Annotated in this window: 55 protein-coding genes and 1 tRNA gene (2 of these 56 running past the window's edge); 24 read left to right on the forward strand and 32 right to left on the reverse strand. The window is 66.5% G+C overall.

Features of this window, described 5'->3' with window-relative positions; all coding sequences use genetic code 11:
• Both G0D83_RS03415 and aroA read right to left on the reverse strand, forming a co-directional pair.
• Positions 1–160: the 5' portion of a hypothetical protein gene (locus G0D83_RS03415; protein WP_164189523.1), read on the reverse strand. It extends 344 nt beyond the left edge of the window; the window shows 160 of its 504 coding nt (coding positions 1–160); the start codon lies at positions 158–160; its stop codon lies beyond the left edge, outside the window.
• Between the two features lie 4 nt (positions 161–164).
• Entirely contained in the window at positions 165–1511 is a 1347-nt protein-coding gene (gene aroA, locus G0D83_RS03420; RefSeq protein WP_164189525.1) for a 3-phosphoshikimate 1-carboxyvinyltransferase, read from the reverse strand.
• A gap of 216 nt (positions 1512–1727) precedes the next feature.
• Between aroA and G0D83_RS03425 the strand changes: the two genes are divergently transcribed.
• From G0D83_RS03425 to G0D83_RS31815, 4 genes are all read left to right on the forward strand, one after another.
• Positions 1728–2945, forward strand: a complete 1218-nt coding sequence (locus G0D83_RS03425) for an MFS transporter (RefSeq protein WP_235939399.1) — start codon at positions 1728–1730, stop codon at positions 2943–2945.
• Between the two features lie 254 nt (positions 2946–3199).
• Positions 3200–4138: a sulfurtransferase gene (locus G0D83_RS03430; protein ID WP_164189527.1), complete on the forward strand. Its 939-nt coding sequence runs from the start codon at positions 3200–3202 to the stop codon at positions 4136–4138.
• A complete protein-coding gene (locus G0D83_RS03435) occupies positions 4138–5277 on the forward strand; it encodes a YeeE/YedE family protein (RefSeq protein WP_164189529.1) in 1140 nt (379 codons plus the stop codon). The genes G0D83_RS03430 and G0D83_RS03435 overlap by 1 nt, the downstream gene beginning before the upstream one ends.
• Entirely contained in the window at positions 5274–5438 is a 165-nt protein-coding gene (locus tag G0D83_RS31815; protein ID WP_193989083.1) for a hypothetical protein, read from the forward strand. The genes G0D83_RS03435 and G0D83_RS31815 overlap by 4 nt, the downstream gene beginning before the upstream one ends.
• Positions 5439–5774: 336 nt before the next feature.
• Here the strand turns inward: G0D83_RS31815 and G0D83_RS03440 are convergent, their stop codons facing one another.
• On the reverse strand, positions 5775–6530 hold the full coding sequence (locus G0D83_RS03440; protein ID WP_164189531.1) for an SDR family NAD(P)-dependent oxidoreductase: 756 nt from the start codon (positions 6528–6530) through the stop codon (positions 5775–5777).
• A 118-nt stretch (positions 6531–6648) separates the two neighbouring features.
• Here G0D83_RS03440 and G0D83_RS03445 point away from each other — a divergent pair, with 118 nt between their 5' ends.
• The 4 genes from G0D83_RS03445 to G0D83_RS03460 all read left to right on the forward strand — a co-directional run bounded on the left by G0D83_RS03445 (position 6649) and on the right by G0D83_RS03460 (position 9954).
• The gene (locus G0D83_RS03445) at positions 6649–7563 is read left to right on the forward strand and encodes a LysR substrate-binding domain-containing protein (protein WP_164189533.1); all 915 of its coding nucleotides are present in this window, start codon (positions 6649–6651) and stop codon (positions 7561–7563) included.
• A 67-nt stretch (positions 7564–7630) separates the two neighbouring features.
• Positions 7631–7951 carry a hypothetical protein gene (locus tag G0D83_RS03450; RefSeq protein ID WP_164189535.1) on the forward strand — a complete coding sequence of 107 codons (321 nt, stop codon included), beginning with the start codon at positions 7631–7633 and terminating at the stop codon, positions 7949–7951.
• A gap of 162 nt (positions 7952–8113) precedes the next feature.
• Complete coding sequence (locus tag G0D83_RS03455; protein ID WP_164189537.1) at positions 8114–9235, forward strand: isochorismate synthase MenF; 1122 nt, start codon at positions 8114–8116, stop codon at positions 9233–9235.
• Positions 9236–9291: 56 nt separating this feature from the next.
• Positions 9292–9954, forward strand: a complete 663-nt coding sequence (locus tag G0D83_RS03460) for an isochorismatase family protein (RefSeq protein ID WP_164189539.1) — start codon at positions 9292–9294, stop codon at positions 9952–9954.
• Positions 9955–9989: 35 nt separating this feature from the next.
• On the opposite strand, the gene G0D83_RS03465 is transcribed toward G0D83_RS03460, so the two are convergent.
• From G0D83_RS03465 to G0D83_RS03485, 5 genes are all read right to left on the reverse strand, one after another.
• Entirely contained in the window at positions 9990–10655 is a 666-nt protein-coding gene (locus tag G0D83_RS03465; RefSeq protein ID WP_108968348.1) for a glutathione S-transferase family protein, read from the reverse strand.
• Positions 10656–10770: 115 nt separating this feature from the next.
• Positions 10771–11427, reverse strand: a complete 657-nt coding sequence (gene mtgA, locus G0D83_RS03470) for a monofunctional biosynthetic peptidoglycan transglycosylase (protein ID WP_370457148.1) — start codon at positions 11425–11427, stop codon at positions 10771–10773.
• A gap of 205 nt (positions 11428–11632) precedes the next feature.
• Positions 11633–16174: a glutamate synthase large subunit gene (gene gltB / locus G0D83_RS03475; RefSeq protein ID WP_108968345.1), complete on the reverse strand. Its 4542-nt coding sequence runs from the start codon at positions 16172–16174 to the stop codon at positions 11633–11635.
• Between the two features lie 135 nt (positions 16175–16309).
• Entirely contained in the window at positions 16310–16747 is a 438-nt protein-coding gene (locus tag G0D83_RS03480; protein WP_108968343.1) for a GFA family protein, read from the reverse strand.
• Between the two features lie 106 nt (positions 16748–16853).
• Positions 16854–18293 carry an NAD(P)-dependent oxidoreductase gene (locus G0D83_RS03485; RefSeq protein WP_164189543.1) on the reverse strand — a complete coding sequence of 480 codons (1440 nt, stop codon included), beginning with the start codon at positions 18291–18293 and terminating at the stop codon, positions 16854–16856.
• A 226-nt stretch (positions 18294–18519) separates the two neighbouring features.
• Between G0D83_RS03485 and G0D83_RS03490 the strand changes: the two genes are divergently transcribed.
• A complete protein-coding gene (locus tag G0D83_RS03490) occupies positions 18520–19323 on the forward strand; it encodes an undecaprenyl-diphosphate phosphatase (protein ID WP_108968339.1) in 804 nt (267 codons plus the stop codon).
• A 281-nt stretch (positions 19324–19604) separates the two neighbouring features.
• On the opposite strand, the gene rlmH is transcribed toward G0D83_RS03490, so the two are convergent.
• The 4 genes from rlmH to deoC form a co-directional block, all read right to left on the reverse strand.
• Positions 19605–20075 carry a 23S rRNA (pseudouridine(1915)-N(3))-methyltransferase RlmH gene (gene rlmH / locus G0D83_RS03495; RefSeq protein ID WP_164189545.1) on the reverse strand — a complete coding sequence of 157 codons (471 nt, stop codon included), beginning with the start codon at positions 20073–20075 and terminating at the stop codon, positions 19605–19607.
• Between the two features lie 12 nt (positions 20076–20087).
• Positions 20088–20459, reverse strand: a complete 372-nt coding sequence (gene rsfS / locus G0D83_RS03500) for a ribosome silencing factor (protein ID WP_108968335.1) — start codon at positions 20457–20459, stop codon at positions 20088–20090.
• A 247-nt stretch (positions 20460–20706) separates the two neighbouring features.
• Entirely contained in the window at positions 20707–23046 is a 2340-nt protein-coding gene (locus tag G0D83_RS03505; protein WP_164189547.1) for an aldehyde dehydrogenase family protein, read from the reverse strand.
• A gap of 31 nt (positions 23047–23077) precedes the next feature.
• Positions 23078–24070 (reverse strand): deoxyribose-phosphate aldolase, encoded by a 993-nt coding sequence (deoC, locus tag G0D83_RS03510; protein ID WP_203594852.1) that lies wholly within the window; start codon positions 24068–24070, stop codon positions 23078–23080.
• Between the two features lie 352 nt (positions 24071–24422).
• Here deoC and G0D83_RS03515 point away from each other — a divergent pair, with 352 nt between their 5' ends.
• Entirely contained in the window at positions 24423–24767 is a 345-nt protein-coding gene (locus tag G0D83_RS03515; RefSeq protein WP_164189549.1) for an antibiotic biosynthesis monooxygenase, read from the forward strand.
• 65 nt (positions 24768–24832) lie between these two features.
• On the opposite strand, the gene G0D83_RS03520 is transcribed toward G0D83_RS03515, so the two are convergent.
• From G0D83_RS03520 to smpB, 3 genes are all read right to left on the reverse strand, one after another.
• On the reverse strand, positions 24833–26017 hold the full coding sequence (locus G0D83_RS03520; RefSeq protein ID WP_108968327.1) for an amino acid aminotransferase: 1185 nt from the start codon (positions 26015–26017) through the stop codon (positions 24833–24835).
• Entirely contained in the window at positions 26017–26874 is an 858-nt protein-coding gene (sseA, locus tag G0D83_RS03525) for a 3-mercaptopyruvate sulfurtransferase (RefSeq protein ID WP_164189551.1), read from the reverse strand. Before sseA ends, G0D83_RS03520 begins: the two co-directional genes overlap by 1 nt.
• Before the next feature lie 111 nt (positions 26875–26985).
• Positions 26986–27459 carry an SsrA-binding protein SmpB gene (smpB, locus tag G0D83_RS03530; RefSeq protein WP_164189553.1) on the reverse strand — a complete coding sequence of 158 codons (474 nt, stop codon included), beginning with the start codon at positions 27457–27459 and terminating at the stop codon, positions 26986–26988.
• A 237-nt stretch (positions 27460–27696) separates the two neighbouring features.
• On the opposite strand from smpB, the gene puuE reads away from it, so the two are divergent.
• The 4 genes from puuE (at position 27697) to G0D83_RS03550 (ending at position 31903) form a co-directional block, all read left to right on the forward strand.
• Positions 27697–29109: an allantoinase PuuE gene (gene puuE, locus G0D83_RS03535; RefSeq protein WP_164189615.1), complete on the forward strand. Its 1413-nt coding sequence runs from the start codon at positions 27697–27699 to the stop codon at positions 29107–29109.
• 5 nt (positions 29110–29114) lie between these two features.
• Entirely contained in the window at positions 29115–29957 is an 843-nt protein-coding gene (locus tag G0D83_RS03540; protein ID WP_164189617.1) for a bifunctional allantoicase/(S)-ureidoglycine aminohydrolase, read from the forward strand.
• Positions 29954–30451: an ureidoglycolate lyase gene (locus G0D83_RS03545; RefSeq protein WP_164189555.1), complete on the forward strand. Its 498-nt coding sequence runs from the start codon at positions 29954–29956 to the stop codon at positions 30449–30451. Before G0D83_RS03540 ends, G0D83_RS03545 begins: the two co-directional genes overlap by 4 nt.
• Positions 30452–30535: 84 nt before the next feature.
• Positions 30536–31903 carry a uracil-xanthine permease family protein gene (locus G0D83_RS03550; protein ID WP_164189557.1) on the forward strand — a complete coding sequence of 456 codons (1368 nt, stop codon included), beginning with the start codon at positions 30536–30538 and terminating at the stop codon, positions 31901–31903.
• Positions 31904–31928: 25 nt separating this feature from the next.
• Here the strand turns inward: G0D83_RS03550 and G0D83_RS03555 are convergent, their stop codons facing one another.
• On the reverse strand, positions 31929–32549 hold the full coding sequence (locus G0D83_RS03555) for a hypothetical protein (protein ID WP_164189559.1): 621 nt from the start codon (positions 32547–32549) through the stop codon (positions 31929–31931).
• 175 nt (positions 32550–32724) lie between these two features.
• On the opposite strand from G0D83_RS03555, the gene G0D83_RS03560 reads away from it, so the two are divergent.
• The 6 genes from G0D83_RS03560 to G0D83_RS03585 all read left to right on the forward strand — a co-directional run bounded on the left by G0D83_RS03560 (position 32725) and on the right by G0D83_RS03585 (position 37768).
• Positions 32725–33009: a hypothetical protein gene (locus G0D83_RS03560; protein WP_108968318.1), complete on the forward strand. Its 285-nt coding sequence runs from the start codon at positions 32725–32727 to the stop codon at positions 33007–33009.
• On the forward strand, positions 32981–33682 hold the full coding sequence (locus tag G0D83_RS03565; RefSeq protein WP_108968317.1) for a hypothetical protein: 702 nt from the start codon (positions 32981–32983) through the stop codon (positions 33680–33682). Before G0D83_RS03560 ends, G0D83_RS03565 begins: the two co-directional genes overlap by 29 nt.
• Before the next feature lie 190 nt (positions 33683–33872).
• Positions 33873–35243, forward strand: coding sequence for an arylsulfotransferase family protein (locus tag G0D83_RS03570; RefSeq protein WP_164189561.1), 1371 nt, complete (start codon positions 33873–33875; stop codon positions 35241–35243).
• A 55-nt stretch (positions 35244–35298) separates the two neighbouring features.
• Entirely contained in the window at positions 35299–35523 is a 225-nt protein-coding gene (locus tag G0D83_RS03575) for a hypothetical protein (RefSeq protein ID WP_108968313.1), read from the forward strand.
• Entirely contained in the window at positions 35520–37031 is a 1512-nt protein-coding gene (locus tag G0D83_RS03580) for a sulfotransferase (protein WP_164189563.1), read from the forward strand. The genes G0D83_RS03575 and G0D83_RS03580 overlap by 4 nt, the downstream gene beginning before the upstream one ends.
• Before the next feature lie 242 nt (positions 37032–37273).
• A complete protein-coding gene (locus G0D83_RS03585) occupies positions 37274–37768 on the forward strand; it encodes a hypothetical protein (protein WP_164189565.1) in 495 nt (164 codons plus the stop codon).
• Positions 37769–37796: 28 nt separating this feature from the next.
• Here the strand turns inward: G0D83_RS03585 and G0D83_RS03590 are convergent, their stop codons facing one another.
• The 9 genes from G0D83_RS03590 to G0D83_RS03630 form a co-directional block, all read right to left on the reverse strand.
• Positions 37797–39035: a lytic murein transglycosylase gene (locus tag G0D83_RS03590; protein WP_164189567.1), complete on the reverse strand. Its 1239-nt coding sequence runs from the start codon at positions 39033–39035 to the stop codon at positions 37797–37799.
• Positions 39036–39155: 120 nt separating this feature from the next.
• Positions 39156–39758, reverse strand: a complete 603-nt coding sequence (locus G0D83_RS03595) for an SCO family protein (protein ID WP_164189569.1) — start codon at positions 39756–39758, stop codon at positions 39156–39158.
• A gap of 11 nt (positions 39759–39769) precedes the next feature.
• On the reverse strand, positions 39770–40354 hold the full coding sequence (locus G0D83_RS03600; RefSeq protein ID WP_164189571.1) for a copper chaperone PCu(A)C: 585 nt from the start codon (positions 40352–40354) through the stop codon (positions 39770–39772).
• A gap of 115 nt (positions 40355–40469) precedes the next feature.
• On the reverse strand, positions 40470–40823 hold the full coding sequence (locus G0D83_RS03605) for a hypothetical protein (RefSeq protein ID WP_164189573.1): 354 nt from the start codon (positions 40821–40823) through the stop codon (positions 40470–40472).
• A 98-nt stretch (positions 40824–40921) separates the two neighbouring features.
• Positions 40922–41692: a pyrimidine utilization protein D gene (rutD, locus tag G0D83_RS03610; protein WP_164189575.1), complete on the reverse strand. Its 771-nt coding sequence runs from the start codon at positions 41690–41692 to the stop codon at positions 40922–40924.
• Positions 41689–42075 carry a pyrimidine utilization protein C gene (gene rutC / locus G0D83_RS03615; protein ID WP_164189577.1) on the reverse strand — a complete coding sequence of 129 codons (387 nt, stop codon included), beginning with the start codon at positions 42073–42075 and terminating at the stop codon, positions 41689–41691. Before rutC ends, rutD begins: the two co-directional genes overlap by 4 nt.
• Complete coding sequence (locus G0D83_RS03620; protein WP_203594853.1) at positions 42068–42763, reverse strand: isochorismatase family protein; 696 nt, start codon at positions 42761–42763, stop codon at positions 42068–42070. The genes rutC and G0D83_RS03620 overlap by 8 nt, the downstream gene beginning before the upstream one ends.
• Positions 42764–42771: 8 nt before the next feature.
• Entirely contained in the window at positions 42772–43857 is a 1086-nt protein-coding gene (rutA, locus tag G0D83_RS03625; RefSeq protein ID WP_164189581.1) for a pyrimidine utilization protein A, read from the reverse strand.
• Positions 43858–44161: 304 nt separating this feature from the next.
• Positions 44162–44235: transfer RNA gene (locus tag G0D83_RS03630), tRNA-Cys, on the reverse strand.
• Positions 44236–44731: 496 nt separating this feature from the next.
• On the opposite strand from G0D83_RS03630, the gene G0D83_RS03635 reads away from it, so the two are divergent.
• The 4 genes from G0D83_RS03635 (at position 44732) to G0D83_RS03650 (ending at position 47351) form a co-directional block, all read left to right on the forward strand.
• The gene (locus G0D83_RS03635) at positions 44732–45088 is read left to right on the forward strand and encodes an XRE family transcriptional regulator (protein WP_164189583.1); all 357 of its coding nucleotides are present in this window, start codon (positions 44732–44734) and stop codon (positions 45086–45088) included.
• Positions 45085–45624 carry an ImmA/IrrE family metallo-endopeptidase gene (locus tag G0D83_RS03640; RefSeq protein WP_164189585.1) on the forward strand — a complete coding sequence of 180 codons (540 nt, stop codon included), beginning with the start codon at positions 45085–45087 and terminating at the stop codon, positions 45622–45624. Before G0D83_RS03635 ends, G0D83_RS03640 begins: the two co-directional genes overlap by 4 nt.
• Before the next feature lie 884 nt (positions 45625–46508).
• The gene (locus G0D83_RS03645; protein ID WP_164189587.1) at positions 46509–46685 is read left to right on the forward strand and encodes a hypothetical protein; all 177 of its coding nucleotides are present in this window, start codon (positions 46509–46511) and stop codon (positions 46683–46685) included.
• Between the two features lie 66 nt (positions 46686–46751).
• Positions 46752–47351, forward strand: coding sequence for a hypothetical protein (locus G0D83_RS03650; RefSeq protein WP_164189589.1), 600 nt, complete (start codon positions 46752–46754; stop codon positions 47349–47351).
• 710 nt (positions 47352–48061) lie between these two features.
• On the opposite strand, the gene G0D83_RS03655 is transcribed toward G0D83_RS03650, so the two are convergent.
• From G0D83_RS03655 to G0D83_RS03685, 7 genes are all read right to left on the reverse strand, one after another.
• On the reverse strand, positions 48062–48430 hold the full coding sequence (locus tag G0D83_RS03655) for a hypothetical protein (protein WP_235957999.1): 369 nt from the start codon (positions 48428–48430) through the stop codon (positions 48062–48064).
• 87 nt (positions 48431–48517) lie between these two features.
• Positions 48518–48892: a DUF6527 family protein gene (locus tag G0D83_RS03660; protein WP_235958000.1), complete on the reverse strand. Its 375-nt coding sequence runs from the start codon at positions 48890–48892 to the stop codon at positions 48518–48520.
• Positions 48865–49668, reverse strand: a complete 804-nt coding sequence (locus tag G0D83_RS03665; RefSeq protein WP_164189591.1) for an N-acetylmuramoyl-L-alanine amidase — start codon at positions 49666–49668, stop codon at positions 48865–48867. Before G0D83_RS03665 ends, G0D83_RS03660 begins: the two co-directional genes overlap by 28 nt.
• Before the next feature lie 398 nt (positions 49669–50066).
• Entirely contained in the window at positions 50067–50240 is a 174-nt protein-coding gene (locus tag G0D83_RS03670; protein WP_164189593.1) for a hypothetical protein, read from the reverse strand.
• Between the two features lie 437 nt (positions 50241–50677).
• On the reverse strand, positions 50678–50959 hold the full coding sequence (locus tag G0D83_RS03675) for a hypothetical protein (RefSeq protein ID WP_164189596.1): 282 nt from the start codon (positions 50957–50959) through the stop codon (positions 50678–50680).
• 78 nt (positions 50960–51037) lie between these two features.
• A complete protein-coding gene (locus G0D83_RS03680; protein ID WP_164189598.1) occupies positions 51038–51640 on the reverse strand; it encodes a DUF4376 domain-containing protein in 603 nt (200 codons plus the stop codon).
• A 4-nt stretch (positions 51641–51644) separates the two neighbouring features.
• On the reverse strand, positions 51645–56037 hold the 3' portion of the coding sequence (locus tag G0D83_RS03685; protein ID WP_203595561.1) for a hypothetical protein. Its footprint extends 1202 nt past the window's final position; the window shows 4393 of its 5595 coding nt (coding positions 1203–5595); its start codon lies off the right edge, out of view — the gene reads right to left on this strand; the stop codon is at positions 51645–51647.

Raw genomic sequence — 56037 nt, forward strand, 5'->3', positions numbered from 1 at the left:
GCAGGTAGCGCTGCGCCTCGGCCGCGGTATAGCCCAGCATTCGCACATCGAAGGGCGCCTGTCCGCCTGCGCCGGGCCAGAGCACGCTCACCGCGTAGTAGCCCATGCAGATGAACAGCGCGGCGGCCAGCGCCGCGACGTAGGGCAGGATGCGGCGCAAGCGCTCAGGCCTCGCGGATGAGATCGGCGCCCAGCCCGGTCATCAGCGCCTCGAAGATCGGGAAGGAGGTGGCGATCGGCCCGCCGTCATCGACCCGCACCGGCTGTTCCGTCGCAAGCCCCAGGACGAGGAAGGACATGGCGATGCGGTGGTCGAGATGGCTCTGCACCGTCGCCCCGCCCTTCACGTCTCCGAAGCCGCGGCCGTGCACCGTCCACCAGTCGTCGCCCTCGTCCACCGCGACGCCGCTCGCGCGGAGGCCGGTCGCCATGGCGTCGATCCGGTCGCTTTCCTTGACGCGCAGTTCCTTGACGCCGGGCATGTGGGTCTTGCCTTGCGCAAAGGCCGCGACCACCGAAAGCACCGGGTATTCGTCGATCATGCTCGCGGCGCGCTCGGCGGGCACCTCGATGCCCTTGAGGTCCGGCGAGAACTTCGCCCGCAGGTCGGCGACGGGCTCGCCGCCCTCCTCGCGCATGTTCTCGAAGGTCAGATCCGCGCCCATGTCCTGCAGGGTGAAGAACAGCCCCGCGCGGGTCGGGTTGAGGCCGATGTTCGGCACCAGCACGTCCGAGCCCTCGGTGATCAGCGCGGCGCAGACCGGGAAGGCCGCCGACGAGGGATCACGCGGCACGATGATGGTCTGCGGTTTCAGCTCGGGCTGGCCGACAAGGGTGATGACGCGGCCCTCCGACGTCTCTTCGGTGGTCACGGTCGCGCCGAAGCCGGTGAGCATCCGCTCGGAATGGTCGCGGGTCGCCTCGCGCTCGATCACCACGGTCTCGCCCGGGGCGTTGAGCCCGGCCAGCAGCACCGCCGATTTCACCTGCGCCGAGGGCACCGGCGTGGCGTAGCGCACCGGGATCGCCGCCTCGGCGCCGACGATGGTCATCGGAAGCCGCCCGCCCTTGCGCCCGTAGGCGCGCGCCCCGAAAAGCGCCAGCGGGTCGGTGACCCGCGCCATCGGCCGGGAGTTCAGCGAGGCATCGCCAGTGAAGGTGGCGGTGATCGGGGTGGTCGCCATGGCGCCCATGATCAGCCGCACGCCGGTGCCGGAGTTGCCGCAGTCGATGACATTGCCGGGCTCGGCGAAGCCGCCGACGCCGACGCCATGAACGTGCCAGGTGTCGTCGCGCTTCTCGACCTCGGCACCGAAGGCGCGCATCGCCTTGGCGGTGTCGAGCACGTCCTGCCCCTCGAGAAGACCGGTCACCTTCGTCTCGCCCACCGCCATCGCGCCGAGGATCAGCGAGCGGTGCGAAATCGACTTGTCGCCCGGCACATGCGCCTCGCCCTTAAGGCCCGCGGACTTGCGGGCAATCATCGGAATGGGGTCCCCGTGGCTCGACATGGCGCCTCTCCTGTTATCGCTCGCGCGCCTGATAGCAGCGCGATGCGCCTGCGTCCATCGCCCGCGCGCCGCCAAAGGACGCAGCGGCAGGCGCTGTTGTGCCCAATCCCCCATCCGCGTCTTGCCTCGCCTGCCGCAGCGTCCTAGGTATGCCCGCAGGGAGAGAGAGACACAGCCGGAATCCCTCCCGATTCCCGACAGACACGATGGATTGGCATGACCCACAGAGCGGCCGAAACCGCGCCTGCCTCGATGGCCGGTGTCGAAAGACAGATTTCGTCGCGCATGGTGCTCTTCGCGCTGGCGATGGGCGGCTTTGCCATCGGCACCACCGAATTCGCCGCCATGGCGCTGCTGCCAAACTTCGCCCGTGACCTCGGGGTCAGCGAGGCCCGTGCCGCGGACGCGATCAGCGCCTATGCGCTCGGCGTGGTTGTCGGCGCGCCGATCCTTGCCGTGGCCGGGGCGAAGATGCGCAAGCGCATGCTGCTGATCTGGCTGATGCTGGCCTTCGCCGCCTTCAACACGCTCTCGGCGCTGGCCCCGACCTTCGGGCTCTTCACCCTGTCGCGCTTCGCCTCGGGCCTGCCGCATGGCGCCTATTTCGGCGTCGCGGCGCTGGTGGCCGCCTCGATCGTGCCGCGCAACAAGCGCGCCACGGCGGTCTCGCGGGTATTTCTCGGGCTGACCATCGCCACCACCATCGGCGTGCCCGCCGCGAGCTGGCTCAGCCAGTTCTTCGGCTGGCGCTCGGGCTTCGTCATCGTCGGTGCGCTGTCGCTGGCGACGGCGCTGGCGGTCTACCTCAAGGCCCCCCGCACCCCCGCCGATCCGGACGCCAATCCGCTGCGCGAACTCGGCGCGCTGAAGAACCGGCAGGTCTGGCTGACGCTGGCCACCGGCGCCGTCGGCTTTGGCGGCTTCTTCGCGGTCTATACCTACATCGCCTCGACCGTGCAGACGACGCTCGGCGCCTCTGACGACATGGTGGCGCTGATGCTGATGGTCGCGGGCTTCGGCATGACCATCTTCAACCTCGCGATGGGCGCGCTGGCCGACCGCAACCTGAACGTCACCGCCTTCGCCTCCTTCGGCGGCGGCGCCATTGTGCTGGCCCTCTTCCCGGCGGCGGTGTCGGGCGGGCTCTGGACCATGGGCCTCGCGGTGCTCTGCATGAGCATCCTCGGCGGCGTCTCGACGGTGATGCAGACCCGTCTGATGAACGTCGCCGGAGAGGCCCAGCAGCTTGCCGCCTCGCTGCACCACGCCGCCTTCAACGTCGCCAACGCAGTGGGGCCGTTCCTTGCCGCGCGGGTGATCGCCGCGGGTCACGATTTCCCCGCCTCGGGCTATGTCGGCGCAGCGCTGAGCGCCGCGGGCTTCGGGCTCTTCGCGCTCACGCTCTGGGACGCGCGCCGCAGCGGGCTCGAGTAAGGCCGAAGGAACAGGGGTCCGCCCACTTCCACGAACCGCTGGATCAAATAAGAACGTTGTCGTCAGGCAGGGCGAGCAGCCGGGAAACTCTCCCGTCCGGGCCGCCACGCCAAATCAGCCGTCCACGCGCGACCTGCACGGCGGAGCGCTGTTCCGCGCGCGCCTTGCCCGCACCCCCGCGCGGGCCTTGCCGCCCGGCCCCGTCAGACCGAAATAAGGCCGCAAAACGAACACCCTTACCAAGAGGCCCTCTCATGACCTTCAAAGCGATCGCCCTTTCCGCTGCGATCACCGGGCTTTCCGCAACCGGCGCACTTGCCGCCGACCTCGCCCCGCTCGTCAGCCCCGCCGAACTTGAGCGCGCTCTCACCGAGGCGGATGCGCCCCAGATTCTCGACATCCGCGGCGACGCCTATGCCGACGGCCACATCGCCGGTGCCGTCTCGGCCCCCTACGGGCTGTTCCGCGGCCCCGAGGACAACCCTGGCGCGACGGTGCCGGTGGACCAGCTCGAGACCACCTATGAAAAGCTCGGCCTCGCGCCCGACGCGCAGGTGGTCATCGTCTCGCAGGGCGACACCGACACCGATTTCGGTGCCGCCGCCCGCGTCTACTGGACCCTGAAGAGCTCGGGCTTCACCGAGCTGTCGATCCTCAACGGCGGCGCGCAGGCCTGGGTCAACACCGGCCTGCCGCTCAGCAAGGACGCGGTGACCCCCGAGCCCACCGAGCTCGACATCACCTGGAACAACGCCTGGACCGCCGAGACCCCCGAGGTCGCCGACGTGGTCGATGGCGGCCACGAGGCGCTGCTGCTCGACGCCCGCCCCGCCGCCTTCTTCGAAGGCAAGAAGGCCCATGGCGCAGCCGCCAAGCCCGGCACCCTGCCCGGCGCCGAGAACTACGCCTACACCAAGTTCTTCCAGAGCGGCGCCACCGCCATCGGCCAGATCTCCGACGTGCAGGCGCTGAAGACCTCGCTCGGCATCACCGAGGGCAAAGAGATCGTCTCCTTCTGCAACACCGGCCACTGGGCCGCGACCAACTGGTTCGCGCTGAGCGAGATGGCGGGCATCGAGAACGTCAAGCTCTACCCCGGCTCGATGGTCGAATACTCGCAGACCGGCGGCGAGATGCAGAACGCCCCGGGCCTGTTCAGGAACCTGCTGAACCAGGTCACCGGGGGCAACTGATGCGCCAATCCGTCACCCAAGGCGCGGCACCGGCCGCGCCCGCAGGGGCCATGCCGCAGCGCGCCGGGTTGATCCTCGGCGCGCTCGTCATCGTGGCCCTCGTCGCACTCTTTGCCGGCGCACGCTACGGGCTCCTGTTGGCCATCGGCCTCGGCTTCGGCATCGCGCTCGAGGGACTGCGCTTCGGCTTCGCCGGGCCGTGGCGGGCGATGATCCAGCGCCGCGAACCCTCGGGCGTGCTGGCGCAGCTGCTGTCCATCGCTCTGGTCGCCGTGGTCGCCATCCCGCTGCTGTCGAGCCATGCGGGGGAACTGGTCGGCGCGCAGGCGCCCATCGGCTTTGCCATGGTCGGCGGCGCCTTCGTCTTCGGCGCCTGCATGCAGATCGTTCTGGGCTGCGGCTCGGGCACTTTGGTCAACGCCGGAAGCGGCAACCCCGTCAGCCTGCTGGCCCTGCCCTTCTTCGCGCTCGGCAGCTTCGCCGGGGCCTGGAACCTGATCTGGTGGACCGATCTCGGCGCCCTGCCCATCCTGAGGCTCTCGGGCGTTCCGGGGCTTGGCGTCACGCTGGTGCTACTGGCCCTCGCCGCGGCGATCTTCCTCTGGCGCGCCGCGCCGGGCTCGGTCAAGCTGAGCCGCCGGCATGCGCTTGCCGCCGTCGTGCTGGCGGCGCTCGCCATCGGCAACCTGCTGGTCGCGGGTCAGCCGTGGGGGGTGGTCTACGGGCTTGGCCTCTGGGCCGCCAAGGGGTTCTCCGCACTCGGCGGAGATCTCTCCGGCTCCGCGTTCTGGGCGGCCCCCGGCTCGATGGAGCGCGTGCAATCGAGCGTGCTGACGGACTACACCTCGCTGACGGACATCGGCCTTATCCTCGGGGCTTTCGGCGTCGCCGCCTGGCGCCGCGGCGCGCTGGCGGCCAAGCTGCCGTCCTATCCGGCGCGCGCCTGGGTCGCGACCATCGTTGCGGGTTTCCTGCTTGGCTATTCGTCGCGGCTGGCCTTCGGCTGCAACGTCGGGGCGTTCTTCTCGGGCATCTCCACCGGCAGCCTGCACGGCTGGGTCTGGTTCGTCGCCGCCTTCGCCGGGGCCTTCCTCGGCATCCGGCTGCGCCCGGCGCTGGGGCTGGAGGCGCGGACATGACCCGCAGCCTCACCGCCGCGCTCGCGCTCACCTTCGTTGCGGCGCTGCTGGCCTTCGATCTGGCCAGCACGCCGCCGAACCCCTACCAGGCCCCCGCCCTGCTGGCCTTCGGCTCGGGCGCCGTGGCCTCGGGCGGCTTCTGCGGCGCCTTGCCGGACTGACCGCGAACATTCAGCATCTGAAGCGGGGCGGCCAATGATGGCCGCCCCGCTTTCGTTAACCCGCGTCCTCGGGGAGCCCCGCGAAAGGCCCATAAGACTGGCCAAGCGTGACCCTACGACAGCGCAAATCTTCATAAAAGTTTACAAAAAATTAACTCTGCGGCGGATAGTCCAAAGGTAGGGCAGTTACCAAGCTGAGTGGTTATTTTCCTCCCCCTGCACACCCTTGGGATCAACCGCGTATCTCCGTGCGGCCCAAGGGTCATTAATGCCTTTTCAGCGATCCCTTTGCAGCACCGGTGCACCCCCTGTCCCCGCGGGGACAGGGGGCCGCGATCAGAGCCCCTGGCCTCCCGACAGTTCCACCCGCTGCCCGCTCATCCAGCCAAGCCCACCGTCCAGCAGCGCCGCGACCCCGGCGCCGATGTCCTCCGGCGCGCCGACCCGGCCAAGCGCCGTCATCTCCGCCACCCGCGCGTTCAGCTCGGCGTTGTCGCGCACCGCGCCGCCACCGAAATCCGTGGCAATGGCGCCCGGGGCAAGACAGTTGACGCGAATACCGCGCGGTCCAAATTCCTGCGCGGCGTAGCGGGTCAGCACCTCCACCGCGCCCTTCATCGCCGCATAGGCCGCGTAGCCCGGCAGGGTGAACCGCGCCAGCCCGGACGACACGAAAAGCACCGCGCCGCCTTCGGCAATCCGCGGGGACAGCGCCCGGGTGAGCAGGAAGGGCGTGCGCAGGTGCACCCGGTAGAGCAGGTCGAGCTGCTCGGGCTCGGTGCCGAGGATGCTGGCGTGCACGCCGAGACCGGCGTTGTTGACCAGGTAATCCACGGTGTCGCGGCCGAAATGGCGCGTCAGCTCCTCTGCCAAAGTGGCGGCGAAACCCGCGATGTCGCCGCCGTCGGCATCGAAGGGCAGCATTGCTGCCCGCACGCCGAGCGCTTCGATGTCGCGCCGGGTCTCTGCGGCGGCCTCTGCAGAGCTGTTGTAGGTGCCGATCACCTCGACGCCCGCGCGGGCAAGGTGCAGCGCGGCAGAGCGGCCGAGGCCGCGGCTCGCGCCGGTGATGAGAGCAATCTTGCGGGTCATGGGGTCATCTCCTGTCCCTGGGGGGCGGCACATCCGCCCCTTCCTGCGCCAGAGATAGATTGCGATCCTCGTGCGATAAATCGTACAGAGTCGCATGGACTATTCGGATATCCGAACAATGCAGCAGATCGACCTCAATTCGCTGGCGCAGTTCGTCACCCTGGCGCGGCATCTCAACTTCCGCCGCGCGGCAGCCGAGCTGGCGATCTCTCCCTCGACGCTGAGCGAGCGGATCCGCGAGCTCGAGGCGCGGCTCGGGGTGCGGCTGCTCAACCGCAACACCCGCAGCACCTCGCTCACCGAGGAGGGCGAACGCCTGCTCGCCCGCGCCGGTGATGCCGTGGCGGTTCTGGGCGAAGCCGCCGCCGCCGTCGGCAACGGGGCGCAGGCCGCGCTCACCGGGCGCATCCGCATCAACGGCCCGGCCCCGGCGATCGAGCTGCGGCTGATGCCTCTGGTCGCCTCGTTTCTCGCCCGCCACCCCGGGGTGCGCATCGAGGCGGTGAGCGAGGGGGATCTCGTCGATGTGGTGGCCCGCGGCTTCGACGCCGGGCTGCGCTACGACGAGGCGCTGGCGCAGGACATGGTGGCGGTGCGGGTGGGGGCCGACCAGCGCATGCTGGTCGCCGCCGCGCCCGAGTACCTCGCCCGACACGGCCCCCCGGAGCACCCCGAGGCGCTGGCCCGCCACGCCTGCATCACCCATGTCTTCGGCACCGGCAATATCCTGCCCTGGTCCTTCGAGAAGGATGGGCAGGCGCGCGACATCACCCCGCAAGGGCGGCTCGCGGTGAACAGCTCTGCCGCCGCGCTGGTGGCCGCCCGCGCCGGGCACGGGCTCGTGTATGCCTTCGACGACTACCTCGCCGAGGATCTCCGCAGCGGCCGGCTGGTGGCGGTCCTCGAGGACTGGACCCCGCCCTTTCCCGGCCCATCGCTCTATTTCACCGAGCGGCGGCTGATGCCCCCGGCCCTGCGCGCCTTCGTCGACCACGTGAAGGCCGAAGGGAAGGCCCAGGCCGCGCGGGGGTGAGCCACCTTGTGCGCGCGGCGTGAGGCCCTATGTTGGAACAAGGACCACCCAGGGATCGGAGCCCGCCATGAAAAGCTATGCAGTTGTCTTCGTGATCGGCGCGTTGCTTGTCGTTGCTGGGCTGGCCATGGTCAACCGCAGCCGTACGCCCGGAGGCCACGACCGGGCCGCGACATCTGCGACCCAACCCGAGACCGAACGCTATGCCATGAGCATTGGCCGCCCTGTCGAGCTGACGCAGGGCGAGGTGCAGCAGGTCAAGACGCTCGCCCCAAGCATCGATCCGAGCCGGATCCGCCCGGAGGAGGTCGGCAAGATCCGCGCCATCCTCCACAGCCAGGGCAATGACGCCAACAAGCGCGGGCGGCTCGAGCGCCTGCTGAACTGAGCGGACGGGCGGATAGGGCCGCCGCTGCAATCCCCGCCAAGACTTGTGAATTGACACCCCTCGGCCCCGCGCGGTAGGTCGGGGGCACGCGCCGCCCCGCGGCCCTTTCCACCCACAGCACCCACCGAACCGGCAGGCAGCTCCGAGAACAGGATTTGTTCCTTGAGCGACCTTGCGATTTCGTACCCCATCGGTGCGCCGGACGGCGCCTGCCTTGGCCTGCCCCTGCGCCTCGGAGCGCAGAGCGGCTTTGTCGAGGAGGCCATCTCCGACAGGCTCTGCGCCCTTGCCGCGCGCGGCGGGGCGGTGACCCGGCGTCTCTGCGGTGCCTTCCCCTTCGAGCGCGACCGGCCCGGCTGGCTCTACGCGCTCCGCTCCGAAACTCGCACCGACGCCCTGCCGACCGCCCGGACCGAGGCAGACGCCCGCCCGCTGGCCCTCGATCGCCTGCCATCGCAGGAACGCTACGCCGAGGCGGTGGCCGCGGTGGCGGCGCAGGTGGGGGACCCCGAACATCCGCTCCGCAAGGCGGTGCTGGCCCGGGCGCTCGATCTGCGCACCGACCGGACGCTCGATCCCTTTGCGGTGGCCGCGCGGCTCGGTGCCGATCCGCATGTGACCGCCTATTGCCTGCCGCTCCCCGGCACCCGCGGCGACGCGCGCTGGCTGGTCGGCGCGACGCCCGAGCTGCTGCTGCGCAAGACCGGCGCGGCGATCCGCTCGCACCCGCTTGCCGGATCGGCGCGGCGCCGCGCCGATGCGCGCGACGATGCGCGGGCCAAGGCGGCGCTGCTTGGCTCGGAAAAGGACAATGTCGAGCACCGCGTTGTGGTCGACTACATCCACGACATCCTTGCCCCCTATTGCGCCGAGCTCAGCGTGCCGCAGGCGCCGCAGCTCGATCGCACCGCCAGCATGTGGCACCTTGGCACCTGCATCGACGGGGTGCTGCGCGATCCCGAGACCCCCTGCCTCGAGCTGCTGGCGGCGCTGCACCCGACGCCTGCCGTCGCCGGGGCGCCGCTGACCGAGGCGCTGCAGGCGATTGCCGGGGCCGAACCCTTCGCGCGCGACTTCTACGCCGGCACGCTCGGCTGGGTGGACGGCAGCAACAACGGCGAATGGCACGTCACCCTGCGCTGTGCGATGCTCGAAGGGTGCGAGGCGCGGCTCTTTGCCGGGGCCGGGATCGTCGCCGCCTCGGATCCACTTGAAGAGGTCGCCGAGACCCGCGCCAAGTTCATTGCCATGCGCCGCGCGCTCGGCATCGCCGAGGGCCTGTGAGGCCCGCAAGGCGCAAGTCCGCACGACCCGACACAAAGCCCGCAAGGAAAGCTCCGATGGCCCTTCCGAAGATCCCCGACTACCCGCTGCCCGCGGCCGCCGACCTGCCCAAGTCGCGCGCGCCCTTTGTGCTCGAGCCCGGGCGCGCCGCGCTGCTGGTGCATGACATGCAGCGCTACTTCTGCGCCGCCTTTGGCGCGGATGCCTTCCGCCGCGAGGGCAGCCCCATCGCCGCCGCCGCCGCCAATATCGCGCGGCTGCTGAGCGCCGCTAGAACCGCGGGCGTGCCGGTCTTTTACACTGCGCAGAAGGGCAACCAGTTCCGCCCCGACCGCGGATTGCAGGCCGACCTCTGGGGGCCGGGCATGTCGGCGACGCCCGAACACGAAGAGATCATCCCCGTTCTCGCCCCGGCAGAGGGCGATATCGCGCTGGTCAAGCATCGCTACAGCGCCTTCCAGCGCTCGAACCTCGAGACGCTGATGCGGGCGCGCGGGCGGGACCAGCTGATCATCACCGGGATTTACGCCCATATCGGCTGCCTCGCCACGGCTGCCGAGGCCTTTCAGCGCGACATCGAGCCCTTTTTCGTGGCGGATGCGCTGGCCGACTTCAGCCGCGAGAAACACGATATGGCGCTGGATTGGGTCGCGGCCTGCAGCGGCGTGCCGATGGTCACGGACGCCGTGCTGGCCAGCCTGGAGAGCCCCTCTGGCTGAGGCGGCTGGCGCGCGGGGGCGTGCCCCCGCGCGCCTCAGAAATCGAGATCGGCGTAATGCGCCGGCTGCGGGAAGCCCGGAATCTGGTCGGCAAGGATCGACCGGAAGGCCGGGCGCGACTTGATCTTGGCGTACCAGTCCTTGACCACCGCCGACCGGTTCCAGTCGACATCCGAGATGTAGTCCAGCGAGGACAGATGCGCCGCCGCGGCGAAATCCGCGAGGGTCATCACGTCGCCCGCCAGCCAGCGCCGGTGGTCGAGCAGCCAGGCCATGTAGTCGAGGTGGTACTTGATTGCCTTGGCCCCGGCCTTGACGTTGCTCGAGTCGGGGAACCCGGCCTTCATAATCTTCTTGTTCACCCGCTCGTAGAGCAGCTTCGAGGTCACCTCGTGGTGGAACTTGTCGTCGAACCAGGCGACGAGCCGGCGCACTTCGTAGCGGGCGTCAGGCGAGCGCGGCAGCAGCGAGGGCTCGGGGTATTTCTCCTCGAGCCATTCGCAGATCGCGGCGCTTTCGGACAGGGTCTTGTTGTCGATGCGCAGCACCGGGACCTTGCCTGCCGGGTTTCGGCGCAGGAAGTCGGCCTCCTGCTCCCAGTAGCGTTCCTCGACCAGCTCGCATTCGATCTTCTTTTCGGCGAGGCTCAGGCGAACCTTGCGGCAAAAGGGCGAGAGCGGCACGTGGTAAAGCTTTGCCATTCGAGAAAGCGGCTCCGGGTCTGAGGGAAATCTTTCGCCTGTTTGCCGTGAAACCGGCGGCGATTCAACTGGGGATGGGAACACGGGCGGGTGATGGCCGGGGCGCTGGCCCCGCCTACTCGAAGCAGCGGGCGCGGCCGTCGCGGGCGATCGTCGCCGCCCCGTCGCGGATCTGCGCGGCGCGGCGCTCGACGAAGTTCGAGGGTTTCGAGGCCGAGCGGTCCTTGGGGTCGGGCAGGATCGCCGCGAGCCGGGCCGCCTGGGTGGCGCTCAACTGCGACGGCGCGACGCCGAAGTAGTGCTGCGAGGCGGCCTTGAGGCCGAAGACGCCCTCGTCGAACTCGGCGATGTTCATGTAGACCTCGAGGATGCGCCGCTTTGGCCAGAGTGCCTCCATCAGCGGGGTGAGCGCCGCCTCGAGCGCCTTGCGCGGCCAGCTGCGGCCCTGCCAGAGGAAGGCGTTCTTCACCACCTGCTGGCTGATCGTCGAGGCGCCGCGATTGCCGCCCTCGGCGATGGCCGCGCGGATCGCCCGCATGTCAAAGCCCCAGTGGGTGCAGAAATTGGCGTCCTCGGCGGCCACCAGCGCCCGCAGCGCGACGGGGGCCACATCCTCGGCATCGACCCAGTCGTAGTCCACCGGGCTGCCGAGCCGCCGCCCCTCGCTCCACATGTAGAAGCTGCCGGGAGGGTTCACGAAGCGGTAGGAGAACACCGCGAGGCAGAGCAGCAGCGCCAGCGCCACCGCGGCCTGCACGGCGCGCGTCACCACAAAGCGCAGCGGCCTCGGGCGCCGTGCGGTCTTGCCAGATCCCTTTGCGGGTGTCTTCGATTTGCTTTTGGTCGTCTTTGCTGCTCGCGCCATGGCGCAGATCTACACGTCCGCGCGCGCGCGGAAAAGCACTCTGCGTCGGGACGGAACGGAAAACGCCCGGACCTCGGGTCCGGGCGCTTCGGCTTTCCACAAGCGGGCGGGCTTATTCCGCCGGCACCGCCACATCGCTCTCGATGCCCAGCGGGTGCGGGATCTTGTTGAGCATTTCGGTCGGGCAGACCTGCACGAAGTTGGCCTTCTCGCGCTCCCAGTTCTGCAGGATATCGAGCGCCTTGCGGCTGCCGGTCTCGGTCGCGTGACGCTCCACGAGGGCCTTGAGGTCGGCTTCCCAATGCGCTTCGGTCACGGGGCAGGTCACCAAGCTCTCCATGTTCATCAGGTCCGGGGACAGTCCCTCTGGATCATAGAGATAGGCCATGCCGCCGGTCATGCCGGCGCCGAAGTTGGCGCCGATCGGGCCGAGGATCACGGCGGTGCCGCCGGTCATGTACTCGCAGCCGTTGGTGCCGCAGCCCTCGACCACCACTTTCGCGCCCGAGTTGCGGACCGCGAAGCGCTCGCCCGCCTTGCCGGCGGCGAAGAGGTAGCCGTCGGTGGCGCCATAGAGCACGGTGTTGCCGATGATCGTGTTGTTCGACGCGGTGAGCGGCGACATCATCGGCGGGCGCACCACGATGGTGCCGCCAGACAGGCCCTTGCCGACATAGTCGTTGGCATCGCCCGACACTTCCAGCTTGAGCCCCGGAGCCGCGAAGGCACCCAGCGACTGGCCGGCAGAGCCGGTGAGCTTGACGTGCAGGTGGTCGGGCTGCAGCGCGTTGCGCATGCCAAACTTGCTGACGATATGGCTCGAGGTGCGCGTGCCCACGGTGCGGTGCGTGTTCTGCACCGCGTAGGAAAGCTGCATCTTCTCGCCGTCCTGCAGGAAGCGGCTGCCGTCGCGGACGATTTCGGCGTCGAGCGTGTCGAGCACCTCGTTGCGGCCCTTGTTGCGGTCGTAGACGATGTCGTCGGCCCCATCCACACGGATCAGCAGCGGATTGAGGTCGAGGTCATCGAGATGCTCGGCACCCCGGCTGACCTGGCTCAAGAGGTCGGCGCGGCCGATCACCTCGTTGAGCGAACGCGCCCCGATCGAGGCCAGGATCTCGCGCACCTCGGTGGCGTAGAAGGTGATCAGGTTCACCACCTTCTCGGCATTGCCGGTGAACTTGTCGCGCAGCTCGGGGTCCTGGGTGCAGACGCCCACCGGGCAGGTGTTCGACTGGCACTGGCGGACCATGATGCAGCCCATGGCGATCAGCGCGGCGGTGCCGATGCCGAACTCCTCGGCGCCGAGCATCGCGGCCATGACAATGTCACGCCCGGTGCGCAGCCCGCCGTCGGTGCGCAGCGTCACGCGGTCGCGCAGCTTGTTCATCGCGAGCACCTGATGCGCCTCGGTCAGGCCCATCTCCCACGGCAGACCCGCGTATTTGATCGAGGTCGCCGGCGAGGCGCCGGTGCCGCCATTGTGGCCCGAGATCAGGATGATGTCGGCCTTGGCCTTGGCAACGCCCGCGGCGATGGTGCCGACGCCCGAAGAGGCCACCAGTTTCACCGTCACCTTGCAGCGCGGGTTGATCTGCTTGAGATCGTAGATCAGCTGCGCGAGGTCCTCGATCGAGTAGATGTCGTGGTGCGGCGGCGGCGAGATCAGCGTCACGCCCTCGGTCGAGTGGCGCAGACGGGCGATCAGCTTGGTCACCTTCATGCCGGGCAGCTGGCCGCCCTCGCCGGGCTTGGCGCCCTGCGCGACCTTGATCTCGAGTTCCTCGCAGTGATTGAGATACTCGGCGGTAACGCCGAAGCGGCCCGAGGCCACCTGCTTGACCTTCGCCGAGGGGTTGTCGCCGTTCGGCTCGGGCACGAAGTGTGCCGGATCCTCGCCGCCCTCACCGCTGTCGGACTTGGCGCCGATGCGGTTCATCGCGACGTTCAGCGTCTTGTGCGCCTCGGGCGAGAGCGCCCCCAGCGACATGCCCGGCGTCACGAAGCGCTTGCGGATCGAGGTGATGGATTCCACCTCCTCGAGCGGGATCGCCTCGCCGATCGGCTTGATGTCCAGCAGGTCGCGCAGGTGGATCGGCGGGTTGGCCCGCATCGCCTTGGAGTAGGTCTTCCACAGCTCGTAGCTGGCCTTGTTGCAGGCGGCCTGCAGCAGGTGCATGTTCTGCGCGCCCCAGGCGTGGGTCTCGCCGGACTTGCGGGCCTTGTAGAAGCCGCCGATGGGCAGCACGTCGCGGCCCCCCTTGAAGCCAAGCGCGTGGACCTCTTCCGCCTTCTGCTGGATGCCGTGCACGCCGATGCCCGAGATCCGCGACAGCATGCCGGGGAAATACTCGGCACACATGGCGCGCGACAGGCCCACGGCCTCGAAGTTGAGACCGCCGCGGTAGGAAGAGATCACCGAGATGCCCATCTTCGACATGATCTTCAGCAGGCCCTGGTCGATGGCTTCGCGGTAGCGTGCCACGGCCTCGGTCAGGGTGCCTTCGATCAGGCCGCGCGAGATGCGGTCTGCGATGCTGTCCTCGGCCAGATAGGGGTTCACGATGGTCGCGCCGCAGCCGACGAGCACCGCGAAGTAATGCGGGTCGATGCATTCCGCCGAGCGCACACCCAGCGAGCAGAACGTCCGCAGACCCTTTTTGGTCAGCCAGCTGTGCACGGCCGAGGTGGCGAGGATCATCGGCATGGCGACCTTGCCATCGCCCTGGTGATGATCGGTCAGCACGATGTGGCCGCCGCCCGAGCGCACGGCATCCTCGGCCTCGGCCCGGATGCGGGCCAGCCCGTCACGCAGCGCGCCCTCGCCGGCATCGGCGGGGAAGGTACAGTCGATCTCGACCAGGCCCTGCGCGAAGTGATGGGTCAGCTCGTCAAACTGCGCGTTGGCGACGAAGGGCGTGTCGAGCACGAGGATTTCGGTCTGCGCCGAGCTCTCGTCGAGCACGTTCTTGAGGTTGCCGAAGCGGGTCTTGAGCGACATCACGCGGAATTCGCGCAGGCTGTCGATCGGCGGGTTGGTCACCTGGCTGAAGTTCTGGCGGAAGAAGTGGCTGAGCGGGCGGTACTTCTTGGACAGAACCGCCGAGGGCGTGTCGTCGCCCATCGAGGCGAGCATTTCCTTGCCGTCCTCGGCCATGGCCGAGAGCGACTGCTCGAGTTCCTCGATGCTGTAGCCCGCGGCGATCTGGCGCTTCCGCAGCTCGGCGCCCGAGAAGAGCGGCTTCTCGGTGACCTTGCCGAGGCTCTCGTCGAGCTCGGTGATCTTGCCGACCCATTCGCCGAAAGGCTGGGACGAGGCGAGGCGATCCTTGATCTCGGTGTCGCGGTAGAGCTTGCCCTCTTCCATGTCGACGGCGATCATCTGGCCCGGGCCAAGCGCGCCCTTTTCACGCACGGTCGACTCGTCGACCGGGACCATGCCCGCCTCGGAGCCCGCGATTAGCAGCCCGTCGCCGGTGACGACATAGCGCATCGGGCGCAGGCCGTTGCGGTCGAGACCGCCGCAGACCCAGCGGCCGTCGGTCATCGCGAGCGCCGCCGGGCCGTCCCAGGGCTCCATCACCGAGTTGACGTAGGAATACATGTCGAGCCAGGCCTGCGGCAGTTCCACCGCCTGCTTCGACCAGGCCTCGGGGATCAGCATGGTCTTGGCCATCGGCGCGTTGCGCCCGGCGCGGACCAGCACCTCGAACACCGCATCGAGCGCGGCGGAGTCCGATGCCCCGGTCGCGATGATCGGCTTGATGTCCTCGGCCATCTCTCCGAAGGTCGCCGAGGCCATGCGGATCTCGTGCGACTTCATCCAGTTGGTGTTGCCCTTGATGGTGTTGATCTCGCCGTTGTGGGCAAGCATCCGGAAGGGCTGGGCCAGCCACCACTGCGGGAAGGTGTTGGTGGAATAACGCTGGTGGTAGATCGCGAAGGCGGATTCGAAGCGCTCGTCCTGCAGGTCCGGGTAGAAGACGGCGACCTGCTCGGCCAGCATCATGCCCTTGTAGATGATCGACCGGCACGACAGCGAGGCGATGTAGAGCCCGTTGATGCCCGCGGCGGCCGCAGCCTTCTCGATGCGGCGGCGGATGACGTAGAGCTCGCGCTCGAAGGTTTCCTCGTCCACGCCCTTGGCGTTGGAAATGAGGATCTGCTCGATCTCGGGGCGGGTCGCGTTGGCCTTTTCGCCAAGGCAGTCCACGCTCACCGGCACGTGGCGCCAGCCGTAGATGTAATGGCCCATGCGCAGCACTTCGGTTTCGACGATGGTCCGGCAGGTTTCCTGCGCGGCAAAGTCGGTGCGCGGCAGGAAGACCTGGCCGACGGCCATCAGCTCGTCCTTGCGCGGCGCGTGGCCGGTGCGCTCGATCTGGTCGTAGAAGAAGCTGACGGGGATCTGCACGTGGATGCCCGCGCCGTCGCCGGTCTTGCCGTCGGCGTCCACGGCGCCGCGGTGCCAGATGGCCTTCAGCGCGGTGATGCCCGCCTCGACAACCTTGCGCGACGGTTTCCCGTCGATGGAGACCACAAGGCCGACGCCGCAGGAAGAGTGTTCATGCTCTTCGCGGAACAGGCCGTTCTCCTCCATCCACTTGCGCTTGGCTTCCTCTGCGGCAACCCAGTTGGCGTCGAAAGTGGTCATGGCTTAGCACCTCCATGGAAGGCCGCTTGCACGGCCGGGATACGTGGCTGGCGCAGGTCGCGCCGAATGAGATGGCGCCTCATCGCGCCGGAAATCTGTCTTGCGGCTCAGGCGCCGCTTGTTCGGTCTTGCGGCTCAGGCGCCGCTGACGTCCGCCCCGAATTTCTTCAGCGTCTCGGCGCGGGTGTATTTCGGATGGGCCCCGGTGAGGCCCCAGCTGTCGGGCTTTTCGTCGGCGAAGATCTCGCTCTTCATCTCGAAGCCGTTGCCATCGTCGAGCAGCCCGAGGCAGACCTCGTACTCTCCTGCCCCGTCCTCACCCTTGTCGTAGCGGTACCAGAGCACCGAGCCGCAGGTGCCGCAGAAATGCCGCGAGGCCCAGCTCGAGCTGCGGAAGCTGCGGATCGCCTCGGCGCCCTCGATCTCAATCGCCGTCTCGGGCACGTTCACTGCAAAGAGCGCCGATCCGGCCCAGCGGCGGCACTGCTCACAATGGCAGACGCCGAAATTGCCGCACTCGGTCACGGTGAAGCGCACCGCGCCGCAAAGGCATTGTCCGGTCTTCTGCGTCATGCACCGCTCCTTTTTCGGCAAGGGTCAGCAGTGCTGACCTCTGTTCGGACGTGAGGTTCAAGGGATGCACGCCCCATGTGCATGGGATGTGCTGGGGAGGTGGGCCTTACTCGGCGGCGATCGCGGCGAGCTTTTCGAAGTCCTTGAGCACGTGCTCGGCACAGTCGCGGCCGTCACGGATCGCCCAGACCACGAGGCTGGCACCGCGCACGATGTCGCCCACGGCATAGACGCCCGGCAGCCCGGTCCGGCCCGAGGTGAACTCGGCCTTCACGGTGCCCCAGCGGGTGACTTCCAGCTCTGGCGCGCCCCAAAGGGTCTGCAGGTCCTCGGCCTCGAAGCCGAGCGCCTTGATCACCAGGTCGGCGGGCTCTTCGTAGTCGGCGCCTTCGATCACCTCGGGCGACTGGCGGCCGGTGGCGTCGGGCAGCCCGAGGCGCATTTTCTGGACCATCACCGCCTCGACGACCTCGTCGCCCTTGAAACCCTTCGGCGCGGTCAGCCACTCGAACTGCACGCCTTCTTCCTCGGCGTTGGCGGTCTCGCGCTGGCTTCCCGGCATGTTGGCACGGTCGCGGCGGTAGAGGCATTTCACGCTCTCGGCGCCCTGGCGGATCGCGGTGCGCAGGCAGTCCATGGCGGTGTCGCCGCCGCCGATGACCACGACCTTCTTGCCCTTGGCGTTCAGCTCTCCGCTTTCGAACTCGGGCACGGTGTCGCCGAAGTTGGCGGTGCGGTTCGAGGCGGTGAGATAGTCGATCGCCTTGACGATGCCCTTGGCGCCAGCGCCCGGACCACGCAAGTCGCGCGACTTGTAGACGCCGGTGGCGATGATCACCGCGTCATGCTGGTCGCGGATCTCGTCGAAGCTCATGTCCTGCCCGACATTGCAGTTGAAGACGAAACGCACGCCGCCGTCCTCGAGCTGCTTGATGCGGCGCATGACCACGTCCTTCTCGAGCTTGAAGCCCGGAATGCCATAGGTCAGAAGGCCGCCGCCGCGATCGTAGCGGTCATAGACGATGACCTGCACACCTGCGCGGCGCAGCATGTCGGCGGCCGCAAGCCCGCCCGGGCCCGCACCGATGATGCCGACGCTCTCGGCGCGCTCGACCGCGGGTGCGGCGGGCTTCACCCAGCCCTGCTCCCAGGCGGTGTCGGTGATGTATTTTTCGACAGAGCCAATGGTCACGGTTCCGTGACCAGATTGTTCGATCACGCAGTTGCCTTCGCACAGACGGTCCTGCGGGCAGATGCGGCCGCAGATTTCCGGGAAGGTGTTGGTGGCCTGGCTGATCTCGTAGGCTTCTTCCAGACGGCCGGTCGCGGTGAGGTTCAGCCAGTCGGGGATGTTGTTGTGCAGCGGGCAATGGGACTGGCAATAAGGCACACCGCATTGGCTGCAGCGGCTCGCCTGCTCTTCGGCCTTGGCCTTTGCGAACTCAGCGTAAATTTCGTCGAAGTCGTGGCTGCGGACACTCGCCTCCCGCTTCTCGGGCATGTCGCGCTCGATCTTCACGAATTTCAGCATGGGTTGCTTTGCCATGATGCCTTGTCTCCAAGCAAATCAATCGGTCGGGCTTCCTTACTTAAAGTCGAAACGGAATAAAAGTCATACATGCTGACCTATAATGATAAAATTCTGCTCGTTGGCGCCTGACGCCCACCATTTCAGTCAAAAAATAGGTCCGGAAACGGACCAAATTGCCTCTTTCCCCCTGAAATCCAAGAATCTATAGCAAAAGTGGCTATCCAAGCGGAGACCTGCGTCCATGCCCCTGTCTCAACTGATTATTCTCGCGCTCATCCAGGGCATCACCGAGTTTCTCCCGATTTCCTCCTCCGGTCACCTGATTCTCCTCCCCGGGCTGACCGGCATGGAAGACCAGGGGCAAGTGATCGACGTAGCGGTGCACGTCGGTACGCTCTTTGCGGTGGTGCTCTATTTCTGGTCGGACGTGCGCGAGGGGCTCGCGGGCATCCCGCGCATGCTGACCGGCAAGATCGATACGCCCGGCTCCAAGCTCGCCTTCCTGCTCGCCGTTGCCACGGTGCCGGTGATCCTCGTCGGGCTGATCCTCAACATCACCGGCCTGTCGGACATGCTGCGCTCGATCGCGGTGATTGGCTGGACGATGCTGATCTTCGGGATCGTGCTCTGGTGGGCCGACCAGAAGGGCCCTGAGGTGAAGACCGAAGCGGACTGGAACCTGAAGGACGCGGTCAAGCTCGGCCTTTGGCAGGCGGTGGCGCTGATTCCGGGCACCTCGCGGTCGGGCATCACCATCACCGGCGCGCGCCAGCTCGGCTACAAGCGCCATGACGCGGCGAAGATCTCGATGCTCATGTCGATCCCGACGATCTTTGCCTCGGGTGTGCTGCTCGGCGCCGAGGTCATCGGCACTGCCGATGCGCAGGCGGCCAAGGACGGCGCCATCGCCGCGGGCTTCGCCTTTGTCTCGGCCCTGCTGGCCCTGACGCTCATGATGCGACTGCTGCGCTCGGTGAGCTTCACCCCCTACGTGATCTACAGGGTGATCCTCGGAGCGGTTCTGCTGGTCATCGCCTATAGCTGATCCCGGAGCAGAGCCCCAACGCGCCCCCGGACATGGGAAGGCCCCGGAGTTCGGGGAAACTCCGGGGCCGTTGAACTACCCGGGACCGGCGGGGGAGCCGGCAGGGACAGTAGAAAGGGCAGTCAACCTCGCTCGTCTTCACAGCTGCGCGACGGTGCGATAAGTGCAGCTAAATCAGGGATTTCGGTGTTTGCAACGCGGGGTTTGCGTTCGCGCGGATTCTCGCCGTGGGCGAGTCGCCCTATAGGCGGGAACCTGCCGACATCGACATCGGCACAAAGTCATACGCGGTGGTAAGGGCTGCCTGCCAAAATGGACGCTGCGCGGTAGAGCTGTTCGGACAGCATGACCCTGACCAGCATGTGCGGCCAGACCATATGGCCGAAGCTCAGCGCCATGTCGGCCTCGGCCCGCAGCGAGGGATCGAGTCCATCCGCCCCGCCGATGACGAAGGCCAGATCGCCCGTGCCGCCATCGCGAATTTCGCCGAGCCGCTGCGCGAAGTCCGGCGAGCTCATCAGCTTGCCGCGCTCATCGAGGATGCACAGCCGGGCTCCCGAAGGAATCGCCTTGCGCAGCAGCGCCGCCTCGGCGGCCATGCCGCCGCCCTTGCGGTCCTCGACCTCGGTGACCGTCACCGGCCCCAGGCCAAGCGCCCGCCCGGTGCGGTCGAAACGCTTGAGGTAATCGTCAATCAGATCGCGCTCGGGGCCAGACCGAAGCCGGCCCACGACGCAGAGGTGCACACGCATAAGCGCTCCCGGTCAGGTCGCGCTCTGGGCCACCTTGCCCAGCGGCATCCACATCTTCTCGAGCTGGTAGAACTCGCGGACCTCGGGCCGGAACACGTGGACGATCACGTCGCCCGCGTCGATCAGCACCCAGTCGCCGGTCTCTTCGCCCTCGGTCTTGCACAGGACGCCCAGCTCATGTTTCAGATCCTCGGCGAGCTTCTGCGCGATCGCGGCCACCTGTCGCGACGAACGTCCCGAGCAGATCACCATATGGTCGCAGACGGAGGTCTTGCCGCGCAGGTCAATCTGCACGGTCTCTTCCGCCTTGTTGTCGTCGAGAGACTTGAGGACGGCGGCAAGAATAAGCTCGCTCGTGACCTCGGTGTGGGGCAGCCCGCTCATGGGCATCCCCGCAACAGCGGCACCGGCCGCATCGGCAGTAAGTGACAGGACATTGTCCTCCTTCATGGCACGCGCCGAATGTGACCCCGGCGCCGGGCCCTTATAAGATAGCATCGGAGAGGGCTTTTCTCAACGTTGCGGCGAAAGATCGCCCCTTATCCGGGACAGCAGGCTGATTCAACGCCTAAAACGGTGGGGCGCGACAAGGCGCCCCACACGCGACTCGGGCTCCGGGACGGGGCGCCGCTCAGGCGCCCCAGGGGATCCACACCGTCTGAACCTCGGTCGCCGCCTCGAGGAAGCTCTCGCCCTCCCCCGCTGCCGAGGCCCAATCGCGGGCGTTGCCGTCGTTCACCCAACTGCGTTTGAGGTTGCCCGCGGCACCCGCCTCGAGGGTCTTAGACAGGTCCGACGACGAAAAGCTCCACACCGCCTCGACGTCCATGTGGCTGGCAAGCGTCGGCGCAAGCTCCTCGTGCGGGCCGGTGAGGATGTTGACCACCCCGCCCGGCAGATCCGAGGTGTCGAGCACCTGGTAGAAATCCGTCGCCGCCAGCGGGAAGGGCTCGGAGGCGACCAGCACCACGCGGTTGCCCATGGCGATGGCCGGGGCCATGACCGACACGAGCCCCAGCAGCGGCGCCTCGTCGGGGCAGAAGGCACCGATCACGCCGGTGGGTCGGCGCAGCGACAGCGCGGTGCCGCGCAGCGGCACGGGTTTCACCGCCCCTTCGTACTTGTCCGCCCAGGCCGCATAGGTGAAGAGCCGGTCGACCGAGGCTTCGACCTCTGCCGCGCCCCCGTTGCCGCCGGTCATGGAATCGATCCGCGCCGCGAACTCCCCCGCCCGCGCCTGCAGGTTCTCGGCGATGAAGTAGATCACCTGCGCGCGGTTGTGGGCCGTGGCCGAGGACCAGCCCGACGCGCCCCGCGCCGCTTCGACGGCGTTGCGGATGTCCTTGCGCGACGAGATCGGCGCCTGCCCCAGCAGTCGGCCCTTGCGGTCGTAGATGTTCTGCGCGTAGCCGCTGTCGGGCCGCGCCTGTTTGCCGCCGATGTAGAGCTTGGCGGTACGATCGACGTCCTGCGGCTCGGCCTTCTCGCCCGCGAAGGCCTCGACCTTCTTTAGCGACGCGGCCTTGCCGGCGGGGCGGGTATAGGCCGCGAGGCCCTCCCAGCCGCCTTCCCGGCCAAAACCGCTCTCGCGCAGCCCGCCGAAGGGCGCCGCCGCATCGAACATGTTGCTGCCGTTGACCCAGACCACCCCGGCCTCGAGTTTCGGCGCAATATCAAGCGCGGTGTTGATGTTCTCGGACCAGACCGAGGCGGCCAGCCCGTAGCGCGTGTTGTTGGCGATCTGCACCGCCTCCGACGGCGTGCGGAAGGTGGTCGAGACAAGCACCGGGCCGAAAATCTCTTCCTGCATCAGCAGCGAGGCGGGGGAGAGGCCGGTAACCAACGTCGGGGCGATGAAGCAGCCCTCGGGCGCGGCGCAGCCTGTGTAGACCTCGCCTTCGCCCACGGCCTTCTGCATCAGCGCCTCGATCCGCGCCTTCTGCTCGGGATCGACGATGGCCCCGATATCGATGCACTTGTCGAGCGGATCGCCCAGGCGCAGCTTGTCCATCCGCGCCTTGAGCTTGTCGTGGAAGCGCTCGGCGATGCCCTCCTGCACCAGAAGGCGCGAGCCGGCGCAGCAGACCTGCCCCTGGTTGAACCAGATCGCATCCACCAGCCCCTCGACCGCGCTGTCGAGATCGGCATCCTCGAACACCACATAGGCCGACTTGCCGCCCAGCTCGAGCGTCAGGGACTTGCCGCTGCCGGCGGTGGCCGCACGGATCTTGCGGCCCACCTCGGTCGAGCCGGTGAAGGCGATCTTGTCGACCTCTGCGCCCACGATCATCTCGCCCACGGCGCCGTCGCCGGTGACGATGTTGACCACGCCCTTGGGCAGACCCGCCTGCTGGCAGAGGTCTGCAAAGCACAGCGCGCTCAGCGAGGTCCATTCGGCGGGCTTCAGCACCACGGTGTTGCCCATGGCCAGCGCCGGGGCAATCTTCCAGGCGAGCATCAGCAGCGGGAAGTTCCACGGCACGATCTGGCCGCAGACCCCCAGCGGCTCCTGCCCCGGCAACTCGGCGTCCATCAGCTGCGCGCAGCCGGCGTGATAGTAGAAGTGCCGCGCCACGAGGGGGATGTCGATGTCGCGGCTCTCGCGGATCGGCTTGCCGTTATCGAGCGTTTCCAGCACCGCCAGCAGCCGCGAATGCTTCTGCACCAGCCGCGCCAGCGCGTAGAGGAAGCGCGCCCGGCCCTTGCCCCCCAGCTTGGCCCATCCCGGCTGCGCCGCGCGCGCGGCCTTGACCGCCGCATCGACATCGCCCTGCGTCGCCTGCGTCACCTCGGCCAGCACCTCGCCGGTGGCGGGATTGCGGCTTTCGAAGGTCTTGCCCGGCTTGGTGAAGCCGCCATCGATGAAGCACCCAAAGCGCGAGCCCTGATCCACGATCCAGCTCAGCGCATCCGCGGCGCTCTCGGGCGCGGGTCCATAATCCATGCTCTCGAAGATCTCTTTCACGCTCATGTCCGTCGTCTCCAGTTCCGCAGATGCGCCATCAGCTCGTGGCGTGGCGCCAGGAGGCCGAATAGGCCCCGGTCACGTGATGTTCGAGCTGCCGCTCGATGTCGCCCAGCAGCGAGGAGGCGCCGAAGCGATAGAGGTCCGGCCGCAGCCAGCGGTCGCCGAGCTCTTCCTTGACCAGCGCCAGGTAGGTCACCGCGTCCTTGGCCTTGGAGATGCCGCCCGCCGGCTTGTAACCGACGCGATAGCCGGTTTCCTCGTGGTACTCGCGGATGGCGCGCATCATCACGAGGCTGACCGGCAGCGTGGCGTTGACGCTTTCCTTGCCGGTCGAGGTCTTGATGAAATCGGCGCCCGCCATCATGCAGACCATCGACGCCCGCGCCACGTTCTGCAGCGTGCCCAGCTCGCCGGTGGCGAGGATCGCCTTCACGTGCGCCTCGCCGCAGGCTTCGCGAAAGGCGCGCATCTCGTCGTAGAGCGCCTGCCAGTCACCGGTCAGCACGTGGCGGCGCGAGATGACGATGTCGATCTCCCTGGCACCGGCCTTGACGCTCTCGGTGATCTCGGCGACGCGCAGATGGAAGGGTGAGAGCCCCGCCGGAAAACCCGTCGAGACCGCCGCCACCGGAATGCCGCTGCCCTCGAGCGCCTCGACGGCAGGGGCGATCATGTCGTGGTAGACGCAGACCGCGCCCACGGTCAGCCCCTCGAGCCCCAGCGCGTCGAGGAGATCCGCCCGCACCGGCTGTCGTGCCTTGGCGCAGAGCCGCGCCACGCGTCCCGGCGTGTCGTCGCCCGCAAGCGTGGTCAAATCGATGCAGGAAATTGCCCGTGCGAGCCAGGCCGCCTGGTAGTCCTTCTTCACCGAGCGCCGCCCGGGCAGGGTCGCGGCGCGGCGCTCGATCGCCGAACGGTTGGCGGTTGCGCGCATCACCCGGTCCATGTCGAGCGGCATGCCCGGATTGCGCGGCTCGTGGAGCTGCGGCACAAGGCTGGTTTCGGATCGGCTCATCGTCTCGGTCATCACTGGGGTCCTCCGGCGGGAAGGGTCGCACGGCCCCCGCACTTGGGCAAGCGGGCCAGCCTTGCGGATACGTGTCAAACCCCCGCGCGGCAAGCGGATCGTGCTGGCCGGGAACCGCCCGACCGCGAAAGCCCGCGCTTTGCCATGCGCGCGCCGCAGAGATCAACCCCCGGGCGCGACCCCCGGCAGGCCGCCGCCGCCCTGCCTCGGCGCCGCGCCCTGCACCTTCTTCTCTTTTCAAATACGCAAGTGCCCCCTGCCAAACCGGGCACCGCGCGGCAGGCACGCCCCGCTACCGGCTTGCAAACCGCGCCTCTGGGCCGGAAAGCTGGCCGACAAAGAGGAGACAGTCATGATCGCAATCATCTTCGAGGTCATCCCCGCCGAAGGGCGCAAGGAGCAATACCTCGACATCGCCGCCGCCATGCGTCCCATGGTCGAGGAGGTCGAAGGGTTCATCTCGGTCGAGCGCTTCCAGAGCCTCACCAACCCCGACAAGCTGCTCTCGCTCAGCTTCTTCGAAGACGAGGCGGCGGTGCAGCGCTGGCGGACCCTCGCCGCGCATCGCGGCGCACAGAAGGCCGGGCGCGAGGGCATCTTCGCGGGCTATCGGCTGCGGGTCTGCCAGGTGCTGCGCGACTACGGCATGGAGGACCGGGCCGAGGCGCCGCAGGACAGCCACGCGACGCATGGCTGAAACGCGAAACGCGGGCCCGAAGGCCCGCGCTCGAGACACTTGCCGTTTGCGTCGGCGTCCGGGGCTCAGCAGCCAGCCTTGATGATGGCCTCGGCGAGGATCGGCACGGTGGTCTTGTTGAGGCCCGCGATGTTCAGGCGCGAGTCTCCGACCATGTAGATGCCGTGATCACGGCGCATGGTCTCGACCTGCTCAGGCGTCGCGCCAAGACGCGAGAACATGCCGCGGTGCTGGGCGATGAAGCCAAAACGGTCCGAGCCCGACAGGCGCTGCAGCTCGGAAGCAAGCTGCTCGCGCAGCCCCAGCATCGACAGGCGCACCTCCTCGAGCTCGGCGGCCCAGTCGGCGCGCAGCTCGGGATCGGTCAGAACCATGGTCACCAGCCGCGCGCCGTGGTCGGGCGGGAAGGAGTAGTTCTGCCGGTTGAGGTAATTCAGCGTGCCCTGGTTCAGCTTCTTCGCCGAGGCATCCTGGCTGACGGCCATCAGCAGGCCCGTGCGCTCGCGGTAGATGCCGAAGTTTTTCGAGCAGGAGGCCGCGATCAGGCACTCGGGCACCGAGGAGGCAACGAGGCGCACGCCGGCGGCGTCTTCCTCGAGACCGTCGCCGAAGCCCTGGTAGGCGATGTCGATCATCGGCGTGCCCTGCTTTTCCAGCAGCAGCTGGGTCACGGCCTTCCACTGCGAGATGTTCAGGTTGGCGCCGGTGGGGTTGTGGCAGCAGCCGTGCAGCAGCACCACGTCGCCCGGCAGCACCTGCTGCAGATCGGCGATCATGCCGATGAAGTCCACGCCGCGTGTCTCGGCGTCGAAATAGCGGTAAGGGACGATCTGCAGGCCCATGTGCTTGAGGATCGACAAGTGGTTCGGCCAGGTCGGGTCCGAGACAAAGACGCGCGCCTTGGGGTTGGCCATCTTGATCATGTCGAAGGCCTGGCGCACGGCGCCGGTGCCGCCCGGAGTCGCGGCGGCGGCAATGTTCTCGCGTGGGACAGCGTCGCCCAGCACCAGCGTCGACAGCGCCTCGGCAAAGGCCGGGTCGCCGGCGAGGCCGGTGTAGGCCTTGGTGGTCTCACTCTCCCAGAGCTGCTTTTCCGCCGCCTTGATGGCGCGCATGACCGGCGTGTTGCCGCTGGCGTCCTTGTAGACGCCGACCCCGAGGTCGACCTTTTGCGTGCGCGGGTCTTCCTTGAAGGCCTGCATCAGCATCAGGATCTTGTCGGCGGGTTGCTCTTTCAGAGTTTCGAACATCAGTCCTCTCCGGTGGCGACGGGCAGCGTGGGGAATTGCCCCCACTCGGTCCAGGACCCGTCATAAAGGGCGTGGTCTGTCTTGCCGAGGCGTGTCAGGGCAAGGCTCAGGATGGCGGCGGTGACCCCCGAGCCGCAGCTGGTGATCGCCGGCTTGCCTAGATCGACGCCGGCGCTCTCGAAGGCGGCGCGCAGCGCCTCGGGCGACTTCATCGTCTGGTCGGGGTTGAGCAGCGTGCCGAAGGGCACGTTCTTGGAGCCGGGAATATGGCCCGAGCGCAGGCCCGGGCGCGGCTCGGGCACCTCGCCGCGGAAGCGGGCAGGGGCGCGGGCGTCGAGGATCTCGTGGTCGCGCAGCTTCGAAGCGGCAGAGACCTGTGTGACGTCCTTCACCAGGTGGTTCTGGCGGCGCACCATCATGTGGCGGTCGCGGATGACGGGGGGCAGATCCTCGACCTCGCGCCCCTCGGACTGCCATTTCGGCAGGCCGCCGTCGAGCACGGCGATGTCGTCATGTCCCATGAGCTTGAACAGCCACCAGACGCGGGCGGCAGAGAAGAGGCCGGTGCCGTCGTAGACGACGATCTGATGGCCGTCGCCGACTCCGAGCGCGCGCATGCGGGACATGAACTTGTCCACGGGGGGCACCATGTGCGGCAGTTCCGAGCGCAGGTCGGAGATCTCGTCGATGTCGAAGAAGCGCGCGCCCGGAATGTGCGCGGCCTCGTACTCGGCCTTGGGATCGCGTCCCGAGCCGGGCATGTACCAGCTCGCGTCGAGCAGGCGCAGGTCCGGATCCTTCAGGTGGCGCGCCAGCCAGTCGGTCGACACGAGCGTCTTGGGGTCGTCACTTGCCATCACCTCTCCCCGGGGCAGTCAGCATCGCCTCGTCTCTAAGGTGCCGGCTGCGGACTCGCAAGGGTGCGATGGGGCGGCGCCGAGCCCACGCGCGGAGATTCGGTCGCAGGGTCAGCCGCGTTCCTTGAGCAGCCGCTGCTTCTGGCGGTTCCAGTCGCGCTTAGCCTCGGTCTCGCGCTTGTCGTGGTTCTGCTTGCCCTTGGCGATGCCGATCTTCAGCTTCACCATGCCCTTGTGATTGAAATACATGACCAGCGGCACGATGGTCATGCCCTTGCGCTGGGTCTCGTTCCAAAGCCGCGACAGCTCTTTCTTGGAGACCAGCAGCTTGCGGCGGCGGCGCTCCTCGTGCGGGAACATGGCGCGGGTGTAGGGCGCGATGTAGGAGTTCACTAGCCACAGTTCACTGTCCTCCACCGCCGCGTAGCTCTCGGCGATGTTGGAACTGTTCTCGCGCAGGCTCTTGACCTCGGAACCGGTGAGGATGATGCCGCACTCGATATCGTCCTCGATCGCGTAATCGAAGCGTGCGCGCCGGTTCTCGGCGATGATCTTGTAGTTGGGGTCGGACTTCTGCTGGGCCATGATGGGTGCACATAGGGGCTGCGAGGCGCTCTGTCCATATGCAGGGCGCGCAAGCCCGCCGGAGGGACCGCCGCCGCCGCGCGCCGCGGGGTGTTCGGGAGCAGATGATCTTGCTCCTTTTTTCAGCGGTGCTAACAGGGAAGGCAAGGTGCGCGCTGTGCCGCGGGGCTTTGCGGTTCCGCCCGAGCCGGCACGCCAGTATCGACAGGAGACCACCCCATGCCAGAGGACCGGCAAATGCAGCGCTACCCCCGCAACATGATCGGCCACGGACCCGACCGCCCCGACGCGCAATGGCCCGGCGGTGCAAAGATCGCCGTGCAATTCGTGCTGAACTACGAAGAGGGCGGCGAGAACTGCGTCCTGCACGGCGACGCGGCCTCGGAGGCGTTCCTGTCGGACATCGCGGGCGCGGCGCAATGGCCGGGCCAGCGCCACTGGAACATGGAATCGATCTACGAGTACGGCGCCCGCGCCGGCTTCTGGCGGCTGCACCGGCTGTTCACCGGCTACGATATCCCGGTCACCATCTACGGCGTCGCCACCGCCCTCGCCCGCTCGCCCGAGCAGGTCGAGGCGATGAAGGACGCGGGCTGGGAGATCGCCTCGCACGGGCTGAAGTGGGTCGAGCACAAGGACATGCCCGAGGCAGAGGAGCGCGCCTCCATCGCCGAGGCGATCCGCCTGCACACCGAGGTTGTCGGCGCGCCGCCGCGCGGCTGGTACACCGGGCGCTGCAGCGAGAACACCGTGCGGCTGGTCGCCGAGACCGGGGCGATGGACTACGTCTCGGACACCTATGACGACGACCTGCCCTACTGGCTGGAGGTCGAGGGCCGCGAGCAGCTGATCATCCCCTACACGCTCGAAGCCAACGACATGCGCTTCGCCACCTCGCCGGGCTGGATCGAGGGCGAGATGTTCTTCACCTACCTCAAGGACGCCTTCGACACGCTGATTGTCGAGGGCGAGGCGGGCAAGCCTGCGATGATGTCGGTCGGCCTGCACTGCCGCCTGATCGGCCGCCCGGGCAAGATCGCCGGGCTGAAGCGCTTTCTCGACTATATCGGAGGCTTCGAGGGGGTCTGGACCCCGACCCGGTTGGAGATCGCCGAGCATTGGGCCAAGACCCACCCGCCGAAGACCGGCCCGCGTCCCTCGACCATGGACCGCGACACCTTTGTCGGCACCTTCGGCGGCATCGTCGAGCATTCGCCCTGGGTCGCCGAGCGCGCCTTCGAGCTGGAGCTCGGCGCGGCGCATGACCGGCCGGCGGGGCTGGCCAATGCCCTCGCCCGGGTGTTGCGCACTGCCTCACGCGAGGAACGGATGGGCGTGCTGCAGGCACACCCCGACCTCGCCGGCAAGCTGGCCGAGGCGAAGCGCCTGACCGAGGACAGCACCGCCGAGCAGGCCAGCGCCGGGCTCGACGCGCTGACCGATGCCGAACGTGCGCGCTTCACCGAGCTCAACACCACCTATGTCGAGAAGCACGGCTTCCCCTTCATCATCGCGGTGCGCGACCACGACAAGGCGGGCATCCTCGCCGCCTTCGAGCGCCGCATCGCCAATGATACCGACACCGAGTTCGCCGAGGCCTGCCGACAGGTCGAACGCATCGCCCGCCTGCGCCTGGAGGCCCTCCTGTGAGCATCATGGACACCCCCCGCAGCTATGCCTTCCCGCCCGCCGGCATGCCCCCGCGCGAGGACAACCCTCACGGCGCCGCGGTCTTCACCACCGCCTATGCCTTCATCCCCGCCGGCACGATGCGCGACATCGTCAGCTCGCTGCTGCCGGGCTGGCAGCACACCCGCGCCTGGATCATCGCCAAGCCGCTCTCGGGCTTTGCCGAGAGCTTCGCGCAATACGCGGTGGAGCTGGCTCCGGGTGGCGGCAGCGAGGCACCCGAACCCGATGCGCAGGCGCAGGCGGCGCTGCTGGTCACGGAGGGCACCGCGCGGCTGACCGTCGGCGGCACGGAGTACGATCTGCGCGCGGGCCACGTCGTCTACCTGCCGCCGAGCTCCGGCTGGACACTGTGGAACGGCGGCGAGACGCCCTGCAAATTCCACTGGATCCGCAAGCGCTGGGAGGCGGCGCCGGGTGTCTCGGTGCCGCCGGTGATCGTCACCCATGACGAGGAGGTCCCGGTAAACTGGATGACCGGCTGCGAGGAGCTCTGGGGCACCCAGCGCTTCTTCGATCCCGCCGACATCCGCCACGACTTCCACGCCAACATCGTCACCTTCGGCAAGGGCGGGCGCATCCCCTTCGCCGAGACCCACGTGATGGAACACGGGCTCTACGTTCTGGAGGGGCGCGCGCGCTACCTGCTCAACCAGGACTGGGTCGAGGTCGGCCCCGGCGATTTCATGTGGCTGCGCGCCTTCTGCCCGCAGGCCTGCATCGTCGACGAGAGCGAGCGCTTCCGCTACCTGCTCTACAAGGACGTCAACCGCCACGTCTCGCTGGCCCCGGTGGGGGCGGCGCGATGAGGGAGATCGCCGCGCGCCCGCTGACCGCCGAGGGCTTCGCGCCCTATGGCGAGGTGCTCGAGGTGAAGGGCACCCCCGACAAGATCATCAACCAGGGGCTCTGCGGGCGGCACCACGACCGCGCCGCGCTGGACTTCGGCCCCGAGGGCCGGGCAGGCATCAGCCTCTTCGACGCCGAGCCGCGCGCCCTGCCCTATACGCTGGAACTGGTCGAGCGGCACCCCGAGGGCAGCCAGGCCTTCCTGCCGATGCACCAGAACGAGTGGCTGGTGATCGTCGCCGACCCCGGGTCCGGCGCGAACGAGGGACCCGGCGAGGCGCACGCCTTCCTCGCCGCGCCGGGACAGGGGATCAACTTTCACCGGGGCACCTGGCACGGGGTGCTGACGCCACTGCAGGCGCCGGGGCTCTTTGCCGTGGTCGACCGAATCGGCGCGACACCCAACCTTGAAGAACACTGGCTGGAGGCGCCGCTGCTGATCACCCGGGGCTGACGGCCCCTCCCCCGCACAGACGCCCGGCAGAGGCGGCGGGTCATCTCATACCCACTACGCAACACCGACGAGGGAGACTATGGCATGACTGACGCAACCGCCCCCAAGGGCCACCCAATCGGCACACCCGACCAGCTGATGGACCCCGACTACATGCCGCCGCTCGGCAAGGCGGTGCCGCTGGGGCTGCAGCACGTGATGGCGATGTTCGCCTCGAACGTCACCCCGGCGATCATCATCGCCGGGGCCGCGGGCTTCGGCTACGGATCGAACAGCCCCGACTTTCCCAACATGATCTACATGATCCAGATGGTGATGCTCTTTGCAGGCATCGCCACGCTGTTCCAGTCGATCGGCTTCGGCAGGGTCGGCGCGCGGCTGCCGATCGTGCAGGGCACCTCCTTTGCCTTTCTGCCGGTGATGATCCCGGCGGTGGCCGGTCAGGGAATTGCGGGCATGGCCGGGCTGATGACCGGCATCGTGATCGGCGGGATCTTCCACTTCTGCCTCGGCTTCGTCGTCACCCGGATCCGCCACGCGCTGCCGCCACTGGTCACCGGGCTGATCGTGCTGATGATCGGCCTCGCGCTGCTCAAGGTCGGCATCCAGTATGCCGCGGGCGGCGTGCCGAAACTGGGCACGCCGGAGTTCGGCAGTCTAGCCATGTGGCTGCCCGCGCTCGTCGTGATCTTGGTGACGCTGGCGGTGAAGTTCTTCACCCGTGGGCTTCTGGCGCTCTCGGCGGTGCTGGTCGGGCTGGTCGCGGGGTACCTCGTGTCGCTGGCCATGGGCCAGGTCAGCTTCGGCAGCGTCGCCAACGCGCCGGTCTTCGAGCTGCCCATGCCCTTCCGCTGGGGCATCGAGTTCAACTTCGCGATCATCCTCGGCATGTGCTTCATGGCGGTCATCTCGGCGATCGAGACCGTGGGCGACGTCTCGGGCATCACCAAGGGCGGCGCCGGGCGCGAGGCCACCGACAGGGAAATCGGCGGCGCGACCTTTGCCGACGGTCTCGGCACCGCGGTGGCGGGGGTCTTTGGCGGGCTGCCCAACACCTCGTTCAGCCAGAATGTCGGTCTGATCTCGATGACCGGGGTCATGAGCCGCCACGTGGTCACCATCGGCGCGCTCTTCCTGATCCTCTGCGGGCTAGTGCCAAAGGTCGGCGCGGCGGTCTCGACCGTGCCGATCAACGTGCTCGGCGGCGCGGTCATCGTGATGTTCGGCATGGTCTGCGCGGCGGGGGTCAACATGCTTTCCGAGGTGGTGTGGAACCGCCGCAACATGGTGATCTTCGCGATCTCGCTCTCGGTCGGTTTCGGGCTGCAGCTCGAGCCCACGGCGCTGCAGCACCTGCCCAAGACGGCACAGGTGCTGCTGACCTCCGGACTGCTACCGGCGGCGGGTCTGTCGATCCTGCTCAACCTTCTGCTGCCCGAAGACCTTCACTGAGGGGCGATCTTTCTGGTCGGCGCACTCAGTTGCGCCGACCGTCGTAGTGCCGATCATGCTGCCCACCGGGGTGCCAAGCGCCATGCCGGTCGTGGCCATTGCCGGCGCCACGGCCGCCGATGCGCCAGCCCGCCTTCTGGAGGCATTGCGCCGAGAAAACGTGCTCCTTGTCCTTGCCGATGCGGAGCTTCTTCTCGCAGCGGTCAGGCAGGGCGTCGGTGCGGATCGCGGCGCTGCGCAGGCAGGAGCGTTGCATCACCGCGCCCCGCTCGCCGCGCACCTCGCGCAGGCAGGCCCCCGGCAGAACCCCCTTCGGCCGCGCGTGTGACGGCTGCGCAAACTGCCCGTGACGGTCCTCGAAACGGTAGGGGCGCGGCAGGTGGGGCCGCGGATCGGGGGCGCGCCAGGAGTGCTCCTGCTGCGCCGCCTGAAGCTGCAGGGCCTTGGTCCTTTCCTTATCCTTCCTGTCGCGCTCGCGGTCCGCCTCGCGCGCCTCGCTGACCGCCTTGCCGATCATGTAGACGAGGGCCGCCCCGCCGATGACCTTGGCCACGTCCCGCGCCTCGGCGGCGCGGAGCGGGGCGGCGGAAAACCCGGTGACGACGAGCGAGGCGGCGAGCACGCCGGCGATGAACTTCCTGGACATGGGCTGTCTCCTTGGGGAACCTGTGGGCATCACGGCGGCTGCCGCGATCTCTCCCGACCCTCGGCCCACCCCGGAAAAACAGGCAATATCTCTCCGATGTTATCGGATATCCTGCACCTATCCGTCCGGGGCTATTGAATTGCGCCCGCCGCGCGCTCAGTCTCCCCCTATGAACATGCCGTTTCTCGCCCTCTCGTTCTCGCTCGCCCTCGGTGCCACTGCGGCGCAGGCCGAGTGCTATGCGGAGTACAAGGCCAAACAGGACGACCCGCTGCGCCTGCAGTACGGCATCGCCCTTCTGCCGACGGAAGCCTGCCCGTCGAAGAACACCGCGGCCGCGCAGCTGGAAATCCGGCTCGACCGCAACGGCTGGACGCTGCTGAGCGTCGTCGCCCTGTCCGAACAGCCGCCCTCGGAAGAAAAGAAGAAGAATGCCGGCGAGTTCTATCTCCGCTACTGACGCCCGCCGCGCAGGCGGGCGCATCGTCACCCTTGGCATCGCCGCGATCGTCGCCCTGCTGGTCCTTGCCGGCGGGCTGCTCATGCTCACCCTGCCCGATGGCAACGCCTTCAACGCGCGGGTCGAACGGATTTTCGTCGAGCATGACCTCACCGCCCAGGCCGAGGTGAAGCTGCTGGAGATCCTCGCGCTGTCGGGCACCGCCTTTGCCGACACGCTGGCGAGCTACCGCATGGTGATCTTCGTGCTGCTGGTCTTCGCCGCCGCAATGCTGGTGGCCGCGCTGGTCTTCCTGGTGATGCTGGCGGGGATGAACCGGCGCATGGCGCAGATCGAGCGCTCGGGCATCCAGGTCAGTTCACTGATCATCAGCCGCGAAGAGAACATGGTCTATCTCAACACCATGGGCTTCAAGCTGACCGCGGCGATGATCGAGACACTCTCGGTCCTGGCCGAGGCGCGGATGGACGACGAGACCCTGACCGGCGCGCAGATCGAGGGGATGATCTCGGGCCGCGATCCCAGCGATTGCGAAGAGGCCGCCGGGGCGACGCGGATCAAGCGCCTCCGCGACGGTCTGGGCAACCAGATGGTCAGCGAGCTTTTGGTGCGCAACATCGCCCGCAAGGGCTATCACCTGGCCATCGACAAGGACGTGATCGAAGTCGTCTGAGCGCCGCCGCGCAGCGGCAGCGGCGCAGCCGCAACGACGGGTTTTCGCCGCACCTTTCCGCAAATCCAACGAAAAGCTTGCGATTCCGAGGAGGCTGTACAAGACTGACCGGCGCTTGGACGCATGTCTTGCCGAGCTGGCTCCTTCCTAATTTAGACGGGGCTCGTCAGATTTTTGAAAGCCACATTTCATGTCGCAATTCTCCGACACCTTCGCGCGGCGCATATTCTCCGTGTGCCTGCTGCTCGCCCTTATTGGCGGCGGGTTCGTGTACGGCTCTGTTGCCACGCGGAAGCATCTCTTCCCCGCCCCACAACTCGAACTCACCTATGACATGCTCACCACGCTGGGGCACAACGATCTGACCAGCCACCCCCGGCGCCACCATCTTCAGCCGTCGCGCGGCATGGGCGACGGCGTGACCATCAACAAGATCGGCGACGACGGCGCGCTGGTCTTCATGGCCGGGTTCTTCGACGACGAAAACCAAGCCCGGCTGGTGCACCGCGATGGACACGTGATGCGCAAGTGGACGCTCGACTATTTCACCCATTTTCCCGACGCCAGAACCCGGGTCTGCGCGCTTGCCAGCGCGCTCAACGTCGACCAGCACGGCGCGCTGGTGACGCCGAAGGGAGAGGTCGTCTTCAACTACGAGTACTGCGGCACGGTGAAGCTCTCCCCCTGCGGCGAAGTGGTCTGGGCGTTGAGCGAGCGCACCCACCATTCGATCGTTCCCGCGTCGGGCGGCGGCTACTGGCTGCTTGGCCGCCAGCGCTGGCTCGATTCCGACGCGCCAGACCGCATGCCTCCCTTCTCCGCATCGGCGAGCGGGCTGGAGATCAAGGAGGACACGATCCTGAAAATCAGCGAGGCGGGTGAGATCGAGCAAGAGGTGTCGATCCCGAAGATACTCCGCGACGCCCATCTCGAGGCGCTGCTGACCGCCAATGGGGCGGACTTCAGCCGCCACGCCCCCGACCGCGACGAGCTGGTGCATTCCAACAAGGTCGGCGAGCTGCCCGCCGCCTACGCTGCCGCCTTTCCGCAGTTCGAGACCGGGGACTTGCTGGTCTCGATGCGCGATCTCAACCTCGTCATGGTTGTCGATCCGGTCAGCTGGGATGTGAAGTGGCACCAGACCGGCCCCTGGCTGCGCCAGCACGATCCCGAGTTCCGCCCCGACGGGCGCATCTCGATCTTCAACAACAACGTCTACCGCACCGATTACCCCGGCGAGGTGCTCGACCTCGACACGCCCAAGATCACCAATATCACCGCCGTCGATCCCGCCAGCGGCGAGATCGAGCTGCTCTTCGGCGAGGCGCCCGGGCAGAAGATGCTCTCGGCGATCCGCGGCCAGCACGAGATCCTGCCCGATGGCGGCATGGTGATCGCCGAGTTTGACGGCGGCCGGGTGATCCAGACCAGCGCCGAGGGCGAAGTGGTCTGGGAATATGTCAACGCCTTTGATGACGCCCATGTCGGCGAGATCACCAACGCCGACGTCCATCCCCCCGGCTATTTCGAAACGGCTTGGGAGACCTGCCCCCAGCCCTAGCCGCGCCCGTGGACCGCCAACCCTTTCCCCCTTTTCGACGAGGAGAACCCGAGAGATGACGCCTTTTGCACGCCTTGCGGCGCTCCTGCTTCTGAGTTTCGGCATGGGGCTGCCCGACCCGGCCGCCGCCTATATCGGACCCGGCGCCGGGCTTGGCGCCATCGCCGTCACCGTCGCCATCCTGCTCGGCGTGCTCCTGCTCATCGCCGGGCTGGTCTGGTACCCGCTCAAGCGGATGCTGAAAAGCCGGGCCGCCGCGCGCAGTGGCACGCGCAAATGATCGCCACCTTCCTCGTCTCGCTGCTGGCCGTGGCCGGTTTCGGCCTCGGGCTCTGGCGCAGTGAGGTCGTGCCGCTGTGCCGCGCCACGCTCGGCACAGCGATGACCGGTATCACCGCGATGATGGACAATGAGCTCGACGACGACGCCAAGGAGATTGCCGTGCGCCGGGCCGGTTTCGCGCTGATCGGCGCGGCCTTCGGCCTCTTCTGGCGCTTCGTCCTGTCTCTGGCGCTGGCCGCGCTGCCGGTGCTCGCCGCCGACCTCATGGGTCTGGTACCACGCGAGGCAGTGCTCTCGCTGATGCTGCGGCTCGACTACCTCTTCGTGGTCTCGGTGGCTGCGATCGCCGCGGCCGAGGGCCTGCGCCGCCTGCGTGGGCCGGGCCGCCACGATCCCGAGGCGCTGCCAGAGATCAACCGCTACTCCACCGCCGACCGCTTCTTCCACATGCTGGCCTTTGCCAGCCCCGCGGTGCTGAAGGGCGCCTCGAGGCTCGAGGACCGGCTGATGCCCGGCGCGGTGCAGGAGCCGGCCGGCCCGCCTATCTTTGTCACCTCGCTGGCGCGCGGCGGCACCACGGCGTTGCTCAACGCGCTGCACGAAGTGCCCGCCATCGCCACGCACACCTATCGCGACATGCCCTTCGTCACCGCGCCGGCGCTGTGGAACCGGCTCGCCGGCGGGCGGGGGCGCGACGTGGGGCGGCACGAGCGCGCCCATGGTGACGGTCTGGAGATCGACCTCGACAGCCCCGAGGCCTTCGAGGAGGTGCTGTGGAAGACGCTCTGGCCCGGCAAGTACCGCGCCGAAGGCATCGCGCTCTGGCAGGCCGAAGACCGCGACCCCACCGCCGAGGCCTTCATCGCCCGCCAGATGCGCAAGGTAATCCACGCCCGCAGCCCAGAGGGCCCGGCCCGCTACTGCTCGAAAAACAATGCGAATATTGCCCGCATCCCCTATCTGCTCGAGGCTTTCCCCGGCTGCCGCATCGTGGTGCCGTTGCGCCGGCCCGAGACCCATGCCGCCTCGCTTCTGCGCCAGCACCTGAACTTTCTGAAGCTGCAAGCGGACGACGAGTTCATTCGCCGATACATGCGCGACATCGGCCATTTCGAGTTCGGTCGGATCCACAGGCCGCTGCTCTTTCCCGGCTTCGATCCCGCCGCCTTTGAGACCACGACGCCGGACTATTGGATCAACTACTGGCTGCAGGCCTTCCGCTACGTGCAACCCTTCGAGGACCGCTGCCTCTTCGCGCTGCAGGACGACATGCGTGCCGACCCGCAGGAGACGCTCGAGGCACTCTGCGAAGCGCTCGGCGTGGCCCCCGGCAGGATCGATTTCAGTGCCCATTTCCGCCCCATGCCCGACCGGGCGCCGCAGGACCTCTACGATCCGGTCCTCTTTGCCGAGGCGGACGCGGTCTACGAACGCCTCGCGCAGCGCGGCGTCCTTCCCGGCGCCCTGTCTCCCGTCGGCGGAAAAGTGACCACCGTGCGCGCCTAGGCGCCGCGGCCCGCGTCCGCGCTGGATCACCCGCCCCGGCTGAGCTAGGCTCCGAGCGTTCCGGTTCAGGCCTTTAGCACCGGGACCGGTCGAAGGTTCGAGGCCGGACCCGCCCATTTCAGTCGATGGCAGGCAGCGATTTTTCAGCCTGCACCCACCCCGGCGCCTGCGCCGGTCATTTTTCCGCCGGCCCGTCCCCGGACATCCGCAACGGACTCACCAATGATTGAGTGGAGGCTCTCATGGCATACAAGGAAAAATTCACAGAGACCGACTGGGCGATGGTTCTGGAAGCGCCGATGCTCGCCGGGCTGGCAATCACTGCCGCCGACCCTGGCGGTCTGATCGGCGCGGTTCAGGAAAGCGCCGCGATGGCCGGCTCGCTCAAGGATGCCTCCGCAGGCTCGCTCGCCGCCGAGGTGGCCGAGGCCTACAAGACCTCGGAGGGTCGCTCTGCCGCGATGGACGGGGTGAAGGCGCTGGTGAAGGGCAAGAAGCCCCCCGAGATCACCGAGGCCGCGATCACCCGCCTGTCGGAGATCCTCGGCACGGTGAAAACCACCGCGCCGGAAGAGGCCGGGGCCTTCTCGGAGTTCCTGATCGACACGGCCACCCGCACCGCCGAGGCGGCCAAGGAGGGCGGCTTCCTCGGTTTCGGCGGCGAGGCGGTCTCCGACGCCGAGAAGAAGACGCTGGCCGACCTGCAGGCCGCGCTCGGTGGCAGCGCGGGGGTGTGACCGCCACCCGAAGGAAGGGGCGCGGCGCTCAGCCGCGCCGCAACTGCGCCAGAAGCCCCTGCGACGGCTCGCCGGTGACCGGCAGTCCGGCCCGCGCCTGGTAGCCTTCGATCGCCGCCGTGGTCTTCTTGCCCAGCACCCCGTCCGGCGTGCCCGCGTCAAAGCCCGCCGAATTGAGCCGGCCCTGCAACTCGCGCCGATCCTCGATGGTCAACCCGTAGCGGTCCGGCGGGAAGCCTCCGCGCAGCGGTCCCGCTCCCAAAAGCCGGTCCGACAGGTGGCCGACCCCGATCCCGTAGTTCTGCGCGTTGTTGTAGCGCAGGATGACATTGAAGTTGCGATAGACGAGGAAGGCCGGCCCGGCCGCGCCCTGCGGCAGCAGCAGCTTGCCCGAACCCGTGGGCAGCGATCCGCCCGCCGCCGGGCGCACCCCTGCCGCGGCCCAGCCCGCGCCGCTGCGCGAGCCCCCGGCCATGGAGGCTCCGCCCGCGGGCAGCAGCACCTCGACCCCCCAAGGCTCGCCGCGGCGCCAGCCGCTCCGCGCGAGATAGTTGGCGGTCGAAGCAAGCCCGTCGGTGGGATCCTCGGACCAGATGTCCCGCCGCCCGTCTCCGCGAAAGTCCACCGCGTAGCTCTGGTAGGTGGTGGGAATGAACTGCGTGTGGCCCATGGCACCGGCCCAGCTGCCGGTGAGATGCACGGGATCGATGTCGCCGCGCTCGAGGATGCGCAGCGCCGCCAACGTCTGCTGCTCGAAGAAGGCGCCGCGGCGCCCGTCAAAGGCCAGCGTCGAGCAGGCCGAGATCACCGGGATGTCGCCGCGCCGGGTGCCGTAACTGCTTTCCATGCCCCAGACCGCGCAGACAACATGCGGCGGCACGCCGTAGCGTGCCTCGATCTCGCGCAGCACGCCCATATTGCGGCGGAGTTCCGAGCGCCCCTGGCTGACCTTCTGCTCGTTGGCAGTGATCGCGAGGTAGTCCTCGAGCGTGCGGGTGAACTCGGTCTGGCTGCGGTCGCGTTCGACCACGCCGGGCAGGAAGCCCGCCGATCGGAATGCGGCATCATAGGTCGGGGCAGAGATGCCCTGCGACAGCGCGCGGCCGCGGAACGAGGCAACCCAGGCGTCCCAGCCGGGGTTCGGCTGCGGCCGCAGCGTGGGATCATCGGGCGCTGTTGCGCCGCCCGAAAAGCCGCCGCCTCCGCAGCCTGCCAGCAGGGCCATCGCCCCGCCCGTGATCAGGAAAGTCCGCCGTGTGCTGCCCATCTGCCCGCTCCGCCATTTATAGGTTTTGCAGCCAGACTGACGCGGCTCGGGCGCGCCGGCAAGAGCCTGCCGGAGCATAGGCAAGCCCTTGCCAACGGACGGATTTTGCCGCCCCGGCGGTCAGGAGGCCCCGACCAGCGCGCGCAGCTTGCCGAGCGCCCGATCATAATCTTCCTGGTAGTTGATCAGCCCCGCGTAGTCGCCGCCCTCGTCGAAGAGCAGCACCATGGCTGAATGATCCATCGTGTAGCCGCCATCGTCCAGCGGCACCTGGCGGGCGTAGATGCGGAAGGCCTTGATCGCCTTGTCCATCTGCTCGCGCGATCCAGAGACCCCCAGCACCCCGGGCACCCAGGAGACGTATTGCTCGAGCTGCTCGGCCGTGTCGCGCTCGGGATCGACGGTGACGAAGAAGACCCGCAGTTCTTGACCTGCCTCGCCCAGCCCCTCCTGCCATGTGGCAATGTCGCCAAGCGTGGTCGGGCAAACCTCGGGACAATGGGTGAAGCCGAAGAACACTGCCGAAGGGGCGCCCTTCAGGCTGTCCTCGGTGAAGGTGCTGCCGTCGGTGGCGGTCAGCTGATAGTCGCCGCGCCCCAGCGAGGCGGTGACATCTTGCTCCAGTCGCGGCGCGATGACGCGGACCCATAGCAGGGCGACAAGGGCCAGGAAGACCAGCCCCCAGAGCGCGATGCGGATGGCGGTAATGCCTTGCTTGCTCACGTCCAGCCCTCTCAGTTGCCGTGGGTCATGTGACCCTGGGCCGCGCCGCCCTTGGCGTTTGGCGCGCCGATGGCCAGCGGGATCTCGATGGTGCCGGCCTGCTCGAAGGTGAGCGAGACGGTGACGCTCTCGCCTTCGACCAGCGGCTGCTTCAGCCCCATCATCATGAGGTGGAAGCCGCCCGGCTTCAGCTCGACGGTCTCGCCCGCGGGGATCGGCAGGCCGTCGGGCAGCTCGCGCATCTTCATCACCTGCCCGTCCATGGCCATCTCGTGGATCTCCATGTGGTCGGCCCGCTCCGGCGAGGTGCTCGCGGCGATCAGCCGGTCATCCTCGGAGCCGGTGTTGGTCACGGTGAAAAAGCCGCCGCCCACCGGCTGGTTCGGCAGGCTGGCGCGCGAGAACGGCCTTTCGATGTGCAGGGCGCCGATTTCGTAGACCGCACCATCGTGCGCGGCCATCTGCGCGCCGTGGTCCATGTTGTGCTCTGCCTGCGCGTGATCCTCATGGGCGTGATCGGCATGCGCGTGGTCCGCATGGGCGCCAGCAGACGACAGCAGCGCGAAGCCGAGGGCGGTGATCAGGGTGGTCTTCATTGGGGGTCTCCTCCGACGCGCGCGCGGTCGCACCGCTGCCTGCGCGGGACATGATCCGGGCGTACCGGCCCGGCGGGTGTGTTCGAGAGTGCGGCGCCTGCGCCGCGGGCCCGGGTCAGGCCAGCGCCGGCGGGGCTCGCGGAGAGCTCCGGGGGTTGGCCGGCTGCGGCGGCAGGCCGAGAACGCGAAGGATGACCACCTCAAAGCTTCGATCCATGCGCAGCGCCAGCGCGGGGGGCACGGTTCTGGGCGCCTCGGGCAGAAGGTTGCAGACCGGGCAATGGTGGCCGTGGTGGGTGCCTTCCGTCTCGCAGAGGTCGGCCAGCGTGCCGCCCATGGCGAGGTAGCTTCGCAGGCTGGCAGTCTCCGGCCCCTCGGGCGCCAACCGCGCCGCGAAGACGACACTTGCCAACGCCACCGCGAGGACGGCGACGGCGAGGGTCAGGCGATGGGCGTGCGCGCGGATCATGCCCCGATTTGTAGCCGGGATCCGGAGCGCTTGGAAAGGGACGTCACGCCGCACCTGCCGGGCGCAGGTCATGGACCCGGACCGCGCGCCGCCCGGGATCAGACGTGGGCCGAGAGGAAGGGCAGCACCTCGGCCTCGAAGTCTTCGCGCTTGGTCAGGTTCACCGCGTGGCCGCCCTGATCGAAGATCACCAGCCTGGCGCCCGGGAGGCGTGCCGCCAGCCGCTCGGACTGGGCCACGTCGACCAGCGCGTCGTCCTTGCTGGCGATGAGCAGCAGGTCCGAGCCATCGGGGATCGCCGGCAGGCGGAAGTCGCGCAGCGCGTTGATGCGATGACTGATATTCTCGGCGCCCTGGAAGTGGGCGACCGCGTGCGCCTCCTCGGCGGCGATCTTCTCGGGGAAGGCGGCGATCCAAAATGGTGGGTAGAGGAAGTTCATCTGCAGCGCCGCGAAGGCCGCGAGCCCCTGCCCGGCCAGGGTCGCCAGCCGGATGTCGAAGCAGCGCGCGGTGTGGGCGTCGATCTCGGGCCAGGCATTGATCGCCACCACCCGCTCGACTCGGCGCTCTTCGCGCGCCGCCAGATCGAAGCCGACCAGCCCCCCGAGCGCGTGCCCTATGAGATCGAAGCGGTTCACCCCGGCGGCGTCGCAGATCTCGAGCACGTCATCGGCCATGGCCTCGATCGAGGTCGGGCCGAGCGCGCAGCTGTTCGCGCCAGTGCCGCGCTGGTCATATAGAATGAGATCGAAGCGCGGTTTCAGCGCCTCGAGATGCGACGTCCAATAGCCCTGCGCCCCGCCGAGGCCCGAGCACAGGACAAGCGTACGGGCGCCCTCGCGCCCGCACTTGTAGTGTGTGAACTTCATCCCTTGATGACCGCCACCGTGGCGATCTCGACCAACGCATCGGGCTTCACCAACCCGCATTGGATGCAGTAGCGCGCTGGCTTGTCGCCCGGAAAATAGGTCGCATAGACCTCGTTCACCGCGCCGTAGTTGGCCCAGTCGGTGACGAAGATGTGGTTCATCACCACGTCGTCCATCGTGCCCCCGGCGGTTTCGATCACCGACTTGATCGTCTCCAGCACGTGCTTGGTCTGCGCTGCCGCATCACCGACGTGTACGACGTTGTTTTCCTTGTCGAAGGGCAACGTGCCCGACACATAGACCACCCCGTCGGCCAGCACGCCCGGCAGGTAGGGTGCGAGCGGCTTGCCGGTGCCTTCGGGGATCACGGGAGTCTTAGGCATTCGAAAGTTCCTTTTCTTCCTTGGAGATGAGCGCGGCGCAGAAGTCGTCGGTCTTGGAGACCCAGCCGAAGAAGGTGGCGACGTTGTAGACCGAGGCCTTCTGGATGAAGTCCGGCCCGAGGTGGTTGGTCGCGTCTTCGAGCATCAGGCAATGGTACTCGAGGTGGAAGGCGTCACGCAGCGAGCTTTCCACGCAGACATTGGTGGCGATGCCGGTGAAAACCAGCGTCTTGATCCCGCGCGAGCGCAGGGCGCTGTCGAGGTAGGAGTTGAAAAAACCCGAGTAGCGCGGCTTGGGGATGAGCAGATCTCCCTCCTGCGGCTGCAGCTCGTCAATGATGTCATAGTCCCAACCGCCCTTGGCCAGAAGCTGGCCCCAGAGCTCGGGGCGCTTCTTCATCGTCTTGATGGCATTGGACTTCTTGACGTTGGGAGAGTCGGGCCCGCCCGCCTCGACATAGGCCGGATCCCAGCCGTTCTGCAGGAAGGTGACCAGCACACCGGCGTCACGGCAGGCCTTCGTCACCTTCGAGATGTTCTCTATGCAAGAGCGCGCGCCCGACACGTCGAAGCCCGCAAGGTCGACGTAGCCACCCTTGGTGGCATAGGCGTTCTGCATGTCCACCACGATCAGCGCGGTGGTCTTGGGATCGAAGCCGAAGGCTTCGGGTTGTGCGGAAACTTCCATCTCGGTCCTCATGCGGGTTCGGCGACCTGCACCGCTTTGCGGCAGGCCATGAGCGGCTGGATCCTGGCGCCGAAATCCTCGACCCCTTGCACGAAATCGTCGAAGGTCAGCAGAACGCCGCCCGTGCCGGGAACTTCTGCCACTTCGTCGAGCATCCGGGCGACGGTCTCGTAGGAGCCGACCAGCGTGCCCATGTTGATGTTCACCGCCGAAACCGGATCGGACATCTGCCGCACGTTGGTGTCGGTGCCTGATGTTGTGTCCGCCGCGCTCTGCAAGCCGAGCCAGGACAGCGCCTCTTCGTCGGCGCCCTGCTTGTAGTGCTCCCACTTGGCGCGGGCCTTCTCGTCGGTCTCGTCGGCGATGATCATGAAGAGCGCATAGGTCGACACGTCGCGCCCGGTCTTCGCGGTGGCTTCCTTGAGGCGCTCTGCGTTGGGCGCGAAGGCCTTGGGCGTGTTCACCCCCTTGCCGAAGCAGAAATTGTAATCGGCATATTGCGCCGAGAAGGCCATGCCTGCATCCGAGGAGCCGGCACAGATCACCTTCATGTCAGCCTGCGGCTGCGGGCTGAGCCGGCAATCGTCCATCTGGAAGAACTCGCCCTTGAGATCGCTCTTGCCGGTCTCCCAGAGGTCGCGCAGCACCTGCGCGTATTCGCCGAGATACTTGTAGCGGGTGCCGAAGAACGCATCCCCCGGCCACATGCCCATCTGGCTGTACTCGGGCTTCTGCCAGCCAGTGACGAGGTTCACCCCGAAGCGGCCGTTCGAGATGGAATCGATCGTCGCGGCCATGCGCGCGACGATCGCCGGCGGCATTACCAGCGAGGCGGCCGTGGCATAGAGCTTGATCTTGCTGGTGCAGGCGGCGAGCCCGGCCATCAGGGTGAAGCTCTCGAGGTTGTGGTCCCAGAACTCGGTCTTGCCGCCGAACCCACGCAGCTTGATCATGGTGAGCACAAAATCCAGCCCGTGCTTCTCGGCGCTGAGGGTGATCTGCTTGTTGAGCTCGAAGCTCGGCTTGTACTGCGGCGCGGTCTCGGAGATGAGCCAGCCGTTGTTTCCGATGGGAAGAAAGACCCCGATTTCCATGCATGACCTCTTGTCTGAACAGGTGTCCGGCGGCGCGCAGGCCGTCTGAGATCAGCAGAGATTTTTTTACCAAACGGTAAAATTAACTTTTGCGATTTTTGTGGGATGAAGCAGGCGGATGCTGAAGACCCGGGCGCTTTGCGCCGCAGGTGGCAGAAAATGTTCAGAATATGTATTGGGAATATCGGTTCCGCTGCACGCGGTACTGGGCGGCGTCACTCTCTGCGAGGCGCCCGGCTCGACGTCACGCACCATCTCGGCCTGATCGAACGAGAGTGCGGAGAAATTGATCTAGGGGGGTGTTTGGAGGCGAGTAGGGGAATCGAACCCCTGTGCACGGATTTGCAATCCGCTGCGTCACCACTCCGCCAACTCGCCGTATACCGTGTGGTGCATGGCGTTTAGCCGAGGCCACGCGGAAGCGCAAGCCCTCTTGCTACACAGTCTGCCGCACATTCATGTTTCGTCTTCGTTCTGTTCTACACTCTGGATGTTTGATCCGAACGAGCCTGTTCGACACCAGGACTTGAGGCACACTGCTGTCGACCAGGGCAACGCCTTCTGCGAACCAGAGAGAGCACCCCTTAGGAGACGACAGGCCCGAACCCTCTCCTCTCCGCGCGCCCGAAGCCGACAGCCCCAAGAGCGGCGTTTCCGGTGCCCGGAAGCGCCTTACCCCGTGGGCTGCGCCGAACGGCCCCGGCGCGACCTTTTCGGGGTGGCCAATATTCTCGTTGCACTCGCCCGATGCAGGTGAGAAACCGCGCGGGCGAAGTCGCCGAACCTAGTTGGAAGAACCTGTTAACCACGTAGGTTGACAGAGGCGCGACTCTACCACATATTGATGAAGACCAACCCGTGAGGAGCAACCACTATGACCACAGAGATCGGAAAGGAGCTGCGGAAACTGCGAATTGATGAGGACGAACGGCTGCTGGACATGTCCCAGCGCCTGAACAAGTCCTCCGCCTTCATTTCCGCCGTGGAGCGCGGCACGAAAAGCCCGCCGTCGGGCTTTGAAGAACTTGTCATCAAAGCCTATTGGCTCGCCGGGGACGCGGCAGACGCATTGCGCCGCGCCGCTGATCGGTCCCGGAAAGCCTTTACCATCGAGGCCGACACCCCACTGGCCCGGGACACTGCCGGGCTCATGGCCCGACGCATGGACAGCCTGTCCGATGATGAGCTCAAGAGCATCTTCCAAATCCTCAATAAGAAGGACGCAAAATGACCTCGGGTAGCGATTTCATCGTGCCGCCGCGCCGCTGGGCTGAAATCGGCGGTATTGCGAACACCCTCCGCCATAGCCTCGGGCTAGCGGAGGAACCCCACCTGCCGGTGATCGAGTTGATCGAGCGGGTGCTGGACCAGAAACTCGGGATTGTCCGCTTGGAGGTGGGCGAGCGGCACGAAATGGACGGTGCGGAGGGGCTGACCTGCCCCAATGGCGAGTTCATCATGCTGCGGGAGGATGTGTACAACGGGGTTTGGGCGGGCGACCGCCGCGCCCGGTTCACGACTGCCCACGAGCTGGGCCATTGGGCTCTGCATACGAACATCTCCATGGCCCGGGCTCGTCGGGGCGATGGAACCCCCACCTACCGCTTGGCGGAGCCGCAGGCGGATCAGTTCGCCGCAGAGCTATTGATGCCCGAAGGGTTCATTGACGCGTGGGATGACGAAAACGACCTGATGGAGCGCTTCGGCGTCTCGTTCAGCGCCGCCCGCAACCGCCTCCGCTACCTTCGCAAGAACGGGAGGCTCTAACGAATGAAGGCTCAGGTTGGCGCCCGAGCCTCCAAATGAAAATCTGAATCGTGCATCAGGGGCTTGACGATGCAGAGCCTCCCGAAACGCAAATCAGCTTCCGTGACAAGGGCCGATATAGCGCTATTCGGGTCAAATGGCAAGATACGCCCCGAAGGAGAACGAGGGAATGGCTAAGAAGCACACCCCCCCTCCGCCGGGTTATCGGTACGTGTTCCGCCCTTGGCGCACGTGTCCGAAGACCGGGCAGCGCCTCTACGCGAAAGCGTTTGGCCTGCGCGCCTGGCCGATTTTGGTTCCTGAGTGAGTTGGGCTTGACCCGATAGAAAATTGGACCGGGCGGTGGAAACATCGCCCGGTTCGGCCTTTCTAGGCAACGGTTCACAGCCCGGAACGGCACGGTTCGCGCACGGAACAGCGATTGAATTCAAGGAGAAGATGGTGACCTCGGCAGGACCTGAACCTGCTACTTATCTCTGAGAGAACGCCTCCCCCCGCAGAAGAGGTGAAACAGTGCACCCACCAGCGGTAGGCTCTTTCCAGCGAAGCAAAGCCAGTGCCAAGTTGGCTTTCGAATTGGGGCGCTACATAGGAGCTACACCCCTTGAACTCGACCAATAGCGTACGCACGTAGGGGGATGTGTACAGAGTGCGCTCAAGAACCCAAGCGCCTACCCAGCCTACAAACTGGCGCGATGTTAAACCTTGTGTTATCCTGAACGATGAGGGCACGTCTATCGTCAAGTGTACGAGCGATCACACTGAGTGGTCACAAACGAAATGGTAACTTGCTTATGCCAGAATCTTACCGTAGGCGTGTACAAGGTCGGAACTGAATCGATCTGAATGCAGTTCTGTAAGCGAAGCACATAGGAGGTGCGCAAATGCAAAATCTGTTCGTCGCGCTTCGCGAAAAGTACCCCGGAGCCGAGGTGCGCGACGTAAAATTCATCGTCAATCCTGAAGAGGTGGCTAACCAAGAGGTCGCCGAGATCGACGCAAAACTCGGTCAAGTGGTTGAAACCGCTGTGCCGCTTGCAGGTGCCGGGGCTTTGATGTAACCGGTCTGGACGCTAGACGCGTCCTGTTCACGACAGCCTCTAGCGAAACAGCTGGAGGCTTTTTTTTTGAAGATCACGGAACTGTCGCAGCACCTTCACCAGCTACGTCACAATCGTTCTGGTCGGGCGATTGGTAGCGCCATGAACGTTTCAGAGGTCTGGAACGCTGTCTTGGAATCTGACGAAACCAGCATTGATCGTCTAGACATCCACATTGAAGATTTGCCTCGTCCTGTCGATGGCATGTTCGCTCGGGTGGTAATTCCCGGCGAAGCGGGTGCACCAGATCAGGAAATTGGCGCTGTCTATGTCCACAACGACCTGCCCCTTCACTGGCGGGACTTCATCATCATAAAAGAGATGATGCACTGTTTCACCCCGATGACTCGATATTGCTCGACCCCGCATGACGCAGGGCAAGTTCTTCAGGCGCTTGTCCAGCGAGGTGGACGCTACACGCTCAACGTGGCTGCGGACGATGTCGGAATTTTGGCCGCTGCGGAAGTGATCCTTCCTCACAAAACCGTCGAGTCCTTGCTTGCAGCGAATCTGGATTGCAACGAAATCGCTGCCCGCCACGGGCTTCATCCTGAAATCGTGGAAGAAATTTGCCGCTACGACATAGTGCAATGGCGGAAAAACGGAGACCTTAACGGAGACTTCTGAGCTCCTTTTCGCTGCAGAGAATTTAGCGCGCTTTAGGCAGGCGTTTCAGTACTGCGCCGTAGCCATTGAAATCTGCTTCTTGAGCTCAAACGCGCAAACCGCCGAGGTGCTCCACAGCGAAGCGTAGTTATACCGCGCCCTATGCCTCCAGCGTGGGCGTGGATACTAGTGACCACGCGTGGCGCTCAGCACGCTTGCCAAACCGTCGCCGGCTACAGCTCCTTAGCCTCCAAATTCAGCGCAGCCATTTCGGAGTTCGTTTTCGCATCTCTCCCAGCGCCGCTCCCATGCTTTCCGCATAGCCCTGCGTCGGATCTCAGATGAGTGGACCATCGCTGAGTACCGGCGCGGCCATCCCCGCCAGAAATTCAACCCTAAGTCCTGGAAACCCATACGCGGCGGATTACCTCACCCGCCGCCGCACCTCTTCCAGCGCAGCCTCGAGGCTCGGCGCATATCCCTCTGCCACCGGCTGCACCTCGACGGCCCACACCCAGCTCAGCGACGAATCAGGAAGGTGTGACCTATGTACCCGCCCGACCGTCTGCCCATCCTTCAAGACGAGCCAATCGTTGTCGCCGTCGGTGCGGCCCGCGACAACAGTTCTCTTCCGTGTCCACATGGGACGCAGATAGATAGAGAACAAGATCAAGAGACGCGTAAGCCCGGCGCGACGGCCGGGCTCTTATCAATCAGGCGTCGGGCACACCTCAGGCCGGGATCTGCACCCCTACCCGATCCATAGCCTCGCGGTAATAGCGCAGCGCAAGGCGGTCGAGCACTCCGTCTCCGGGCACCAACCGCGCGATCGCATCCGGCACCGATTGCTGCGCATGGTAGATCGCATGAGATTTGATCACATCGAATCCAGCGTCCGGCCCTTCGAGCAGCGCGGCCTCGACGCCCGACTTGATGGCCGAGTGCAGGGCTTCACGCGCCGCTGCCTCGATCCTGATTCCGGTGAAGGCTTCGAAAGCCGCGGCGCCGCGGTTGATGATCAGCATAAGCGCGATGCCGAGCAGCCCGGCGATCGCCTGCACCAGCTCTGGGCTGGAAAGGAGAGCTTTGAGGAAGTCCATCTTGGGAACCTTTCGGTAGGCGGCATGCAGCCGCAGAGAGGACCAGCGCGAGGCGCCAGTCGGTTAGAGGGAGGAAGGGGATGAGCATCAGGGCAGATCGAGGTCAGGGAGATCGACCGTCTGACCTGCCAGCGCATGGCTGCAGTCGTTCAGGAAATGGATACTCCCCTCGCGCACGAAGCTGTGGCAGAGCAGAGGCTTCGGCTCGAACGGTTCGCCTCGCATGATGGCGGCGTGTTGCTGATCTGTGAGCTGCTCGGTGCCCTTGACCTTGATCGACGGCGAGAAGGTCGGGGCGTCCGCGTTGCCGTTGTAGCCCCAGCGCGGGCCGGGGCCTTTTCCGACCCCGACCTGGTGCATCATCCGGCAGCCGGGGCACATGAAGGAGACCATCCCGCCCTGCAGAGAGCGGAGCTTGCGACCGAGCCTCGCCATCAGGCAGCCCACCCCAGCGGTGCCCATGCCGCATCCTCGACCCTGAAGCCGGGGCAGAGCTTGTTGGCGAATTCGTTGTGCCCGGCGATCCGGCGGATTTGCGTGGCGTTGCAGGCCTTGGCGATCACGCCGCGCATCGCGTCGAGAGTCTCGCGGGTGTAGAAGTCCTCGGGCTTGCCCATGTGTGTCACGGTCTGCACCGGGACCATCGAGTAGCCGAGCGAACCCGCGTTGTGGCCGATGACATGCGCGCCGATCTCGGACCAGGCACGGCCTTCGATCACCTCGCCATCCGGGAAGATCAGCCCATGATAGCCGATGTCGCGCCAACCGTTGGCGAGGTGCCAGCTCCGCACTTCCTCGAACATCTGCCGATTGGACTTGCCTTTCCACCAGGTCTCCGATGTCGCGGTGGTGTGCAGCACGAAGAGACCGACCAGGTAGCCGGCGCTCCCCTGAAGCACCTGCTTCTCGTGCGAGACCCAGCCGCCCCAGCCGGGCGATACCGTGACATCCTCGACGATCGCGCCCGCGCGCGGCAGCCCGTCGGCCTCGACCAGGGCGCGGAGCCCGCGGTCAAGCTCGGGCGTCCAGACGCGGCTGACCGGTCCGGCGGCAAGATAGCCGAGGTCGATGATCGCCTGATGCATCTGCTCGACCGCATCACCCCAGCGGCCCTCGTGCGCCGCCAGCAGAGCGAGCATTTCTGCCTCGGTGCGCGGCCCCCAGAGGCCGTCTTCAGGCCCGGCCGAGAAGCCGAGCGCATTCGCCCCCGCCTGAAGGGCGCGGATTTCCTGTCTCATTGCAATCTCCATGAAAAAGCCCGGCATGAAGCCGGGCGTGAGGAATCAGTAAAACTGTGCTATTGAAGCGCTGCGCGACGGGCGCGCGGCAGTTCTCGTGATGCGCAACAGCGAGACGGCCGCGTTATGCTTCCGATCCTTGCAGCGCAGCCCGGTGCGCGAGCGCGGCCCCCTGCATGCCAGTAGCTTCCACAGGAACTGGCCACTGCGGAGATATCGGGTCGCGCTCCCCAACCTGAGCAGAAAAATGCCGATCCCTTTTCATTGAATCTCGGCGATTGATCTGCGGGAGCACCGGCCCCAGGCTTTCTGCGAGCGCGTCGCGGTGTGGTCTTTTCCCAGAAAGTCGCCCGTTCCGTAAGTTGAACGCAAAGCGAAAGCTCTGCGTCGCGCTCACCTCACTCGAGCACCTGGTAGGTCACCACGTAGGTACGGTCCGGCACGCGTTTGCCGCCGCAGTCATTGTCTATCATCAGGAAGAACTCGATGACGTCGTGCACGAAGCCGGGGGTGACAATGCTGAGTTCAGCGTTAAATTGAGCCTTGAGCGCGGCGCGGACTCTCACCCTCATCCCCGAATCTCGGGAGGGTTCAGGCCTCGGAACTTAACCCCTAGCGGGATTATCTGGCCAACCGAGGCCGGGCGCCGCGCTCACTCCTGCCCCTTTCTGTCATTGAATTTCCTTAGGACACTCAGGTTTCCGTGGTAACTTTGGCTCCGAGCGCGGCGAGCGCATCCGAGCCTTTAAAATCCTGATCATAGGCACGTAGGGATGAGATGCTTGGCTGGGCAGCGTGCGGACGTGAGGCAACCCTTCGCCTGCGGGTCGCCGCGCTCACCCCGTCTGAGACCCAATCCCCACGTACTCGTTTGAAACGGTCACCGGAACAATCCGAGGTCCCGCCCGTTTAAAGACGAGCGCGGCCGTCTGGCTGGTTTTTCTCTGCGCGGCGGCCCCTACCAGTAGCTTCAGCGGTTCGGGGAAGCTCCGCTGACAGCGGGCCGCGCTCACCTCCCCTGTTGAGATATGCGATCGAGCTTGCTGTCGATTTTTAGCAGCGTCGCCTGGATGCTTCGCAGGTCCGACGCCTGCCCCGCCTGGGTCAGCTCGGCCGCCCTCAAGCGCGCGTCGAGGCCGCGCGAGCCTTCCTCAAGCCTTGCGATCGACATCGCCTGGCTCTCTTGCGTGTTCGTCAGCGTCACATAGCCGGCCGTCACGGTGTCCATCATCGCGAGGATCGACAGGATATTGCCGGTGCTGACGGTGCTGTCGAACTTGATGTTGGGCATTGTGTTCCTTCCCATGAAAAAGCCCGCTGGCGGCGGGGTCATTGCAGGCTGGCCTGCAGGTCGCGTGAGCTGAGCCGGTTAAGCTGGCCAGAGCGCGTCGTCGGTGATGTCGCTCGGCGCGTCCGGCATGTCCTTCAGCGCGCGGGCCGCGAAGATGTGCGCCTGCTTGTGGGCCATCGCCGCCTGCCCAAAGGCGAGCATCGTCTGCGCATCCATTGGCACCAGCGTGTTGTCCTGCGCGATCCACGCAAAATCACTGCTCCCGCCGTGCCAGCGAAGGTCGCCCTGCTGGGCCCCGTCGGTGATCGCCGCGAGCGCGCTGGTCGCTGCGCCGGCCATGTTCTCGCGATCCTCGGGGCGGGTCTGATAGACCACCCCGCCGAAAGTGAACCCGCCGTTGATGCGCCGATCCCGTTCGGCATTGATCGCCGCGAGAAACTCGTCGCTGAAAGCGTCGAGCGTCCATTCTCCTGTCACCGGATCGAGCCGCTTGCCCGGCCCCTCTCCCGCCGGCACAGGCAGCCACGCCTCGCCGTTGTGATAGAACTCGCGGGGATTGCTCACTGGGTCCATTTCCAGATCGCCGTCTCCAAGGGGCGACGAGGACCACCGGGCGGGACGGCCCTCATCATCGAGCTGGACGTAAAGCCGGCGCACCGGCTCCAAGGCTTCTTCGGTCATGTCATCACCTCATTGCCGCAATGGCAGACAGGTTGCAGTTTTGGATGCCCGCCCCGCCAAAGTGGTTGATCTCGAATTTCACCTCGACGTTCCCAGCCGCCGCACCCTGCAGCGTGAAGGCGCGAATGTGGTAACGCTGCGCGCTGGTGTAGAAGCCTGCTGAGGTAAAATTCAGCAGCAAGCGCACACTGCCTTGCACCACAACACGGATGTTCCAATTCTGGCCGGGGATACCCGCCGGGGTGGTGGTCAGATCAAACGAGACGATGCCCTGGACATAGGAAGGCTTTGGCATGCTCGGCAGAGTAAATGCGGCCACGGTCGTCCACGTCGCACTATCGTTCGTCACCAGCCCCGAGCCTGCCACGCCCTGCCGGGTAATGCCGTCAGCTATGATCTCCTCAGCGCTGAGGGTGCCGACAGCAACCTCGGCCGCCGTCAACGACCTTGCCTTGAGGACATCCGCCTCCATGGACCGGGCAACCATCCGGTCGCCATAAACTGACGCGGTGCGGATGATATCGCCGTCGATGAAGGTCGCGCCGCCCGGACCATAGGGGGTGAGCTCGGTGGCGTTGACTGGACACTCGCAGAGCATCGGCTTGTGGAAGAAGAGATAGCTGCTGGTGCTCGACTGAGTTCCGAGTTTGCGAATGTGGATCCGCGCATAGGCTGCCCCGGTGGGGGCGGTCCCGCGAATCCCAATACGCTGCCATTCGTCAGGGTTGTCGGCAGACCCGGAATTGGTGGGGATAGTAACCGGGCCGGAGTAGTCGATGGTATTGCCGCTGGCATCAACCCACTGGATACGCAGCTGACCAACGCACCGATGCGTCGACACATAAACAGACGCTTCCCATTTCTGGTTCGCCCTGCATGGGGCGCCTAGCCCATTACCACCATCGGCCGTGTAGGAAGGGGTCGAGACAAAGTCAGCATAACCATCGGTCGCCGTGCCAGCTTGGTATATGTACAAGGTAGGGTAGCGAAGGCCCGCATAAGAGGACCCCGGTGAGCGGACCAGAAAGCTGCTCTGTGCGCCGACGCCGCCCCCCGCGTTGTTGCTCCAATCGTTCAAGCCCGCCCAGAAGGCAGTGTTGGTCAGCTGATTACCTGCAAAGCCAACCGCCAGCTTCCGCGTGGTGAGCGTGCCATCGGCGATGACGTCATCACCCTTAAGAACAACAGCCGAGCCGCTCGAACCATCCGGGTCATCATAGCTAGTCAGCCGCAATTCAGCGACTTCGGTGTTGCCAGCACTGGTAACCGCAGCCGTGATGCCAGTGCTGGCCCGCACCTTGCCGTCAAGCGTTGCAAGGGTCTGCGTGTCCTGCGCCACGGTGGCGGCCGTGTCGAGGTTCTGCAGGTCTTGCGGCGTGGCCGCCCGGATTTGGAAATAGTGGAACCGGATGTGCTTGCGCTGGATCGGCCCCAAACCGTTGCCATCATAGTTGGCCATGAGCCAGGCATCATGCGTGGTGAAGTTGCCGGGGAACGAGGCAGGGCGTTTGAGGATTGCCGAGGCGAAGGTCGGCACGCCTGCCTTCAATCCACCGGCAATCATGTCTTCCAGCTTTATCGCCGCTCGGCTCTCACCGCTGCTGTGGTTCCAGTCGAGCAGGATGCCAGCACCGCCAATTCCGGCGCCACCAACGTAGGTGAACATCACTTCCACTACATAGGCCGCTTCGTTCTGAGGCCCCTTCCAGCCGACGGAGGTTTGCATCCGCACACCAGAGTGAGCCGTCAAGTCGGTGTAATTGAAGCTGAGCGACTTCCCGACCGGGAAAATCTGGTTGGCCGCAGGGGGCTGAGTATCGGGTCCGCCGTTGAAGTCCAGCCACATCGACCCTGCATCGCCGTAGGTCTCGAAGTAGGCATCTTCAAAGCAGCCCACCCCCTGCCCTGTGATACGGGCGGCGGTCTGCGAGTAGGTCGCCGCGGCAACTGCGGAGCCGTTGGCGGCATTCTTACTGAGAGCAGCCGCCTCAGCGTGATTGAGCGCGTAGCCCGCCTGGGTCTGTGCCGACTGCGCATGGGTGGATGCGGCTCCTGCGAAGCTGCCAGCCTGGTCCTTGCTGGTGCTGGCATTTGAGGCACTAATAGAAGCCGCCGAGGCAGCCTGAGCCGCATTGTGCTCCTCGGTGATGTCGATGCATCGGAAGTCCCATACGTGGATGGCGTCCCCGGCAACCTGATTTGCGAGATCGATACCGGGTGCGATGAGCGAGGTGTCCCCTGCTACGTCAACTTCAAGTTCGTAAAACTTCCAGTTGGACCCCGTGTCAAAGCTGGTGGACGGATAGAATGCGACGGGGTCGCCGGAAAGGTTTTCGCACCGCATGCAGAAACGAGCGAAACCTTGCGTCTGGTTCAGGGTATAGACCCAAGCGCTAAGACGGTAACGCCGACCTTTGAAGTTGCCGGTATATGCCGGATCGACCCGAGCACCGTCCGTCAGGCGGATGTTTCTCGAGCCCACGGGAGCCACAGGGGGCGCGCTGTTGGCGTAGCCAGCCGTAGCAGTCCCTGGATACCAGAACTTTAGAGGATCCGCCCCAATGTAGTCATCACGGTTCGGCTCATACACCATGTTCCGGGTCGCTGAGGATCTAGACGTAACAGAGGCTAAACGGCTGAATTCGGACGCACTGTTGGCCGCGCCTTCTGCGTCAGCTTTGGCCGTCGCCGCCTGCCCCGCGTAGGTCGAGGCTTGCCCTGCGCTGGTGCCGGCATTGGTGGCGCTGGTATTCGCGGCACTTGCAGATTGGCCTGCTGCAGTTTCAGAAGCTGCCGCATTGCTTTCGCTAAGCGCTGCGGCAGCGGCGGCGTCTTGCGCCTCTTTCTGCGCGGTCACGTCCTCGACCTCGAAGCTCAGAACCTCGACGTCGCCCGTGCCGGTATAGGCCGAGGGCCAATAGGCAAAGCCGAGCATCCACGGGGTCAGGCCGTTCTGATCGGTGATCTCGTAGTTGAAGGTCTCGACCGTGTTCGCCGCCGCGAAGATGCAGTCTTTCGTCCAGGTCGCCGTCGTGCTGCTGAAGTCGCCGTTGATGCGACGGAACTGCAGGCGCAGAGCCGCATTTGTCTGGTCTCCCAGCGCCCCCACATAGCGCGCCCGAAGCGTCATGCGGAACGTCTTGCCCGGCGCGTTGCGCAGGTAGAACTTCGGCACCAGGTGCGAGTTGCTCGCCAGCGGGAGGCTCCGGTAGATCACCCGCCCGTCCGGCGTATCGCGGAACGCGTCGACCTTGTCCGGTTTCGCCTTAGGATTACCGACAATTGCGTCCGACCAGAACTTGCCGTCGAGCGCGAAATCCGAGGGATGCACGTAGAGCCCAGCGGTGCTGGCCACCAGTTCCTCGGAGGAAGCCGCCGCCGCCGCTGCCCCTTCGGCGTCCTGCTTTGCGGCCGCAGCCTGCTGCTCGTATGTGGAGGCGTTGCTTGCGGAGGTGGAAGCTGCATTCTTGGCAGCCGTTGCGGCGCTCGCTTGCTGTCCAGCTTCGGCGGCACTCGACTCCGCCGCACTGGCCGAGGAAGACGCAGCATCGGCTTTTTCACCTGCACGAGTTTCGGACAGCGCCGCATCCGCCTTGGAAGCCGCTGCGCTGTTCCTGGCAAGCACCGCCGCGTCACGCGCCGTCTGGGCGTCCTGCGCCGCCTTCTGCGCGGCGTCATAATCGACTGTGAGGCTCGCGACCGCCGCGTCCAGCTCATCTGACACCGCGTCTGCCGCCTGATGCGCGTCTTCCGCGTCCTGCAACGCCTGGTTGGCGACGGTCGACGCCTCGTCGAGCTGGTCTGTGAGCGCTGTATCGAGATCGTCTCTGACAAGCCGCACGTCGTCGGTCGTCACGTCCATCCAGCTCGTCCAGCTTCGCTGATCGGACGCGCCTGTCACAAAGCTTGCCCTGACCTGATAGGCGATATTGGGCACGAGACCATCGGAGATCAGCACGCTGCCCTCGGAGGCCTCGGCGAAGAGCCCGCGCTGCACCAGAGCGCCCGTCGCTGCAATGCGCAGCTGCCACGTCACCCGGAGCGACTTGTTGGGCGGCACCACCCAGCTCAGCAGGATGCCGGGACGCCGGCCCTTGCCCCCGCCATCGGGGATCTCGAAGGCCGCAGCGCTGGCCGAGATGAGCGGCGGCGCCGGCGGCGCCATGGTGGCCGTGACCACACCCGCAGAGACCCAGCCGCGCGTCTTCCCGTCCGCCCCGACCGCGCTCACCTCGACGCGGTAGCTCTCACCCTTCTCGAGGGCGCCGGTCAGCAGGGTGTATTCGCCCGCGGCGACCTTTTCCCCGTAAACCCAGGCGGCCTCTGCCTCGGCGTCGGACCAGCGCAGCTGCAGTGTCACGCCCTCGGCCGCCGAACCGGTCACGAAGGGCGCGAGT

The sequence above is a fragment of the Salipiger sp. PrR003 genome, assembly GCF_010500785.1.
GTDB classification, from domain to species: domain Bacteria; phylum Pseudomonadota; class Alphaproteobacteria; order Rhodobacterales; family Rhodobacteraceae; genus Salipiger; species Salipiger pacificus_A.

Coding starts and splice junctions, on each gene's coding strand:
- G0D83_RS03670 (WP_164189593.1), bottom strand. CDS start 50,240: ATGAGGGTGAGAGTCCGCGCCGCGCTCAAGGCTCAATTTAACGCTGAA.
- G0D83_RS03665 (WP_164189591.1), bottom strand. CDS start 49,668: ATGAGACAGGAAATCCGCGCCCTTCAGGCGGGGGCGAATGCGCTCGGC.
- rlmH (WP_164189545.1), bottom strand. CDS start 20,075: ATGCGTGTGCACCTCTGCGTCGTGGGCCGGCTTCGGTCTGGCCCCGAG.
- G0D83_RS03640 (WP_164189585.1), top strand. CDS start 45,085: ATGACCTCGGGTAGCGATTTCATCGTGCCGCCGCGCCGCTGGGCTGAA.
- G0D83_RS03480 (WP_108968343.1), bottom strand. CDS start 16,747: ATGACGCAGAAGACCGGACAATGCCTTTGCGGCGCGGTGCGCTTCACC.
- G0D83_RS03645 (WP_164189587.1), top strand. CDS start 46,509: ATGCAAAATCTGTTCGTCGCGCTTCGCGAAAAGTACCCCGGAGCCGAG.
- G0D83_RS31815 (WP_193989083.1), top strand. CDS start 5,274: ATGACCCGCAGCCTCACCGCCGCGCTCGCGCTCACCTTCGTTGCGGCG.
- G0D83_RS03555 (WP_164189559.1), bottom strand. CDS start 32,549: ATGTCCAGGAAGTTCATCGCCGGCGTGCTCGCCGCCTCGCTCGTCGTC.
- G0D83_RS03605 (WP_164189573.1), bottom strand. CDS start 40,823: ATGATCCGCGCGCACGCCCATCGCCTGACCCTCGCCGTCGCCGTCCTC.
- G0D83_RS03450 (WP_164189535.1), top strand. CDS start 7,631: ATGAAAAGCTATGCAGTTGTCTTCGTGATCGGCGCGTTGCTTGTCGTT.
- G0D83_RS03490 (WP_108968339.1), top strand. CDS start 18,520: ATGCCCCTGTCTCAACTGATTATTCTCGCGCTCATCCAGGGCATCACC.
- sseA (WP_164189551.1), bottom strand. CDS start 26,874: ATGGCAAGTGACGACCCCAAGACGCTCGTGTCGACCGACTGGCTGGCG.
- G0D83_RS03550 (WP_164189557.1), top strand. CDS start 30,536: ATGACTGACGCAACCGCCCCCAAGGGCCACCCAATCGGCACACCCGAC.
- G0D83_RS03635 (WP_164189583.1), top strand. CDS start 44,732: ATGACCACAGAGATCGGAAAGGAGCTGCGGAAACTGCGAATTGATGAG.
- G0D83_RS03445 (WP_164189533.1), top strand. CDS start 6,649: ATGCAGCAGATCGACCTCAATTCGCTGGCGCAGTTCGTCACCCTGGCG.
- gltB (WP_108968345.1), bottom strand. CDS start 16,174: ATGACCACTTTCGACGCCAACTGGGTTGCCGCAGAGGAAGCCAAGCGC.
- G0D83_RS03560 (WP_108968318.1), top strand. CDS start 32,725: ATGCCGTTTCTCGCCCTCTCGTTCTCGCTCGCCCTCGGTGCCACTGCG.
- G0D83_RS03600 (WP_164189571.1), bottom strand. CDS start 40,354: ATGAAGACCACCCTGATCACCGCCCTCGGCTTCGCGCTGCTGTCGTCT.
- G0D83_RS03540 (WP_164189617.1), top strand. CDS start 29,115: ATGGACACCCCCCGCAGCTATGCCTTCCCGCCCGCCGGCATGCCCCCG.
- G0D83_RS03435 (WP_164189529.1), top strand. CDS start 4,138: ATGCGCCAATCCGTCACCCAAGGCGCGGCACCGGCCGCGCCCGCAGGG.
- G0D83_RS03505 (WP_164189547.1), bottom strand. CDS start 23,046: ATGAGCGTGAAAGAGATCTTCGAGAGCATGGATTATGGACCCGCGCCC.
- G0D83_RS03655 (WP_235957999.1), bottom strand. CDS start 48,430: ATGGACTTCCTCAAAGCTCTCCTTTCCAGCCCAGAGCTGGTGCAGGCG.
- G0D83_RS03515 (WP_164189549.1), top strand. CDS start 24,423: ATGATCGCAATCATCTTCGAGGTCATCCCCGCCGAAGGGCGCAAGGAG.
- rutA (WP_164189581.1), bottom strand. CDS start 43,857: ATGGAAATCGGGGTCTTTCTTCCCATCGGAAACAACGGCTGGCTCATC.
- aroA (WP_164189525.1), bottom strand. CDS start 1,511: ATGTCGAGCCACGGGGACCCCATTCCGATGATTGCCCGCAAGTCCGCG.
- G0D83_RS03545 (WP_164189555.1), top strand. CDS start 29,954: ATGAGGGAGATCGCCGCGCGCCCGCTGACCGCCGAGGGCTTCGCGCCC.
- G0D83_RS03660 (WP_235958000.1), bottom strand. CDS start 48,892: ATGGGCACCGCTGGGGTGGGCTGCCTGATGGCGAGGCTCGGTCGCAAG.
- rsfS (WP_108968335.1), bottom strand. CDS start 20,459: ATGAGCGGGCTGCCCCACACCGAGGTCACGAGCGAGCTTATTCTTGCC.
- G0D83_RS03465 (WP_108968348.1), bottom strand. CDS start 10,655: ATGGCAAAGCTTTACCACGTGCCGCTCTCGCCCTTTTGCCGCAAGGTT.
- G0D83_RS03570 (WP_164189561.1), top strand. CDS start 33,873: ATGTCGCAATTCTCCGACACCTTCGCGCGGCGCATATTCTCCGTGTGC.
- G0D83_RS03485 (WP_164189543.1), bottom strand. CDS start 18,293: ATGGCAAAGCAACCCATGCTGAAATTCGTGAAGATCGAGCGCGACATG.
- smpB (WP_164189553.1), bottom strand. CDS start 27,459: ATGGCCCAGCAGAAGTCCGACCCCAACTACAAGATCATCGCCGAGAAC.
- G0D83_RS03620 (WP_203594853.1), bottom strand. CDS start 42,763: ATGGAAGTTTCCGCACAACCCGAAGCCTTCGGCTTCGATCCCAAGACC.
- puuE (WP_164189615.1), top strand. CDS start 27,697: ATGCAGCGCTACCCCCGCAACATGATCGGCCACGGACCCGACCGCCCC.
- deoC (WP_203594852.1), bottom strand. CDS start 24,070: ATGACCGAGACGATGAGCCGATCCGAAACCAGCCTTGTGCCGCAGCTC.
- G0D83_RS03680 (WP_164189598.1), bottom strand. CDS start 51,640: ATGACCGAAGAAGCCTTGGAGCCGGTGCGCCGGCTTTACGTCCAGCTC.
- G0D83_RS03440 (WP_164189531.1), bottom strand. CDS start 6,530: ATGACCCGCAAGATTGCTCTCATCACCGGCGCGAGCCGCGGCCTCGGC.
- G0D83_RS03430 (WP_164189527.1), top strand. CDS start 3,200: ATGACCTTCAAAGCGATCGCCCTTTCCGCTGCGATCACCGGGCTTTCC.
- G0D83_RS03575 (WP_108968313.1), top strand. CDS start 35,299: ATGACGCCTTTTGCACGCCTTGCGGCGCTCCTGCTTCTGAGTTTCGGC.
- G0D83_RS03675 (WP_164189596.1), bottom strand. CDS start 50,959: ATGCCCAACATCAAGTTCGACAGCACCGTCAGCACCGGCAATATCCTG.
- G0D83_RS03580 (WP_164189563.1), top strand. CDS start 35,520: ATGATCGCCACCTTCCTCGTCTCGCTGCTGGCCGTGGCCGGTTTCGGC.
- G0D83_RS03460 (WP_164189539.1), top strand. CDS start 9,292: ATGGCCCTTCCGAAGATCCCCGACTACCCGCTGCCCGCGGCCGCCGAC.
- G0D83_RS03565 (WP_108968317.1), top strand. CDS start 32,981: ATGCCGGCGAGTTCTATCTCCGCTACTGACGCCCGCCGCGCAGGCGGG.
- G0D83_RS03590 (WP_164189567.1), bottom strand. CDS start 39,035: ATGGGCAGCACACGGCGGACTTTCCTGATCACGGGCGGGGCGATGGCC.
- G0D83_RS03425 (WP_235939399.1), top strand. CDS start 1,728: ATGACCCACAGAGCGGCCGAAACCGCGCCTGCCTCGATGGCCGGTGTC.
- rutD (WP_164189575.1), bottom strand. CDS start 41,692: ATGAAGTTCACACACTACAAGTGCGGGCGCGAGGGCGCCCGTACGCTT.
- G0D83_RS03585 (WP_164189565.1), top strand. CDS start 37,274: ATGGCATACAAGGAAAAATTCACAGAGACCGACTGGGCGATGGTTCTG.
- G0D83_RS03520 (WP_108968327.1), bottom strand. CDS start 26,017: ATGTTCGAAACTCTGAAAGAGCAACCCGCCGACAAGATCCTGATGCTG.
- rutC (WP_164189577.1), bottom strand. CDS start 42,075: ATGCCTAAGACTCCCGTGATCCCCGAAGGCACCGGCAAGCCGCTCGCA.